Genomic DNA, 57,306 nt, shown 5'->3' with positions numbered 1-57,306 from the left:
CGCGTAGGCGCCGTAGGTGGCGAGGTTGCCCAGCTCGGTGCCGAGGCCCGCGACCGAGGTCAGGGTGGCCCGCCCGGTGTCGTCGATGCGCTGCTGGAGGCGGGCGTCGGCCAGCACGGTCGCCAGCTGGAACCCGCCGAAGGCGAGTGCCACCAGGACCAGGGCGACCGGGGTGCCGGCCAGGCCGCCCACGGCCAGCGCGAGTGCGGAACCGGTGAGGAGGACGGCGAACCCGTTGGTGGTCAGGCGCTCCGCGGCACCGGCCAGCAGGCTGCCGGCCGTGGCGCCGGCCCAGATCACCAGCAGCAGCCAGGGCACGGTCTCGGGCGCCACACCGGTGTCGCGGGCCAGCAGCGGCGTGTACTCGTCGAGCGCGCCCCACACCGCCGTCACGGCCGGCACGAGGAGCAGCGCGCCGCGCACGGACCGGTCGGCGCGGGCGTCGGCGAGTCCCGCGCGCAGGGTCGCGGACCAGCGCTCGCCCCGGCCGGAGGGTGTGCGGTGCTCGGGGAACCGGGTCGCCACCGCCGCCGCGGCCAGACAGGCGAGCACACTCGCCGCGCCCACGACGTCGTAGCCGCCCCGGGCGAACACCGGACCGGCCAGGCCCATGGCGGACATGGTCGCGGCGATGCCGATGGCCCGGGCCCGGCCCATGACGCGGGCGTACTGGCCGGCCGCGCCGGCCCGGTCGAGTTCGTCGTAGACCAGCGCCTCCAGCGCACCCGAGCCGAGCGCGCCGCCGGCGCCCCACAGCACGAAGCCGAGCGCGAAGGCGCCGTAGGAGGGCAGGAGCACCCACAGCGCGAAGCCGGCGGCGGTGAGCAGCGGGCCGAGGACCAGCAGCAGCCGCCGGGAGACGGCGTCGGCCCAGGCACCGGAGGGCACCTCGAGCAGTACGCCCGTCAGCGACCACAGGGCGAACAGCGAGGCCGTCTGCCAGACGGACAGACCGGTGTCGGCGAACAGCAGCGCGTACACCGGGTAGAGCAGGACGAACTCGTCACAGAACGCGGAGGCGTACAGCGTGCGCACGAGCCGACGGGTGGTGCCGGCGGGCGCGGTGGCGGCACGCTCGGGCGGAGGTGAGACGGTCATGAGGCCTTCCCGAGGGGGCGGATCGGACACCGGAGGTACGGCGTCCGGGGCGGCCCTCGGGAGGAGGCGCTACGGGTGACGCGAGTGGATCAATGTCGCCAGGTCATGGCATCGATGCTAGACGGCGGCGGACGTCCTGCCCACCGAATATCGCCTGCCCAGCGGTTTACGTGGGCGAGCCCGACGAGAAGCGCCGCAGCAGCGGGGAGAGCACCAGCACGGACTTGGTGCGCTCGACGAACGGCTCCCCGGCGATCCGCTCCAGGACCCGCTCGAAGTGCCGCATGTCGGAGGCGAAGACCTGGGCGACCGCGTCCGCGTCCCCGGTGACGGTGGACGCGGCCACGACCTCCTGGTAGCGCTCCAGGCCCCGCTGGATGGTCTCCGGCGAGGTGTTGCGGCGGCAGAAGATCTCGACGAACCCCTCGGTCTCCCAGCCGAGCGCGGCGGGGTCGACCCGTACGGTGAAGCCGGTGATGGCTCCGGTGGCGCGCAGCCGGTCCACGCGCCGTTTCACGGCGGGCGCGGACAGGCCGACCGACTGCCCGATGTCCGCGTAGGAGCGGCGGGCGTCCTCGGCGAGGGCGTGCACGATGCGTTCGTCGAGATCGTTCAGCACTGCGGGTCGTTCACTTCACTTCTGGTGCGTCCGGACCTCGGACGGGTCCGGTGTGGCGAGTCGGGAGCGGCGGTGGCCGTACACGAAGTAGAACACGAGGCCGACCGCCATCCAGACACCGAAGACCACCCAGGTGACGGTGGACAGGCTGCCCATCATCCAGACGCAGAAGCCGAGGCCGAGGGCGGGCAGGACCGGCGACAGCGGGACCCGGAAGGTGCGGCGCATGTCGGGACGGCTCCGGCGCAGCACCACGACGGCGACGTTGACGAGGGCGAAGGCGAAGAGGGTGCCGATGCTGGTGGCGTCGGCGAGCTGTCCGAGGGGGATGGCGGCGGCGAGCACGCCGCAGAACAGGGAGACGATCAGCGTGTTGGCGCGAGGGGCGCCGGTCTTGGGGTGGACCTTGGAGAACACCTTGGGCACCAGCCCGTCGCGGGACATGGCGAACAGGACGCGGGTCTGGCCGTAGAGGACGGTCAGGACGACGCTGGCGATGGCGACGACGGCGCAGAAGGCCAGCAGGGTGCCCCAGAAGCTCTGCCCGGTGACGTCGGTCATGATCTGGGCGAGGGAGGCCTCGGAGTCGGTGAAGGTCCGCCAGGGCTTGGCGCCGACGGCGACGGCGGCGACCAGGACGTACAGCAGCGTGACGATGACGAGGGACAGCATGATCGCGCGCGGCAGGTCGCGCTGGGCGTTCTTGGCCTCCTCACCGGCGGTGGAGGCGGCGTCGAAGCCGATGTAGGAGAAGAAGAGCGTCGCCCCGGCCGCGCTGACCCCGGCCATGCCGAGCGGCATGAAGTGCTCGTAGTTGCCCGAGCGGAAGCCCTGCACACCGATGGCGCAGAACAGCACCAGGGCGGCGATCTTGACGACGACCATGATCGTGTTGGCGCGGGCGGACTCACGGGCGCCGCCGAGCAGGAACGTCATGGCGAGGAGCACGACGATCAGCGCGGGCAGGTTGAAGACGCCGCCGTCGCCGGGCGGCGCCGACAGGGCCGCGGGGAGGGTGACGCCGATGGTGCCGTCGAGCAGCTCGTTCAGGTACTCGCCCCAGCCGACGGCGACGGCGGCCACGGACACGCCGTACTCCAGGATCAGACACCAGCCGCAGACCCAGGCGACCAGCTCGCCCATCGTGGCGTAGGCGTACGAGTACGAGGACCCGGCGACCGGGATGGTGCCGGCCAGTTCGGCGTAGGACAGGGCCGAGAAGAGCGCGGTGAGGCCGGCGATGACGAAGGAGAGGGTGACGGCCGGGCCGGCCTTGGGGACGGCCTCGCCGAGGACGACGAAGATGCCGGTGCCGAGGGTGGCGCCGATGCTGATCATCGTGAGCTGCCAGAGGCCGAGGGAGCGGCGGAGGCTGCCGCCCTCGCCCTGGCCGCCCTCGGCGACCAGGCGTTCCACGGGCTTGCGGCGCATGAGGCGTGCGGCCAGGCCCGGGGACGGCGGGCCGGCCGATGCGTCGTGGTGCGGGGGTGCGCCGTGGTCGATCACGCGGTGACTCCTTTGTCGCTGCCGGTCGCGCCGCCGGGGTGAGCGGACGGGCTCCCGGCGGGCGTCTGGAGCGGCGGGGACCGGCGGGCACGCTCGTGAAGAGCGGGAACCCACCGAGCGGGGTCCCCGCCGCGCCACGTACAGCGCAGAACACTACGAGCGGCGCGGTGCCCCGGTAATGCAGCAACCTTGCGCGTGTGAGCACGATCGTTGCGTTCGACGCGGCGGCGCGGGTGTTCGTTGCGCTAGGGGTGTCCGGCGTTGCGTCCGGGGCCGGCCGGCGGTGGATCGGGCCTGGTCAGCGGCCGTACCGCGGCCGGGTCCTGCGACCTGGCAGGGCGCTGCGGCGAGGGCCGGTCAGTGGCCGTCCGGTTCGCCCGCGGTGGCGCGCGCCTCGGCCGCGTCCGCCGCGTCGAAGCCGATCTCCCCGGGCCGGCCGCGAGCGGCCTCCTGGGCGTCGATCCAGCGCGTGTGGGCCTCCCAGGCGGCCTGCTTGCTGGTGCCGAGGGCGGCCCCGATCTGCGACCGGGAGGCGCCCTCCTCGCGGGCGGCGCGGACGGTGAGCTGACGTCCGTAGGCGGCCTTGCGGGCGACCACCTCGCTCAGGGCGAGCAGTTCGAGGAGCTAGGGGGTGTCGTTCGGATCAGGGCGGCTCCAGGCGACAGTGCCCTGTTGCCGACCCGAGCGGGGCGATGGGGGCCCCTCCCGCGCGAGCGAAGCCGAGCGTGGGGGAGCGTGCAGCTGCAAGGCGGAGGAGGGCGACAGGGCGGAGCCCTGGCAACCGACGACAACGCCGCAGATGTGCGTGCCAGACCCCGCGACACCGGCAAGATCCGAAGGACACCCCTAGGGGCGGTCCAGGGCCTCGTCGTCGCTGCCGAACCCGGCGAGGGACTCGCGGGCGCGCAGTTCGTCGAGGCGGGCCACGGCGGTCAGCAGGGTGTGCTGCGGCTCGATGCTCTGCGGTGTCGTCATGCGTCGTCCAGCGTCGCGTCAGGTCTGCTTGACGTCAAGCAGACCTATCTGTCTGCTTGACGTCAAGCAGACCTGACGCGACCGGTCCGCCGACGGGCGCGGGTCAGCTCCAGCTGGCGTGCAGCGGCTTGCCCTCGGCGTAGCCGGCGGCGCTCTGGATGCCGACGATGGCCTTCTCGGCGAACTCCTCCAGGGAGCCGGCACCGGCGTAGGTGCAGGACGAGCGGACGCCCGCGATGATCGAGTCGATCAGGTCCTCGACGCCCGGGCGGGTCGGGTCGAGGAACATCCGGGAGGTGGAGATGCCCTCCTCGAACAGCGCCTTGCGGGCCCGGTCGTACGCCGACTCCTCCGAGGTGCGGTTGCGCACCGCGCGGGCGGAGGCCATGCCGAAGGACTCCTTGTAGGGGCGGCCGTTGGCGTCGTGCTGGAGGTCGCCGGGGGACTCGTAGGTCCCGGCGAACCAGGAGCCGACCATCACGTTGGACGCGCCGGCCGCGAGGGCCATCGCCACGTCGCGCGGGTGGCGGATGCCGCCGTCGGCCCACACGTGCTTGCCGTACTTCTTCGCCTCGGCGGCGCACTCCAGGACGGCGGAGAACTGCGGCCGGCCCACGCCGGTCATCATCCGGGTGGTGCACATGGCACCGGGGCCGACGCCGACCTTGATGATGTCGGCGCCCGCCTCGATCAGGTCGCGCACGCCCTCGGCGGAGACGATGTTGCCCGCGACGATCGGGACCTGCGGGTCGAGGTCGCGCACCAGCTTGACGGCGCTGATCATCGACTCCTGGTGGCCGTGCGCGGTGTCGATGACGAGGGTGTCCACGCCCGCGTCGAGCAGCTGCTCGGCCTTGCCCGCCACGTCGCCGTTGATGCCGACGGCGGCGGCGATACGGAGCCGGCCCTCGGCGTCGACGGCCGGGGTGTACAGCGTGGCGCGCAGGGCGCCCTTGCGGGTGAGGATGCCGGCGAGGCGGCCGTCCTTGTCGACGGCGGGGGCGTAGCGCCGGTTGGCGGCGTCGAGGGTGTTGAAGGCCTCGCGGGGGTCCAGGTCCGCGTCGATGAGGATCAGGTCCTTGGACATGACCTCCTCGAGCTGGGTGAAGCGGTCCACGCCGGACAGGTCGGCGTCGGTGACCACGCCGACCGGCTTGTTGTCCTCGTCGACGACGACCCCGGCGTTGTGCGCGCGCTTGGGCAGCAGGGACAGGGCGTCGGCGACGGTCTGGTGCGGGGCCAGCACGATCGGGGTGTCCAGGACGTGGTGGCGGCTCTTCACCCAGGAGACGACGTCGGTGACGACCTCGATCGGGATGTCCTGCGGGATGACCACGAGGCCGCCGCGCCGGGCCACCGTCTCGGCCATCCGGCGGCCCGCGATGGCGGTCATGTTGGCGACGACCAGCGGGATCGTGGTGCCCGTGCCGTCCGGGGAGCCGAGGTCCACGCCCTGCCGGGAGCCCACGGCGGAGCGGCTCGGCACCATGAACACGTCGTCGTACGTCAGGTCGTACGAGGGCTGGATGTCATTCAGGAAACGCACGTGCTGCACATCCCAGTCGATCAGAGGTGGCCCCCGGACAGGTCAGCCAGGGGGAAAGAGCACGTACTTCATTCTCCCATGCCGGGTGGCCGATAACCCCCGGGCAGATCATCCAGGCTGGTCAGAGGCCTCCTTGGAGGAACCTCCAGGGCCGAGGGTGACGAAGAGCCCCGGGCCGCGGTCCGTGGCCTCGGCGAAGATCTCCTCGGCGACGGCCCACTCGTCCGGCCGCGCCTCGGCGTACGCCCGCCAGCCCTCCACGACGAGCACCAGCCCCCGGTCCGCCGCCCCCTCGGGCCAGACGGACGGGTCGGCGAGGGAGTCGGCGAGCGCGTCCCAGTTGCGGCCGAACCAGTCGGGCAGCGACAGGTCACGGGCGCAGCGCTCCATCAGGCCCGCCTTGTCCGTGACCCCGCCGAGGTCCAGCGTGACCACGAGCCGCCCCGCGGAGTCCTCGGTCATGTCGCGCCCTTCCTGTCGCCTTGACCCACCGTCAGATCCCGTCGGGGTCCGTCCGGTTGAGCGTGGACTTCGGTGCCGATCCCGCCGTCATCAGGTAGTCCGCGGCCGACGTGTCCGTCACCAGGCTGGTGACGAGACCGGAGCGCAGCACCGCGTCGATGGCCGCCGCCTTGCGCTGCCCGCCCGCGATCGCCACGACCTCGGGGATACGGCGGAGCTGGTCGGCCTTGACGGTGATGCACCGCTCCCCCAGATCCCGGCCCACCCGGCGGCCCTCGGCGTCGAAGAGGTGCGCCGACATCTCGGCGGCGACGCCGAGCGAGGCGTAGTGCGCGCGCTCCTCGTCGCTGAGCATGTCGTGCACCGTCGAGATGCCCGGCTCCCAGGAGCCGATGGAGACGCAGGCGACCGTGACCTTGTCGAAGTACTCGAAGGCCCGGGCGATCCCGGTCTGGTGCCGCAGCGCCTGCGCGGTGGCCGCGTCCGGCAGCAGCATCGGCGCGTAGATGGGGTGGGCGTCACCGCCCGACACCTGGGCGGCGCGGCGGACGGCCTCCACCGAGCCGCGCTCGGCGGTCCCGGCGTCGTACACGCCCGTCAGCTGCACCACCGTGCACGGCGGCAGCCGGTCGAGCGCCGCCGCCATGTGGATGGTGGACCGGCCCCAGGCCAGGCCAAGGACGTCGCCCTCGTTGACCAGCTCGCCGAGCAGGTCGGCGGCCACCTCGCCCAGGTTCTCCGGGTCGGGCGTCTCCTCGGCGTCGGCCGGGGACTCCACCACGACGGCGTGCCGGAGCCCGTAGCGGGCCCGCAGGGCGTCCGAGCGCTCGGCGTCCAGCTCGGCCGGCACCCGGATCTCGATGCGTACAAGGTCCCGCTCGAGGGCGGTCTCGAGAACCCTGGCCACCTTGAAGCGGCTGACGCCGAACTCCTCCGCGATCTGGATCTTGGACTTGCCCTCGAGGTAGAAGCGGCGGGCCATGGCCGCCGCCTGGACCAGCTCAGCGGGTCCCATCCGCATGGCTGAACGGCCCGCCGACATACCCGACACGGCGATCTCCTCACTGCTGTTCACACTCTGGATACGCCGTTCATCCTTGCAGATTCGGCGCACTTGATCAGCCCTGATGGGAGCCGTTCACTTTCTGTTCCTCAGTGGTCGCAGGACCAGGATGCCTTGGCGGTCGCCGCATCGGCCTGCGTGCGCAGTGCACGTACCGCCTCGGCCGGGTCGGACGCCCCGTACACGGCGGAACCCGCGACGAAGACGTCGGCGCCGGCGTCGGCGCACCGCTCGATCGTGGACGCCGAGACACCGCCGTCGACCTGGAGCCACAGCTCCAGACCGTGCTTCTTGATCAGCTCACGGGTGCGGCGGATCTTCGGAAGCATGATGTCGAGGAACGCCTGCCCACCGAAGCCGGGTTCAACCGTCATGATCAGCAGCATGTCGAGTTCGGGGAGCAGGTCCTCGTACGGCTCGATCGGCGTCGCGGGCTTCAGCGCCATGGACGCGCGGGCGCCCTTGGCCCGGATCTCCCGGGCCAGCCGCACCGGCGCGGCGGCCGCCTCGGCGTGGAAGGTGACGGAACCGGCGCCCGCCTCGACGTACTGCGGCGCCCAGCGGTCGGGGGCCTCGATCATCAGGTGGCAGTCCAGCGGGGTGTCGGTCGCGCGGGCCAGGGACTCGACCACCGGCACGCCGAGCGTGAGGTTCGGGACGAAGTGGTTGTCCATGACGTCGACGTGGAGCCAGTCGGCTCCCCCGACCGCCCGGGCCTCGTCCGCGAGGCGGGCGAAGTCGGCGGACAGGATGCTGGGGTTGATCTGCGCGGCCATGGCCCCAAGCCTGCCATGCCCTCCGGGGGTGAGCGGCATGGGTCCTCGGGTTGACGGGTTGTTCTTCAGGTGCGGGTTGTATGCGGTTGCTCGCGCCCACGCGGCGGAGCCGCAAAGTGTCACAGACCCGCGCCCCCTTGGGCACGCTCCTGTGCGGGGCGTTCAGGCCGTGCCGCAGACCGGGAGGTCCTGAGGTCTGCGTAGGCGGTCCAGTTCCTTCAGGCGGGTTTCCAGGTCGGACGGGTCGGCGAAGGCTCGGAGTACCGCCTGGTGGAAGGCGTCGCGGGTGGTGCGGGGCATCGCGTCGGAGGCGTCCCAGCAGCGGGTCCGGCCGGGTTCGCGCAGGATCGACCCGATCTCCCGCTCGGTGGCGTCCTGCTCGCCGTCCGCCGCGGCCGCCCGGTTCGCCGTGTAGTCCGGCAGCGCGGTGTCCGGGTCGGCGAGGTAGCGGATCAGTTTCTCGGCCTCCGGGGTCGGGTTCAGTACGGCCGCGAGGTCGCCGGAGACCTCCCAGGCGCCGGCGTCCGCTCCGGCCCCGGGCACGACCTCGGAGAAGTGGACGTAGTCGCCGCCCTCCTGCCGCCAGTGCCCGGCGCGGAAGGACCCCTGGTGCTCCAGGCGGCCCGCCCCGCAGTCGGCGTCGAACGCGGTGGTCAGCACCTGCTCGACACGGGCGGCGTCGCCCGCGCCCACCAGGTCGGCCCAGGTCGTCCAGGCCTTGCGTACGGCGTCGTCGGTCCAGGACAGCCTGCCGTTGGCCCAGTCCGCGTACACCCGTGGGCCGGCCTGCTGGAGCAGGATGTCCTCCACCCAGTCGGTGCCCGGCCAGCCCGAGGTCGCACCGGACTCCAGGCCGAGGCACCACCGTGCGGGAGGGCCGGCCGTCCTGGCCGTCGGCGCCGGTCCCGCGTACCACACCATGCTCTTCAGGCCGGTCTTCACGGGCAGCCAGTACGTGTGGGCGCCCTGCCCCGGCACGGTGACCTCGGGAGCCCAGAACCGGTCGTAGTCCCCGGCGTCGAAGAGGTCGTCCAGCGGGTGGAGCCGGCCGTCCACGGCGTAGGCGAGCAGTTCGCCGGGGCCGGGGAGCACCGCCACGTCGGGCGGGTTGCCGGCCGCCATGTCGGCGGCCAGCACCTGGCTGAGGGCGGAGCTGCCCTGGTAGACGACGTCGATCCGGTACTTCTCCTCGAACGGCTCGATGACGTGCTCCTCGAACTGCTCGCGTTCCGTGCCGCTCCAGTTGGCGAGCAGGGTGACGGAGCCCTCCCAGTCGCGCGCCCACCGGACCCCTGCCCAGACGCCGGCGCCGAGCAGGACCAGGCACGCGCAGAGGACGCCGAGGGTGCGGGCGCCCGGGCGGCTCATCGCTTCCCCCGGAACCGGTACTCGGCGATCCGCGGCCACAGTCCCCACAGCGTCAGCGCCACCACCACGGTCCCTCCCAGCAGTATCCAGTCGGACAACGAGGCCCAGAACCCGGCGTCCGCGAGCGCGCCCTGCACCTCGTCGGCCACCTCGGGGATGGCGTCCGGGTCGGCGGGCGGCACGCGCACCTCGGCGACGGAGTCGGTCATCGCGCGGTGCGCCGAGAGGGTCTGCCAGGCCAGCACCGGCACTCCGGCGGCGCACACCGCGGTGGCGGCCAGCAGCCGCAGCTGCAGAGGCCGCCGGAAGCGGCGCCGCAGGAACCGCTGGGTCTCCAGCAGCGCCCCGCACAGCACCGCGTACAGCACGGCGACCGTGCACCAGCCGAGCCACAGCTGCCAGGGGAAGGCGGCCTGCCGCCGGGCCTCGGCCAGCTGTTCGCCGCGCAGGGCGTCGAGGCGGCTCATGATGTCGCCCTCGGTCCCGGCCTCGGCCTCCAGGCCGAGGACCTTCTCGGCGTAGGTGAGGAAGGCGGCGCGCAGCGGTGAGCCGTCCGGCTCGCGGCCCCCGCGCTCCACCCAGCCCGAGTACACGGCTATCAGCCCGGTGACGGTCTGGACGTCGTGGCGGCCCGCCAGGCCGGTGACGTTCTCCGAGGCGGCCAGGGCGAGGCTCTGCTGGGCGACGGAGACCTGGGTGAGGAACTCGCCGCTGGTGTCGCCCTCGGCACCGCCCTCGCGGACCACGTCGTGCGCCTGGCGCAGTGCGCTCTGCGCGGTGTCGACGGCGCGGATTCCGGGCGTGCTCGCGGTGGACAGGGGGACGGTGTCGTCGTGCACGCCCCGGTAGGCGAAGAACAGCGCGAGGGTGGTGACGGTCACCAGGACCAGCAGCAGCCTGAGTCTGCGGATCAGGTCCCGGCCGGTGGTGCTCACGGCCGTGCCTCGAAGCGGTGGCCGCAGGACGGGCAGAACCGGGCGGCCGCCGGAGCCTTGTGCGAGCAGGCCGGGCAGTCCACGGTGGCTCCGCCGCCCGGCGCGGCACCCGCCGTGTCCGAGCCGGGGCCGGTGCCGGACGCGGGACCGTAGGTGCTGTGGCTGCTCGCGGTGATCAGGTGCTGGAAGTCGACGGCCGTCACGTCGGCGCGCAGGGCGACCCGGCCGCCCCGCGCGTCCTCGATCCGCACCAGCCGGGCCAGCCGGCCGAGCTGCTCGTCGGCGCCCATGGCGTGGGCGAGTTGCACGGCCCGGCCCAGCTGGTGCTCGGCCAGGTCGCGCTGTCCGCGGCGGTGGGCGTCGGTGGCGGCGGCGACGGCCTCGCCGAGCCGCTGGTGCTGCTCGAAGTGCTCGACCTGTGCGTCGGTGTGCCGGGACAGGGCCGGATCGTCGGTCCAGTGCACCAGGCAGGGCTGCGGCGGCGGCACCCGGACCTCGTCGCCGCCGGGTACGTCGAGGGCGACCACGGCGAGCTGGAGGTCCTCCCGGCGCGGGCGGCCGGACGGGTCGGCGGCCAGGCACAGCTGGTAACGGCGCGTCTCGTCGCCCCAGGCGCGGGTGACGAACCGGCCGGTGCCGTCCTCGGTGCTCAGCTCCGCCTCGGTGGGGAAGACCTGTTTGAGGTAGCGCACGGTGCATCCGGGCATCGCGGTCACGGAGATCACCAGTTCGGGGAGGGTCTTGGTGAGCAACCGGTTCATCAGCTGCTCGTACTCCGCCGGCAGGGCCGCCTCCTCGCGCACCGAGGAGGCGCTGCCGTGCAGCCGGCGGGTGATCCGCAGCAGTTCCCGGCCGTCCCAGCCGTCGCCGATGCCCCAGGCATCGCAGACGAAACGGCCCGCGCACTCCTCCAGCACCCGAGCGAGCGGCATCTGCTCGTCGTGCTGGTTCTTGCCGTCGGTGAGCAGCAGGACATGCCCGATGGGCGCGTCCTGTTCCGCCAGCAGCCTGCGGCTCAGGTCCAGCCAGGCGCCGATGCAGGTGCCACCGCCCGCGACCGTCTCACGCACGGCCCGCTCCGCCCGCGCCCGGGTGCGGGCGGAGGCGCGGGCCATGCGCGGGGTGTCCGGGTACACCACGGTCGCCTGCTCGTTGCCCCGGACCACCGCGAACGGGGTGCCGTCGGGCAGCTTGCGGATCGCCGCGACCGCCGCCTGCTGGGCCGCGTGCAGCTTCTCCACCGGCCAGGTCATCGAGCTGGAGCAGTCCACGGCCAGTACCTGCGCGAGCACCGGGCCGCCCGGGCGGCCGCCGCCCCCGGTGCCGTCCACGCGCACGCTGAGGATGGCGTGCATCTGCGGGTCGCCCGCCTCACTGGACAGATACTTCCACTGGCTGATCTCCAGTCCGGCGGCCACTTGTCCGGCCCCATCGCCCGTCCGGGGCGTTCCTGTCTCCACGGTGTCCGTGCCCCCTCGCCCGCCTCGTCGCCGTCTCGCCCACGTCGTCGCTGCCCCGCGCCGTCACGTGCTCACGCCGTACGCCGCCACCCCCGCACCAGCTCCCGCAGCCCGGCCGGTGCCGGGAGCACCGCGTAGGCGGCGTCCAGCAGGTCGCCGCGCTCGTCGGCGCTGCCCGCCTGGTCGGCGAGGCGCCTGAGCGACCCGGACAGCAGCCTGCGCAGCGCGTCCTCGGTGTCCTGCGGGCCGAACAGCTCACCGGCGGGGAAGCCGCTCCCCCAACCGCCGGGCGGGCGGCAGGCGAGCGCGTGCTCGCGCACTTCGGTCACCAGCCGGTCCCGGGACCCGCCGCCGTCCAGGTGCAGCCCCGCCAGCCGCTCGCCGGCCTCGCCCAGCTCGTCGGCGAGCGGACCGGGCCCGCCGGAGAGCCGTCCGGCCAGGATCCGCACCGCCGCGACGCGTGCGGCGTCGTAGTGCCGGGAGGTGGTCGGCACCTCGTCCAGTACGTCGACGGCCCGGCGGCGTCCGTCGCGGCGCAGCCGGACGCGGGCCAGCCCGAAGGCGGCGCTGCCCTGGGTGGGGTCGCGCCGCAGTACGGCCTCGTAGAACTCCTCGGCCTGCGTCTCGCGAGCCCGCGCCACCTGCTCGTCCGCCGGACGGGCCTCCCGCAGGGCGGGCCCCCGCGCCTCCGGGCCCCTCGCGGCGGCCCCCTGTGCGTTCGCCCCCCGTACGTCTGGCCCCACCGGGTCCGGCTCGCGTACGCCGGGCTCCCGCAGGCGCTCGGCCAGGTACTCGGCGCAGTAGCCGAGCGCCAGCTTGGGCGCCGCCTCGCCGGGCAGCGCGGCATAGGTGGCGGCGAACTCGTCCTCGGCCTTGTCCACCGCACCGCGCGTGAGATGGACCAGGCCCCGGTGCCAGAAGACCCGCCAGTCGTAGTCACCGCTCCACCCCTTGGCCCGCGCCACCCACTCCTCGGCCCGCGCGGCGTTCCCCGCGTCCAGGTAGGCGCGGCACAGCCACAGCGCCGTCTCCACGGTGCGCAGCGCCGGGTCGCCCTGGGCCCGTTCGGCGATGCGGTCGGGGGTGTCCGCGGCGAGCCCGCCGAGCAGTACGGCCGCCGGGTCCGAGGCGTCGGGCAGCGGAACCGGCAGCGCGCGGGCCGTCGCCCGGGGCTCAGGTGCACCGGCCGGCAGCTCCGGTGCCTCGGTGCCGGGGCGCCGCGTCCACCACCGGAGCGCCGGGACCGTGCCGAGCGCGGCGCCGAAGACCGCCGCTGTCGGCTCGAACCGGGTGGAGCGCTCGGGGTACGGCTCCCGCCCGCCGAGCGCCTGGTCCTCGCGCAGCACCTCCCACAGCTGGCGGGACATCTCGGCCGCGGAACGGAACCGGGCGGCGGGCTCGGGGTGGGTGGCCCGGCGGATCAGCGCCTCGAAGGAGCGGGCGGCCAGTCCGGCGGGCCGGGTGGCCCGCTCGGCGAGCACCTTCAGGGTCCGGCCGACGGTGTACAGGTCACTGTCGACGTCGAGCCCGCGCCGGTCGCGTTCGCGTTTCGGCGGGGAGTAGCCGTGGGTGTGGACGAGCCCGGAGGAGCGGTCGTCGATCCGGCGGATGGCGCCCAGGTCTATGACCTTGATCTCGCGGCCGTAGTGGATGACGTTCTCGGGCTTCATGTCGCAGTAGAGCAGGCCCCGGTCGTGCAGGTACTCCAGGGCACCGAGGATCTTGCAGCCGTACGTGATGACGTGCCCGAACTCGAAGCCGCCGGCGCCGAACAGCCGCGCCAGCTCCTCCTCGGGGGCGAACCGGATCCAGGCGAGGGACCGGCCGCCGACGTACTCCATCACGATGTAGCCGGTCGGTTCGGCGTCGCCGGGCGCCCGGTGCTGGACGTGGGTGACGATGCGGACGATGTCGCGGTGGTGGAGGGTGGTGAGCGAGCGGCGCTCCTCGACCGCCGCCCGGCGGGCCACGGCGTCGCCGGTGTTGATCAGGCCCTTGAGGACGACGTACAGGCCGGGCACCCGGGTGTCCTCGGCCAGGTAGACCCAGCCGTGGCCGCCGACCGCGAGATAGCCGAGCACCTCGTAGTGCCCGCCGACCCGGTCGCCGGGACGCAGCTTCGGCCGGAACGAGTACTCGGTACCGCACTCCGGGCAGAACCCGTGGTCGGGCGCGGGGCCGCCGTCGTAGGAGACGCCGATGGTGCCGGCGCAGTTGTCGACGCCGCAGCGCCGGCCGCCGGTGGGGGGCCGGGCGACGGTGTCGGCGGCCTCGGAGGGGTCCGGGGAGGGCAGGTGCGGCAGGACGAACAGCCCGTCGCGGTCCAGTTCGCCGGCGCTCGGGGCGGCAGGGCTCTGCGGGGGCTGCGCCGGTGCGCCGGAACCGTCCGGGGCGGGAGCCGGCCGGGTCGAGGGGGGTTCAGGGTCGAGGGGACGGCGGAAGCAGGTGTCGCAGAACCCGGTGACCATGATGTGGCCGCCCCGGCAGTCGGCTCTGACGCAGGCTCTGCCGCTCATGCCGGGAGCTCCTCGTGCGGCCGTGGAACGGGCCGGGGCGTTCTCGCCGTCATCGCGCGTCTCCTCCGCCGTGGTCGTCGACGCGCCGGGTGTAGGCGTCCACCGCCGCCTCCGCCGCACGCACGTCGCAGGGTCTTGCCCGAAGCAGGGCGTGGGCCCGGAGGTAGAGGTCGTCCACCACCGGGTCCTCCTCGCCCTGCAGGGAGTGCTGGTGCAGGACGTGATAGCCGCGCAGACGTCCGGCGAGTTCGTCGCGCCGGTCGCGAAGCCGGTCGAGCTCGGCGACGCCCGTCGCCAGGCGGCCGGCCACCCGGTCGGCCAGCCGCTCGTACCGGTCGAGGTCGAGGGCGTGTCCGGGGGCCCGGCCGGGGTCTGCGTCGTGGTCACGCTCCCGGTCGTCGTCGTCCGCGCGAAGCAGGCCGGCCAGGGCGGCGTGGGCGGCCACCAGTTCCGAGTCGAGGGGGCGCACGCCGTGCGGGACCACGGCCGCGAGGCGTTCGTGCAGGTCCTCGGCGAGCGGTCCGGTGATCTCCCGCAGCCGCTCCACGAGCCGGGCGCGACGCTCCCTCGCGGGCCGGGTGAGCAGGCGGTCACGGGCACGGCGGTGGCAGTCGCCGTCCGTGCGGAACACCAGCAGCAGTCGGCTGCCGCCGGCGCGCAGCACCTCCAGGAGGTCCAGCAGGGGCAGCGGGTCGGTCGCCTCGTCGACTCCGACGACGACCAGGTTGAGGGTTGCCCTGGAGGCGCGGATGCGGTCGAGCGGGGGATCCTCCGGGTGCTGCCACAGGCCCATGCGTTCGGCGATCCGCTCGGCGATCTCGGCGGCGGTCACCCCGCTGGCGTCCACGGCGAGGTCGTGGCCGCCGGCCGACGGAACGGTGCCGGGCGGGTCGAGCGACGCGCGGTCGATCGAGACCGCGGTGCGCAGTTCCCGGTCGGCGAGGGTGATGGCGCGGCGCAGCGTGGCCGCGCGTGCGGCGTCGCCGGGCTCGACGACGCTGATCTTCACCTGGCTGCCGTCGTCGCGCAGCCAGGCCGCGAGGCGCTGGGCGAACGGCTCGTCGAGCAGGTCCGGGGAGGCGCCGTCGTCGGTGGGGAGCAGCCGCTCGTCGACGGCCGTGGGACCCACGATGTGCGGCTTGAGCCGGGGCAGGTGACGGGCGATGGTCTCGGCGGGGCTCATGAAGGAGAACCGGTTGCCGTGCTGGTCCAGCTGACCGCTGAGCACCATGCCGATGACCTCGCCGGTCCGGCTGTCGGCGACGCCCGCGCCACTGCATCCCGGGCTGGCCAGTTCACCGGGGCTGACCGGGCTCAGCTGCACCTGTCCGTCGCGCCCGCAGCCGCCGACGACGGTGGAGCGGAACCAGATGCCGCCGTTGTGGGCGTAGGGGAAGCCGTACATGCGCACTTCGCGGCCCGGTGCGGACAACCGGTGGAGCCGTACCGTTTCCTCCATCGGCCGTGGCCGCTCCAGCCGCAGCAGCGCCACGTCCCCGCTGGGGTCGCCGTCGGCGTCCCGCGTTTCCGGCACGTAGGCGGTACCGTCCACCCGGGCGGGAACCGCGGGCACGCTGTGGTCGGCCGCGCCGACGAACTCCGCGGTGAGCCGGGCCGCCGCGCGGTCCACCACATGCGCACAGGTGAGCACCTGGTCGGGGGTCAGCAGAATGCCGGCCCCCGCGATCTCCCCGTCCGCGCCCCGGATCCGCACCGCCCAGCTCGGTGTCTTCGTGGGCGAGGCGGCCGGAGCTCCCCCGCCAGCAGCCATATGCGAACTATACGGGCGTCTGCTCCTGTCGCATACTGCTGCGACAAGAGTGAACGAGCTTTCTACGGAGGCGAGTTGACGAACGAACCGGGTTTCGTGGGGCTGGCCGAGGTGATCGGCCGGATCCGGGGCGAGCTGGAGGAGGCCCGCGCCGAGGCGGAGGGCCGGGACCTCGGTTTCGCCGTGGAGAACGTGAGCCTGACCTTCACCGTGCAGGTCCACCGCGCCGGAAGCGGCCGGGGAGGCGTCCGGATCGGCGTGGTGACGGCCGAACTGGGCGGTTCCGTCGACCACCAGACCACCCATCAGGTCCAGGTGGACCTGAAACCGGAGCTGGCGGGCGGGGAGCGGGTGAAGGTGAACAGGCGCTAGGCGTGTTGAGGGGCGAAGCCGGTTCGGGGAGCGCGGCCGGTCACGAGGTCCGGCGCACGAGCGCCAGGTACATGGCGTCCGTGCCGTGCAGGTGCGGCCAGAGCTGGATGTCGGGTCCCTCGCCCAGGTCGGGGACGCCGGGCAGCAGCGGCCGGGCGTCGAACAGCTCGGTGCCGGGGTGCTGCTTGAGGACGTCCGCGACGACGGCGCGGGTCTCGGCGAGGTGCGGCGAGCAGGTCGCGTAGGCGACGACGCCGCCGACCCGTACGGCCTCCAGGGCGCTGCTCAGCAGCCCCCGCTGGAGCGGGGCGAAGCCCTCGAGGTCCTCGGGGCGGCGCCGCCAGCGCGCCTCGGGCCGGCGCCGCAGGGCGCCCAGGCCGGTGCACGGCACGTCGACCAGGACGCGGTCGAAGCTCCCGGGCCGCCACGCCGGGCGGGTCCCGTCGGCGGCGATCACCTGGTACGGCCCGGGATTGCCGTCCAGCGCCCTGGCCACGAGGCCGGCGCGGTGCGGCTGCTTCTCGGAGGCGAGCAGGAAGGCGCCCCGTTCGGCGGCGAGCGCACCGAGGAGCGCGGCCTTGCCGCCGGGGCCCGCGCACCCGTCCAGCCAGCGCCGGTCCGGCCCGTCGAGCGGCGCGTTGGCGAGGGCCAGGGCGACCAGCTGGCTGCCCTCGTCCTGCACACCGGCGCGGCCCTCGCGCACGGCCTCGACGGCCCCGGGTTCACCGCCCTCGCTCAGCCGCACGGCGTACGGCGACCAGCGCCCCGGTACGGCGGCGTCCTCGTCGAGCAGTTCCTCTCGGGTGGCCCGGCCCGGCCGCGCGACGAGAGTGACCTCGGGGCGTTCGTTGTCGGCGGCCAGCAGTTCCTCGATGCCGGTCCGGCCGCCGCCCAGCGAGTCCCACAGCGCGGAGACGACCCAGCGCGGGTGCGAGTGCACGACGGCCAGGTGGTCCTCGGGGTCCTCGTCGTAGGGCGGGGCGACCCGCTCCAGCCACCCGTCGAGATCGTCGCGGGCCACCTTGCGCAGCACGGCGTTGACGAACTTGGCCCGCCCGTCCCCGAGCACGACCCGTGCCAGCTCCACGGAGGCGGAGACGGCGGCGTGGCTCGGGATCCGCGTCCCGAGCAGCTGGTGCACGCCCAGGCTGAGGACGTCGAGCACCGGCGGGTCGACCTCGCGCAGCGGCCGGTCCACGCAGTCCGCGATGATCGCGTCGTACGTTCCCTGCCGGCGCAGCGTCCCGTAGACCAGCTCGGTCGCGAGCGCCGCGTCCCGGGCGTCGAACTTCTCCGGGCCCTCCTTCTCCCGCGCCTTGCGCAGCAGCGGGGGCAGGACGAGATTGGCGTACGCGTCCCGCTCGTCCACGGCCCTGAGCGCCTCGAAGGCGAGGATGCGGACGGGGTCCTTCTGGGGCCTGCGGTACGGCTTGCGGGGACGGCGGGGCTGATCGCTCACGAAAAAGGTGCTCCGGGTGTGGGATGAAGTGCGTTCACCAGCGTACGCCGGGCCGGTGAACAGTGAACGGTGAGGCGGAGGCGCGGAGGCGCGGGTCAGCCGCCGAGCAGCTCGCCCTCGGTGATCCGCACGCCGCGCGCCCAGTCCGCCGCCCGCATCGGCTTCTTGCCCTGCGCCTGCACCCACAGCAGCTCGACGGCGTGCGAGCCGGTGCCGACGTACACGTTGTTCTTCCCGGCGGCGAGCTGCCCCGGGGCGAGGTCGGTGCGGTCGGGTGCGGGCACGGCCTGCACGAGCTTGAGCCGCTCGCCCCGGAAGGTGGTCCAGGCGCCGGGGGCCGGGGTGCAGCCGCGCACCACCCGGTCGACGCGCAGCGCGGGGGCGGACCAGTCGACCCGGGCGTCCTCGACGGTGATCTTCGGGGCGAGCGTGACGCCCTCGGCCGGCTGCGGTACGGCCTTCAGGCTGCCGTCCTCGATGCCGTCCATGGTGGCCGCGAGCAGGCCGGCGCCGGCGAAGGCCAGCCGGGTCAGCAGGTCACCGCTGGTGTCGGTGGGGCGGACGGTCTCGGTGACCGTCCCGTACACGGGGCCGGAGTCCAGGCCCTCCTCGATCAGGAAGGTGGACGCACCGGTGATCTCGTCGCCCGCCATCAGCGCGTGCTGCACGGGGGCCGCGCCGCGCCAGGCGGGCAGCAGCGAGAAGTGCAGGTTGACCCAGCCGCGGGCGGGCACGTCCAGGGCGACGCGGGGCAGCAGGGCGCCGTAGGCGACGACGGGGCAGCAGTCGGGCGCGATCTCGCGCAGCCGCTCCAGGAAGGCGGGGTCGCGCGGCTTCGCCGGCTTGAGCACCTCGATGCCCGCCTCCTCGGCCCGCTCGGCCACGGGCGAGGCGACCAGCCGGCGCCCGCGCCCGGCCGGAGCGTCGGGCCGCGTGACGACGGCGGCCACCTCGTGACGCCCGGAGGCGATCAGGGCGTCCAGGGCGGGAACGGCGACCTCGGGGGTACCGGCGAAGACGAGCTTCATGGGTGGGACGGGCCTCTCGGGCGGGGGCGGTTGCGGGCGACGCACCAGTCTACGAGCCGTCAACCGACGGAAAGCCGCCGACGGCGCGGTACCCCCACGGGAGAGCTCAGCCTCTCGACCGACGGCCAGCGGTGGTGCGCGGGTGGGAGACCTCCGAGGCCGAAGGCCGAGGGGGCGCACGAACCGACCTCCACGCCCCCACCCCGTGACCAACGCCGCACCCACACGTTGGTCAAGGAAGAGTTGACACACCGGGCCGCCCGCGCGGCCCGATTCCTTTCAACGCCGGTTCGAGAGGCTTGTTCATGGCCGACCACGCAACCCACGACGCCCAGGCTCGGGCCAGCCTGCACTTGCTGGTGCGGGACATCGAGCGGGTCCGCCGGCAGGTGGACGCACTGCGCACCCTCACCGCCCAGTTGGGCAACGTCTACCGCCCGCGCCGCTCCGGCCCCTCCACGGGCTTCGTCGTCTACGGACGTGCCCCCGCCCCGACGGTCCGTCTCGCCCAGGAGCTGCGGGACAGCGTCGAGACCCTGGTCACGGCCGCCGTGGACTTCGACCGTTCGCTCGGCTTCTCGTGGGACGCGGTGGGCTCCGCGCTCGGCGTGACCAAGCAGGCGGTGCACCGGCGCTACGGCTCCCGGCGCGCCGCGGCCCAGACGGCGGCGTCCGCCGCCGAGACCACCGAGCACGCACCGGAGCCGACGGGCGCGCGTCCGGTCAACGTAGGCTCCGGGCTCCCCCCGGTGCCCACGGTTCCGGCGGCCCGCTCCATGCCGACCCAGCCGACGTCGGGCAGCCCGTCCCTGCGCGACGAGGTCCGCCCGACCGCCTTCCCCGGCCCGCGCAACGGCTGACCCACGACCGCCGCCCGCACCGGCCGCCCCGCACCGGCCCGAAACGGGACGTCACACTGGCCCCCGTCCTCCCGACGCCCCTCCGGCGAGGCGGGGCCTCGGCGTGTCCGCCCCCTACGGGCACTGGGCGGGCACTGGGCGGGCACTGGGCGGACACTGGGCGCCCACTCACCCGATGTCGGGCGGATCGATCCGCACCCACACCGCCGTGTCGCTGCCCCGTGCCGTCCGCGCCGCCTGAGCGGCCTTCAGCGCACCGGCCAGCGCCGCCCCGCGACCCGGCGGCACCCGGACCAATGCCCGCTCCCAGTGTTCCCCGGGCGGCGGCGCGCCCACCCGCCGCGGCCGCCCCGCCGCCGTGACCGGCAGCGGCACCGGGCCGAGCACCTCCGCCTCCCGCGGCAGTTCGACCGCGCCGAGGAAACCGGTCACCGCCTCCGGTGGCCCCGCCACGGCCGCCATCCGCGACACCGGCGGGAAGCCCAGCTCGGCCCGTTCGGCCAGCTCACGCAGCGCGTGTCCGACCGGGTCCCAGCGCACCAGCGCCTGCACCGGCCGCAGCGTCGGCTCGGCGACCGCGACGACCGTGCCCCCGGCGCTCTGCGGGCGCACCAGCGCGGCGGCGGCCAGCCAGCGACGCAGCGCGTCCTCGCCGGCGCGGAGATCGGGCCGGCCGAGCATCGCCCAGCCGTCGAGCAGCAGCGCCGCCGCGTAGCCGCCCTCGGCGACGGGCTCGGCCCCCGGGGTGCTCACGATCAGTGCGGGGGCCCCGGACACGGTGTCCAGCACATGCTCGCGCCCGGAGGTGCGCACCGGCACGGCCGGGAAGGCCCGCCCCAGCTCCTCCGCGGTGCGCCGGGCGCCCACGACCTGCGCGCGCAGCCGGAAGGCCCCGCACTCCGGGCAGTGCCAGGCGCCCTCCTCGCGCCCGCACCAGCCGCACCGCAGGGCGGAGGCGGACTCCTGCCCCTCCAGCGGCCCCGCGCAGTGCCGGCACCGCGCGGGCGTCCGGCACGCCGCGCAGGCCATCCGCGGTACGTAACCCCGCCGGGGCACCTGCACGAGCACCGGTCCGTGCCGAAGGCCGTCCCTGACGGCCTGCCAGGCGAGGGTGGGCAGGCGCGCGGCGCGGGCGGCCTCGTCGCGGGCCAGGTCCTGGTCCCCCACGGTCCGCACCAGCGGGGCGGCGCCCCGCACCTGCTCGCGGGCGGCGACCAGGGGCCGGGCCCAGCCGGTCTCCACGAGCTGGGCGGCCTCCACGGTGCAGCTCCAGCCACCCAGCAGGAAGGCGCACCGGTCCTGGGCGGCGCGCAGCAGCAGTACCTCGCGCGCGTGCGGCTGCGGCGCGTGCGGCTCGCTGTGGCTGTCGTCGCCGTCGTCCCACAGGGCGACCAGGCCGAGGTCCCGCACCGGTGCGAACATGGCGGCCCTGGTCCCGATCACGGCCCGTACGGCGCCTCGGCGCACCGCGAGCCACTGCGCGTACCGCTTCTCGGGACCGGCGTCGGCGGTGAGCACCGCGTGCCGTCCCTCGCCCAGGAGCGCGGCGAGCGCGGCGTCGGCGCGGGCGACCGCCCGCCCGTCCGGCAGGACGACGAGGGCGCCCCGGCCGGAGGCCAGCGTCGCCGCCACGGCCCGCGCGAGTTCCTCGGTCCACTGCGGACCGGGCAACGTGTTCCACACCGCGCGCGGCGCCCCACCGGACGCGAGGGCCGCCACGAACGCGGCCCCCTGCTCGTACCGTGTCCACGACCCCGGCTCGGGCACCGGCGGTGCGGGCAGCTGCTGCGGGGAGGCCCGTTTTTCGGCGCGCGCGTTGCGCGGCGGCACGGCGAGCTGGAGGACGTCCGCGACGCTGCCCGCGTACCGGTCGGCGACCGCACGGACGAGGCCCAGCAGCTCCTCGTCGAGGATCCGCTCGGGCGAGACGACCTGGGCCAGTGCCGCCAGGGGCCCCGCGTAGTCGGACTCGGCGAGCCGCTCGACGAGGAAACCGTCGATGAGCCCGCCGCCCTCGCGCCGCCCGTCCCTCACCCGGTGCCGTCCGGCGCCGAAGCGCACCCGCACCCGCACACCGGGCTGGGCCTCGGCGTCCAGCTCCTCGGGCACGGCGTAGTCGAAGTACCGGTCGAGGTGGAGCACGCCCTTGTCGACCAGGACCCTGGCGACCGGCAGTTCCTTGGCGAGCGCTGCCCCGCGCCAGGTGCGCGGCTTGGCGCGCGGGGTCCTCGCCCCGCGCACCGTCTCCCGGATGAGCGCGAGCTGCTCGGGCGGCGCGTCCTGCGCGCCGTCCTGCTCCGGTCCGTTCTCGCTGCTCACGCCTGCATTCTCGCAAAGCCCACTGACAACGCGGCCGGGGTCGGGTCCGTGTGAGGAGGCCCGGCGCCCCCATCGGGGACACCGGGCCTCGTCAGTGCCGTCGGGCGCGACGGCGCCGCGGATCCTTACAGACCCGCGGCCTCGCGCAGCGCGTCCACGCGGTCGGTGCGCTCCCAGGTGAAGTCGGGCAGCTCGCGGCCGAAGTGGCCGTACGCCGCGGTCTGGGCGTAGATCGGGCGGAGCAGGTCGAGGTCGCGGATGATGGCGGCCGGGCGCAGGTCGAAGACCTCGTCGATCGCCTTCTCGATCTTCTCGGTGTCGACCTTGGCGGTGCCGAAGGTCTCCACGAACAGGCCGACCGGCTCGGCCTTGCCGATGGCGTAGGCGACCTGGACCTCGCAGCGCGCGGCGAGGCCCGCCGCCACGACGTTCTTGGCGACCCAGCGCATCGCGTACGCCGCGGAGCGGTCCACCTTCGACGGGTCCTTGCCGGAGAAGGCGCCACCGCCGTGGCGGGCCATGCCGCCGTAGGTGTCGATGATGATCTTGCGGCCGGTCAGACCGGCGTCGCCCATCGGACCGCCGATCTCGAAACGGCCGGTCGGGTTGACCAGGAGACGGTACTTCTCCGTGTCGATCTTGATGCCGTCCTCGAGGAGCGCCTTCAGCTCCGGCTCGACGACGAACTCCTTGATGTCCGGCGCCAGCAGCGACTCGAGGTCGATGTCGCTCGCGTGCTGGGAGGAGACGACGACGGTGTCCAGGCGGACCGCCTTGTCGCCGTCGTACTCGATGGTGACCTGGGTCTTGCCGTCCGGGCGCAGGTAGGGGATCGTGCCGTTCTTGCGGACCTCGGACAGGCGCTTGGACAGGCGGTGCGCCAGGAAGACCGGAAGCGGCATCAGCGTCGGCGTCTCGTCGGACGCGTAGCCGAACATCAGTCCCTGGTCGCCGGCGCCCTGCCGGTCCAGCTCGTCGGTGTCGTCGCCTGCGGCGGTACCCCCGACCCGGCTCTCGTACGCCGTGTCGACACCCTGCGCGATGTCCGGGGACTGGGCGCCGATGGAGACCGAGACGCCGCAGGAGGCTCCGTCGAAGCCCTTCTTGGAGGAGTCGTAGCCGATCTCCAGGATCTTTCCGCGGACCAGGTTGGCGATGTCCGCGTAGGCCTTGGTGGTGACCTCGCCGGCCACGTGCACCAGACCGGTGGTGATCAGGGTTTCGACGGCGACCCGGGAGGTCGGGTCCTCACGCAGAAGCGCGTCGAGAATCGTGTCGCTGATCTGGTCAGCGATCTTGTCGGGGTGACCTTCGGTCACGGACTCCGAGGTGAACAGGCGACGGGACACAACGCTCCCTGGGGTTGCAGCGGCTGCTGGCTGATCATTTGTGGACGGCACGGGGAGCTGCACCCGGCGACGTCCGAGAACAGTTTATCGGTCGCACTCTGCCGCGGGCCCACCCGTCTCAGCTCTCGGGAGGGCTGTGACCTGCGGCACGGGCATTCTGCCCGGAAGGAAGCACCCTTGGCCAGGGGCGCCACGCCGGAACGAGTCGTCTTCGAGGCCGCTTCGAGCCAATGGGTCATTCATTCCAATCGCCGGGCGACGAGGTCCCAGACCGTTTCGGCCAGGGCTTCCTTCGGGCCGTGGGCGACCGCCGTCTCGCTGCCGTCGGCGCCCAGGACCACCGCCTCGTTCTCCTCGGAACCGAAGGTCTTGCGCTCCCCCACCTCGTTCACCACGAGGAGGTCGCAGCCCTTGCGCTTCAGCTTGGCCCGCCCGTTGGCCAGGACGTCGTCGGTCTCCGCGGCGAAGCCGACGACCACCTGCCCGGAGCGGGCCCGGGTGCCGGAGATCTCCGCGAGGACGTCCGGATTGCGCACCAGGGCGATCGGTTCGGGCTCCTGGCCGTCCTTCTTCTTGATCTTCCCGGTGGCGTACGTCGCGGGCCGGAAGTCCGCCACCGCCGCGGCCATGACGACGGCGTCGGCGTCCGCCGCGGCGCGCAGCATCGCCTCGCGCAGCTCCACCGCCGTGCCGACCGGCACCACGTCCACGCCGGCCGGGTCCGGCATCGACGCGTTCGCCGCGACGAGCGTGACGCGGGCGCCGCGGGCAGCCGCGGTACGGGCGAGGGCGTAGCCCTGCTTGCCGGAGGAGCGGTTGCCGAGGAAGCGGACCGGGTCGAGCGGCTCCCGGGTGCCGCCGGCGCTGACGACCACGTGCCGTCCGGCGAGATCGGGCTCGCGCACACCGCGGGCGAGGACCCGGCGGCAGACCTCGAAGATCTCGCCCGGGTCGGGCAGCCTGCCCTTGCCCGTGTCGACGCCGGTGAGGCGGCCGACGGCGGGTTCGATCACTACGGCGCCGCGGCGGCGCAGCGTCGCCACGTTCTCCTGGGTGGCCGGGTGCTCCCACATCTCGGTGTGCATGGCGGGGGCGAAGACGACCGGGCAGCGGGCCGTGAGCAGGGTGTTGGTGAGCAGGTCGTCGGCCAGGCCGTGGGCCGCCTTGGCGAGCATGTCGGCGGTGGCCGGGGCGACGACGACGAGGTCGGCGTGCTGGCCGATACGCACGTGCGGGACCTCGTGGACGTCGTCCCAGACCTCGGTCGACACGGGGTTGCCGGACAGGGCGGACCAGGTGGCGGCGCCGACGAAGTGCAGTGCGGAGGCGGTGGGGACGACGCGGACCTCGTGCCCCGACTCGGTGAGTCTGCGCAGCAGCTCACAGGCCTTGTACGCGGCGATGCCGCCACTGACCCCCAGAACGACCTTCGGCTTGTCCACCGTCTCTCCCCGGCTCGGATAACGCGCTCGGACGGCGCGTACGACCCATCACACACCACAGGCCCGACAGTCGGGCTGCCGGGCCTGTGGAAAAGTCAGCGCAAGGCTGAAGATAGTACCGCCGATACTGCCGGTATTACTGCGCCGGGCCCTCGATGGCCTCGGAGGTCAGCAGCCCCGCGTTGATCTCGCGCAGGGCGATCGAGAGCGGCTTCTCGTGGACGTGGGTGTCGACGAGCGGACCGACGTACTCGAGGAGGCCCTCGCCGAGCTGCGAGTAGTACGCGTTGATCTGGCGGGCCCGCTTGGCCGCGTAGATCACGAGGCTGTACTTCGAGTCCGTGGCCTCGAGGAGCTCGTCGATCGGCGGGTTGATGATGCCCTCGGGCGCGGAGATGGAAGAGGACACGCTCTACCTTCCGATGGATGGGAAAGATTCAGTCAGGATGATCGCAGGGTGACCAGTGGCGATCACACGACGTTCGTCAAGGCTAGCAGCTCGCGCGCCACGTCCTCGACGGAGGTGTTCACCAGGGTCTGGTCGAACTCCGGCTCGGCCGCCAGCTCGACCTTGGCCGCGGCGAGGCGGCGCTCGATCACCTCCGGCGGTTCGGTGCCCCGGCCGGTGAGCCTGCGCACCAGCTCGTCCCAGGAGGGCGGGGCCAGGAACACCAGCTGGGCCTCGGGCATGGACTCGCGGACCTGCCGCGCTCCCTGCAGGTCGATCTCCAGAAGGACCGGCTCACCGGCCTCCAGGCGCTCCAGCACGGCGGTACGCGGCGTGCCGTAGCGGTTGCCGGCGAACTCGGCCCACTCCAGCAGCTCGCCGTTGGCGATCAGCTTGTCCATCTCCTCGTCGCTGACGAAGAAGTAGTGGACACCGTGCTGCTCGCCGGGGCGGGGCCTGCGGGTCGTCGCCGAGACCGACAGCCATACCTCGGGGTGTTCCTTGCGCATATGGGCGACGACCGTGCTCTTGCCGACCCCCGAGGGGCCGGAGAGCACGGTCAGCCGCGGACGTGCGTCCGGGGGTACGGGGGACGTCCCCCGGGGTGTTGCAGCCATGCAGCGATTATTCCAGCAATCCCGGAGTGGTCCGGACTCAGCTGCCGGTGCTGCCGAACTCGCGCTCCAGGGACGCGATCTGGTTGGACCCGAGACCGCGCACGCGGCGGCTCTCGGAGATGCCCAGTCGCTCCATGATCTGCTTGGCGCGGACTTTGCCCACGCCCGGCAGGGACTCGAGGAGGGCGGAGACCTTCATCTTGCCGATGACGTCGTTCTCCTGACCCTGCTTGATGACCTCGTGGAGGGAGGCGCCGGAGTGCTTGAGTCGATTCTTGACCTCGGCCCGCTCCCGGCGAGCCGCGGCGGCCTTTTCGAGCGCGGCTGCGCGCTGTTCAGGGGTAAGGGGCGGAAGAGCCACGCCTACGTCACCTCGGATGTCGAACTGTCGGATACGGACCGGTGAGGAACCTAGTCGCCCCTCACCTGGTGAGCCACGAGCAACACGCTTGCCCGTTGACTCTCGACGGAGACTAGCGGTCAAGTCCGCCAGAGTCAGCGAGAACAGCGGAAAAGTCCTGGTCAGCCTCCGTCAGGCCGGACATTTAGGACATACTCCCTCTGATTTGAGGATGTATCCAGAGTCAGGACGCCGTGACCGCGGTCCGGATCTCCGCCGCGAAACGGTCGGCGGCCCTCCGCAACGCGGCCACGTCGGGACCGTGACGAAGGACACCCCGGCTGACGTTCGGCACCACGTTGCGCACCGCCGCGCCGAACACGCGCGGCAGGTCCGCGGCCGCGGCCCCCTGGGCGCCGATGCCCGGCGCCAGCAGCGGACCGTTGATGCCGAGATCGTACGAGGACAGGTCGCCGAGCGTGGCACCGACCACCGCGCCGAAGGAGCCCAGCGGCTCCTCCCCCGCGTTCTCGGCGGCCAGGTGCGCCAGCATCGTCGCCCCGACGCTGCGCCCGTCGCCCCGCACCGCGTGCTGGACCTCGCCGCCCTCCGGGTTGGAGGTCAGCGCCAGCACGAACAGGCCCGCGCCGCTCTCGCGGGCCAGGTCGACGGCCGGCTTCAGGGAGCCGTAGCCGAGGTACGGGGAGACGGTCAGCGCGTCCGAGAACAGCGGCGCGTCCTTGTGCAGGAACGACTCGGCGTACGCGGCCATGGTCGAGCCGATGTCGCCGCGCTTGGCGTCCATCACGACCAGCGCACCGGCTGCCCGCGCCTCCTGGACCGACTTCTCCAGCACGGCGACGCCACGCGAACCGAACCGCTCGAAGAAGGCGCTCTGCGGCTTGAGCACGGCGACCCGGTCGGCCACCGCCTCCACGACGGTGTGGCTGAAGCGCTCCAGACCGGCCACGTCGTCGTTCAGGCCCCACCCGGCGAGCAGGGAGGCATGCGGGTCGATGCCGACGCACAGGGGACCGCGCTCGTCCATCGCGCGGCGCAGCCGGGCACCGAAGGGCTCGAGTACCGTCATGCGTTCTTCCTCACGTCGGCGCCGACCGCGTCGGCGAGGGTGGCGTACGGGCTCTGCCGCAGGCGGGCGGCGAGCCCCTTGTGGATGGCGCGGCCCCAGAAGGGACCCTCGTAGATGAACGCGCTGTAGCCCTGGACCAGCGTGGCACCGGCCAGGATGCGCTCCCAGGCGTCCTCGGCGGTCTCGACGCCGCCGACGCCGACCAGGGTGATCCGGTCGCCCACACGCGCGTAGAGGCGGCGCAGCACCTCCAGGGAGCGCGCCTCGAGGGGGGCGCCGGACAGACCGCCGGTCTCCCCGACGAGGGCGGGCGAGGAGGTCAGGCCGAGGCCTTCGCGCGCGATGGTGGTGTTGGTGGCGATGATGCCGTCCAGGCCCAGCTCCACGGCCAGGTCGGCGACCGCGTCCACGTCCGCGTCGGCGAGGTCCGGCGCGATCTTGACCAGCAGCGGGACGCGCCGTGCGGTCACCGCGCGGTCGGCGGCCTCGCGGACCCCGCTCAGCAGCGGGCGCAGCGCCTCAGTGGCCTGGAGGTTGCGCAGGCCGGGTGTGTTGGGCGAGGAGACGTTGACGACCAGGTAGTCGGCGTGCGGGGCCAGCCGCTCGGCGGACTTCACGTAGTCGCCGACGGCCTCCTCCTCGGGGACGACCTTCGTCTTGCCGATGTTGACGCCGACGACGGTGCGGAAGACGGGCGTGCGGGAGGCCAGACGGGCCGCGACGGCCAGCGAGCCGTCGTTGTTGAAGCCCATGCGGTTGATCAGCGCCCGGTCGGCCACCAGGCGGAACAGCCGCTTCTTGGGGTTGCCGGGCTGGGGCTCGCCGGTGACGGTGCCGATCTCGACGTGGTCGAAGCCCAGCATCGCCATGCCGTCGATCGCGACGGCGTTCTTGTCGAAGCCGGCGGCGAGCCCGAACGGGCCGTGCATGCGCAGACCCAGGGCCTCGGTGCGCAGCTCCTTGTACCGGGGCGCGAGCGCGGCGGCGACGAAGGTGCGCAGGACGGGGACGCGGACGGCCAGGCGGATCCAGCGGAAGGCGAGGTGGTGGGCCCGCTCCGGGTCCATGCGGGAGAAGACGAGCTTGAAGAAGATCTTGTACATGTGTCCTCGTGAGGCCTCTGTGGTGCGCTGGGGCTCATGAAGAGGGGGACACCGTTTCCGGTGTCCCCCTCGGGGCTGCTAGTCGCGGGCCGCGGTCAGGAATTCGGCGTGTTCCTGGAGCGAGCGCACTCCCACGTCGCCGTGGTTGAGGGCGTCGATGCCCTGCACCGCCGCCGCCAGCGCCTGGACCGTCGTCAGGCAGGGTACGGAGCGGGCCACGGCCGCCGTACGGATGTCGTAGCCGTCGAGGCGGCCGCCGGTGCCGTAGGGAGTGTTGACGATGAGGTCGACCTCGCCGTCGTGGATGAGCTGGACGATGGTCTTCTCGCCGTTCGGGCCGGTGCCCTCGGACTGCTTGCGCACGACGGTGGCGTTGATGCCGTTGCGCTTGAGGACCTCGGCGGTGCCGGAGGTGGCCATCAGCTCGAAGCCGTGGGCGACCAGCTCGCGCGCCGGGAAGATCATCGAGCGCTTGTCGCGGTTGGCGACCGAGATGAAGGCGCGGCCCTTGGTGGGCAGCGGGCCGTACGCGCCCGCCTGCGACTTGGCGTACGCCGTGCCGAAGACGGAGTCGATGCCCATGACCTCACCCGTGGAGCGCATCTCCGGGCCGAGGACCGTGTCGACGCCGCGGCCGTGGATGTCCCGGAAGCGGGACCACGGCATCACGGCCTCCTTGACGGAGATCGGCGCGTCCAGCGGCAGCGTGCCGCCGTCGCCGTTCGCCGGGAGCAGGCCCTCGGCGCGCAGCTCGGCGATGGTGGCGCCCAGGGAGATGCGGGCGGCGGCCTTGGCCAGCGGCACCGCGGTCGCCTTCGAGGTGAAGGGGACGGTGCGCGAGGCGCGCGGGTTGGCCTCCAGGACGTAGAGGATGTCCCCGGCCAGCGCGAACTGGATGTTGATCAGGCCGCGCACGCCGACGCCCTTGGCGATGCCCTCGGTCGAGGCGCGCAGCCGCTTGATGTCGAAGCCGCCGAGCGTGATGGGGGGCAGGGCGCACGCCGAGTCGCCGGAGTGGATGCCGGCCTCCTCGATGTGCTCCATGACGCCGCCGAGGTACAGCTCCTCGCCGTCGTACAGGGCGTCGACGTCGATCTCGATCGCGTCGTCCAGGAAGCGGTCGACCAGGACCGGCCGGGACGGGCTGATCTCGGTCGACTCGGCGATGTACGCCTCCAGCCGGGTCTCGTCGTAGACGATCTCCATGCCGCGTCCGCCGAGGACGTAGGAGGGCCGCACCAGGACCGGGTAGCCGATCTCGTCGGCGATGGCCTTGGCCTCGCCGAAGGTGGTGGCGGTGCCGTGCTTGGGGGCCGGGAGCCCGGCCTCGGCGAGGACCCGTCCGAAGGCGCCGCGGTCCTCGGCGGCGTGGATGGCCTCCGGGGAGGTGCCGACGATCGGCACGCCGTTGTCCTTCAGGGCCTGCGACAGTCCGAGCGGGGTCTGCCCGCCGAGCTGGACGACGACGCCCGCGACCGGTCCGGCCTGCTGCTCGGCGTGGACGATCTCCAGGACGTCCTCCAGGGTGAGCGGCTCGAAGTAGAGCCGGTCGGAGGTGTCGTAGTCGGTGGAGACGGTCTCGGGGTTGCAGTTGACCATCACGGTCTCGTACCCGGCGTCGGACAGCGCGAAGGAGGCGTGGACGCAGGAGTAGTCGAACTCGATGCCCTGGCCGATGCGGTTGGGACCGGAGCCCAGGATGATCACCGCGGGCTTCTCGCGGGGCGCGACCTCGCTCTCCTCGTCGTAGGAGGAGTAGAAGTACGGCGTCCTCGCGGCGAACTCGGCGGCGCAGGTGTCGACCGTCTTGTAGACCGGGCGGACGCCGAGCGCGTGCCTCACCTGGCGGACCACGTCCTCGCCCAGGCCGCTGATCTCGGCGATCTGCTGGTCGGAGAAGCCGTGCCGCTTGGCCTCGGTGAGCAGGTCGGCGGTCAGCTCGCGGCTCTCGGCGATCTCGTCGGCGATCTCCTTGATGAGGAAGAGCTGGTCGACGAACCAGGGGTCGATCTTCGTGGCGTCGAAGACCTCCTCCTGGGTGGCGCCCGCGCGGATGGCCTGCATGACGGCGTTGATCCGGCCGTCGGTGGGCCTCACGGCCTGCCGCAACAGCTCCAGCTTGTCGCCGGGCTCGCCGACGAAGGTGAACTGGCTGCCCTTCTTCTCGAGCGAGCGCAGCGCCTTCTGGAAGGCCTCGGTGAAGTTGCGGCCGATGGCCATGGCCTCGCCGACCGACTTCATGGTCGTGGTCAGCGTGGAGTCGGCGCTCGGGAACTTCTCGAAGGCGAAGCGCGGCGCCTTGACGACCACGTAGTCGAGGGTCGGCTCGAAGGAGGCCGGGGTCTCCCGCGTGATGTCGTTCGGGATCTCGTCGAGGGTGTAGCCGACGGCGAGCTTGGCGGCGATCTTGGCGATGGGGAAGCCGGTCGCCTTGGAGGCCAGCGCGGAGGAGCGCGACACGCGCGGGTTCATCTCGATCACGATGACCCGGCCGTCCTCGGGGTTCACCGCGAACTGGATGTTGCAGCCGCCGGTGTCGACGCCGACCTCGCGGATGATGGCGATGCCGACGTCGCGCAGCACCTGGTACTCGCGGTCGGTCAGGGTCATCGCGGGCGCGACGGTGATCGAGTCGCCGGTGTGGACGCCCATGGGGTCGAAGTTCTCGATGGAGCAGACGACCACGACGTTGTCGTTCTTGTCGCGCATCAGCTCCAGCTCGTACTCCTTCCAGCCGAGGATGGACTCCTCCAGGAGCACCTCGGTGGTCGGCGAGAGGGTGAGGCCCTGTCCGGCGATGCGGCGCAGCTCCTCCTCGTCGTGCGCGAAGCCGGAGCCGGCGCCGCCCATGGTGAAGGAGGGGCGGACGACGACGGGGTAGCCGCCGAGCTCCTCGACGCCCTTGAGGACGTCGTCCATGGAGTGGCAGATGTAGGACCGGGCGGACTCGCCGTGGCCGATCTTCTTGCGGACCTCCTCGACGACCTCCTTGAACAGGTCGCGGTCCTCGCCCTTGTTGATGGCCTCGACGTTGGCGCCGATCAGTTCGACGCCGTACTTCTCCAGGACGCCGTTTCCGTGCAGGGAGATGGCGGTGTTGAGGGCCGTCTGGCCGCCCAGGGTGGGCAGCAGCGCGTCGGGGCGCTCCTTGGCGATGATCTTCTCGACGAACTCGGGGGTGATCGGCTCGACGTAGGTGGCGTCGGCGATCTCCGGGTCGGTCATGATCGTCGCCGGGTTGGAGTTCACCAGGACGACGCGCAGGCCCTCGGCCTTGAGCACGCGGCACGCCTGGGTGCCGGAGTAGTCGAACTCGGCGGCCTGGCCGATGACGATCGGGCCGGAGCCGATGACCAGGACGGACTGGATATCGGTGCGCTTAGGCACGCTGGCCCTCCATCAGGGAAACGAAGCGGTCGAACAGGTAGGCGGCGTCGTGCGGGCCGGCCGCCGCTTCGGGGTGGTACTGGACGCTGAAGGCCGGCTTGTCGAGGAGCTGGAGACCCTCCACCACGTTGTCGTTGAGGCAGACGTGGGAGACCTCGGCGCGGCCGTAGGGGGTGTGGGAGACCTTGTCGAGCGGGGCGTCGACGGCGAAGCCGTGGTTGTGCGCGGTGACCTCGACCTTGCCGGTCGTACGGTCCTGCACGGGCTGGTTGATGCCACGGTGGCCGTACTTCAGCTTGAAGGTGCCGAAGCCGAGGGCGCGGCCCAGGATCTGGTTGCCGAAGCAGATGCCGAAGAGCGGGGTGCCGCGCTCCAGGACGCCCTGCATCACGGAGACCGGGTGGTCGGCGGTGGCGGGGTCGCCGGGGCCGTTGGAGAAGAACACGCCGTCGGGGCCGGCGGCGTAGACGTCGTCGACGGTGGCCGTGGCGGGCAGCACGTGCACCTCGATGCCGCGCTCGGCCATGCGGTGCGGGGTCATGCCCTTGATGCCGAGGTCGATCGCGGCGACGGTGAACTTCTTCTCGCCGATCGCCGGGACGACGTACGCCTCGGTGGTGGCGACCTCGGCGGACAGGTCGGCGCCGCTCATCTCGGGGGCCTGGCGGACCTCGGCGAGCATGGTGCCCTCGTCGGGCAGCGCGTTGCCGGAGAAGATGCCGACGCGCATGGCGCCGCGCTCGCGCAGGTGCCGGGTGAGGGCGCGGGTGTCGATGCCGGAGATGCCGACGACGCCCTGGGCGGCCAGCTCCTCGTCGAGGGAACGCGTCGAGCGCCAGTTGGAGGGCACGCGCGCGGGGTCGCGCACGACGTAGCCGGAGACCCAGATCTTCTTGGACTCCATGTCCTCGTCGTTGATCCCGGTGTTCCCGACGTGCGGGGCGGTCATCACGACGACCTGGCGGTGGTACGACGGGTCGGTGAGGGTCTCCTGGTAGCCGGTCATGCCGGTGGAGAACACGGCTTCGCCGAAGGTGGCCCCCACGGCCCCGTAGGCACGGCCGCGGAAGATCCGGCCGTCCTCCAGGACGAGTACGGCGGGAGTCCGGTCGGCTCCCCTGGTGGAGGTCGTCATCGTGCGCCTTCCGTTTCCGTCTTGTTGATCATGTCGTTCAGGGTTTCGACCCACTCGTTGTGCTCGGCCGCCTGGTCGGAGCGGAAGCCGGAGTCGATCAGCTTGTCGCCGTGGGCCCAGGTGACGACCAGCAGGCCGCCCTCGGTGAGGACCTTGCCCGCGATGCCCTTGTCGAGCCGGGCCTCGCGCAGCGCGGCGACGGGGACGAAGAAGTCGGCGGCGCCGGGGCGTACGACGTCCAGTCCCGCGTCCGTCAGCGTGAGCTCGACCCGGCTGCGGGTGCCCAGGCCGTGCGCGACGATGCGGTCCAGCCACTGTCCGGCGGTGGTGGAGCCGTGGTAGCGGCCGCTCATCGTCAGTCTGGCCCGGCCCGGCTCGTCCGGCGCGGTGGGGAGGGCGGGCAGGTCGCTCTGGAGCGTGCCGCGCCACTTCCAGCCCTCGCGCATCAGCCAGTAGACGAGCGCGACGAACAGGCCGAGGCCGACGACCCAGCCGACGCGGGCGGCCCAGTCGGTCACTTCCGCCGATTCCTTCTCGGCGGCCAGCAGGATTACCGGTGCTACAGATGTCACGTGAGCTTCCCGTCGACGAGCGTGGCCTTGCCCCGCAGCCACGTGTGCGTCACACGGCCCGGCAGCTCACGACCCTCGTACGGGGTGTTGCGGCTGCGCGAGGCGAAGCCCGCGGGGTCCACCTGGCCACGGTATGCCGCGTCGACGAGAGTGAGGTTGGCGGGCTCACCAGCCGAGACGGGACGGCCGTGTCCGGTGGCCTGTCCGATCTGCGCGGGCTTGAAGGACATACGGTCGGCGACGCCGGCCCAGTCCAGCAGGCCCGTGTCCACCATGGTCTCCTGGACGACCGACAGCGCGGTCTCCAGGCCCACCATGCCCATGGCGGCGGCGGCCCACTCGCAGTCCTTGTCCTCGTGCGGGTGCGGGGCGTGGTCGGTGGCGACGATGTCGATCGTGCCGTCGGCGAGCGCCTCGCGCAGGGCCATGACGTCACGCTCGGTGCGCAGCGGCGGGTTGACCTTGTAGACCGGGTTGTACGACCGGACCAGCTCGTCGGTGAGGAGCAGGTGGTGCGGGGTGACCTCGGCGGTGACGTCGATGCCGCGGGACTTGGCCCAGCGGACGATCTCGACGGAGCCCGCGGTCGACAGGTGGCAGATGTGGACGCGGGAGCCCACGTGCTCGGCGAGCAGCACGTCCCGGGCGATGACCGACTCCTCGGCGACGGCGGGCCAGCCGCCGAGGCCCAGCTCGGCGGAGACGACGCCCTCGTTCATCTGGGCGCCCTCGGTCAGCCGGGGCTCCTGGGCGTGCTGGGCGACGACGCCGTTGAAGGCCTTCACGTACTCCAGGGCGCGGCGCATGATCACGGCGTCGTGGACGCACTTGCCGTCGTCGGAGAAGACGGTGACGCCGGCCGCGGACTCGTGCATGGCGCCCAGCTCGGCGAGCTTGGCGCCCTCCAGGCCGACGGTGACGGCGCCGATGGGCTGCACGTCGCAGTAGCCGGACTCCTGGCCGAGCCGCCAGACCTGCTCGACGACGCCGGCGGTGTCGGCGACCGGGAAGGTGTTGGCCATGGCGAAGACGTTGGTGTAGCCGCCGCTCGCCGCCGCGCGGGTGCCGGTCAGGACGGTCTCGGAGTCCTCGCGGCCGGGCTCGCGCAGGTGGGTGTGGAGGTCGACCAGGCCGGGCAGCAGCACCTTGCCGTCGGCCTCGATCACCTCGGCGCCCTCGGCGGACAGGCCGGTCCCCACCTCGGCGATCGTCGTGCCGTCGATCAGTACGTCCTGCGGCTCGCCGCCGAGCACCTTCGCACCGCGGATCAGGGTCTTGCTCATCTTCTTACTTCTCCTCGGTGGGTCGGGCGTGGGTGACGGCGGGTTCGTTGCCGCCGAGCAGCAGGTAGAGGACGGCCATCCGGATGGAGACGCCGTTGGTGACCTGCTCGACGACGGTGCAGCGGTCGGAGTCGGCGACCTCGGCGGTGATCTCCATACCGCGGACCATCGGGCCGGGGTGCATCACGATGGCGTGGTCGGGCATCTTCGCCATGCGGTCGCCGTCGAGGCCGTAGCGGCGGGAGTACTCGCGCTCGGTGGGGAAGAAGGCGGCGTTCATGCGCTCGCGCTGCACGCGCAGCAGCATCACCGCGTCGGACTTGGTCAGGGTCGAGTCGAGGTCGTAGGAGACCTCGCAGGGCCAGGTCTCGACGCCGACCGGCAGCAGGGTGGGCGGGGCGACGAGGGTGACCTCGGCGCCGAGGGTGTGCAGCAGGTCGACGTTGGAGCGGGCGACGCGGCTGTGCAGGATGTCGCCGACCAGGGTGACGCGGCGGCCGTCGAGATCCTTGCCGAGGCCGGCGTCGGGGCCGACCAGGCGGCGGCGCATGGTGAAGGCGTCCAGGAGGGCCTGGGTGGGGTGCTGGTGGGTGCCGTCGCCCGCGTTGATGACGTGGGCGTCGATCCAGCCGGAGGTGGCCAGCCGGTAGGGGGCGCCGGAGGCACTGTGCCGGATGACGACGGCGTCGACGCCCATGGCCTCCAGGGTCTGGGCGGTGTCCTTGAGGGACTCGCCCTTGGAGACGCTGGAGCCCTTGGCGGTGAAGTTGATGACGTCCGCGGACAGCCGCTTCTCGGCGGCCTCGAAGGAGATCCGGGTCCGGGTGGAGTCCTCGAAGAAGAGGTTGACGACGGTACGGCCGCGCAGGGTGGGCAGTTTCTTGATCGGCCGGTCCGCGACCCGGGCCATCTCCTCGGCGGTGTCGAGGATCAGGACGGCGTCGTCGCGGGTGAGGTCGGCGGCCGAGATGAGATGACGCTGCATCTGTCAGGCTCCGTAAGGCGATTCATGCGGAAGAGCGGGATAATTCGGGCGGCCGGGCGCGTGCGGGGGCGCGCCGAGCGGACGTACGGCACGGGTTGCGCGTACGCGGGGTGTTACGGGTGGGCGCCCGGGGCGTCCGGCTTGGCGCCGAGCAGCACGGTGTCGCGACCGTCCTCCTCGGCGAGCTGGACCTTGACCGTCTCCCGCAGCGACGTCGGGAGGTTCTTGCCGACGTAGTCGGCGCGGATGGGCAGTTCGCGGTGACCGCGGTCGACGAGGACGGCGAGCTGCACCGCGCGCGGGCGGCCGATGTCGTTCAGCGCGTCGAGGGCGGCGCGGATGGTGCGGCCGGAGAAGAGCACGTCGTCGACGAGGACGACGAGGCGGCCGTCGATGCCGTCACCGGGGATCTCGGTGCGGGCGAGGGCGCGCGGCGGGTGCATGCGCAGGTCGTCGCGGTACATGGTGATGTCGAGCGAGCCGACCGGCATCTTGCGCTCGGTGATCTGCTCCAGCTTGTCGGCGAGCCGCCGGGCGAGGAAGACGCCGCGGGTCGGGATGCCGAGGAGCACCACGTCGTCGGCACCCTTGGCGCGTTCGACGATCTCGTGGGCGATGCGGGTGAGCACCCGCGCGATGTCGGGCCCTTCCAGAACGGGCCGGGCCTCGGACTGCGCGACCGGCTGCCGGTCGCTCTGCTTTTCCTGCTGCTTGTCCTGCTGCTTGTCCATACGAAACGGACCCCCTTCTCCGCCTCACGGGACGGACCTTAAAGGACGTCGGATTTGCGCCACCTACGGTACCAGGCCCACAGAACCGGTCCGGTGGCCCGCCCTGACACTCCCCCGTCACCCTTCTGCCGCACCCTGGCCACCCGTTCGGAGCAACGGAAGGCGAATACCACGGAAGAGTCGGTGCGGACCATTCGGCTTGACGCAGCAGAGTAACGCTGCGTAACCTCACAGTGAGTTACCAGCCGCGCGGCCGACAACAGAGCCTGCCGCGTCGACACCTTGTCCGGGGAGCCATATGTCCAGCGAATACGCCAAACAGCTCGGGGCCAAGCTCCGGGCCATCCGCACCCAGCAGGGCCTTTCCCTCCACGGTGTCGAGGAGAAGTCCCAGGGCCGCTGGAAGGCCGTCGTGGTCGGCTCGTACGAGCGCGGCGACCGTGCCGTGACCGTGCAGCGCCTCGCCGAGCTGGCGGACTTCTACGGCGTTCCCGTACAGGAGCTGCTGCCGGGCACCACCCCGGGCGGTGCCGCCGAGCCGCCGCCGAAGCTGGTCCTGGACCTGGAGCGGCTGGCCACCGTGCCGGCCGAGAAGGCGGGCCCGCTCCAGCGCTACGCGGCCACGATCCAGTCGCAGCGCGGTGACTACAACGGCAAGGTGCTCTCGATCCGCCAGGACGACCTGCGCACGCTCGCCGTCATCTACGACCAGTCGCCCTCGGTCCTCACCGAGCAGCTGATCAGCTGGGGCGTCCTCGACGCGGACGCGCGTCGCGCGGTGGCGTCCCACGAGGAGCTCTGAGCCTCGACCGCCTCAGCAGAAACGTGCCGCCGGGGTGGCCGGAACCATTCGGTTCCGGCCACCCCGGCGGTTTCGTGCATCGGGTGCGGCGCCTGCGGAGCTAGTCGCGGCGCAGCGAGGACTTCAGGTCCTTCAGCCGGCCGAGCAGGCCGTTGACGAACGCGGGCGAGTCGTCCGTGGAGAACTCCTTCGCCAGCTGCACCATCTCGTCCAGGACGACGGCGTCCGGGGTCTCGTCGACCCAGATCAGCTCGTACGCGCCCAGGCGCAGGATGTTGCGGTCGACGACCGGCATCCGGTCGAGCGTCCAGTCGACCGAGTACTGGGCGATCAGCTCGTCGATGCGCTCCGCGCGCCCGGCGTAGCCCTCTACCAGCTCCATCGTGTACTCGCTCACCGGCGGCTGCCGGGTGTCGGACCGGGAGTGCCGGACCCAGTCGGCGAGCACCGTCAGGACGTCGGCGCCGCGCTGATCGCCCTCGAAGAGGATCTGGAAGGCGCGCTTGCGGGCCGTGTTGCGAGCAGCCACGGTTAGCTGTTCACCCGGCCGAGGTAGTCGCTCGTACGGGTGTCGACCTTGATCTTCTCACCGGTGGTGATGAAGAGCGGGACGCTGATCTGGTGACCGGTCTCCAGGATGGCGGGCTTGGTGCCGCCGGTGGAGCGGTCGCCCTGGACGCCGGGCTCGGTCTCCTGGATGGTCAGCTCGACGGCGGCCGGCAGCTCGACGAAGAGGACCTCGCCCTCGTGCTGCGCGACGGTGGCCTCAAAGCCCTCGACGAGGAAGTTGGCGGCGTCACCGACGACCTTGCGGTCGATGTGCAGCTGGTCGTAGGTCTGCATGTCCATGAACACGAAGTACTCGCCGTCCATGTACGAGAACTGCATGTCACGCTTGTCGACAGTGGCCGTCTCGACCTTGACCCCGGCGTTGAAGGTCTTGTCGACGGTCTTGCCGGAGAGCACGTTCTTGAGCTTGGTGCGCACGAAGGCCGGGCCCTTGCCGGGCTTGACGTGCTGGAACTCGACGACGGACCAGAGCTGGCCGCCTTCGAGCTTGAGCACCAGGCCGTTCTTGAGGTCGTTCGTGGAAGCCACGGTTTGGGAATCTCCTGGACTGGACTGACGTGGACGACCTCGGGGTTGCGCGCACAGCGCGAGGCTAGAGCGCGAGCAGCTCCTTGGTCGTGATGGTGAGTAGCTCGGGTCCGCCGTCCGCCTCGGGGCGCACGACGAGCGTGTCATCGATCCGGACCCCGCCCCGGCCCGGGAGGTGGACCCCCGGTTCGACGGTGACCGGCACACAAGCGTCCAGTTTACCCATGGCCGCGGGGGCCAACTGCGGGTCCTCGTCGATTTCGAGTCCGACACCGTGACCGGTGAGGGCCGGAAGGTTCTCCGCGTACCCCGCCGAGTCCAGTGCCTGGCGGGCGGCGCGGTCCACATCACGGCAGGCGGCACCGGGTGCGAGGGCCTCACGTCCGGCGCGCTGAGCGGAGAAGACGAGGTCGTACAACTCGATCTGCCAGTCGGCCGGCGAGGTGCCGATGACGAACGTACGGCCGATCTCGCAGCGGTAACCGCGGTACGTCGCGCCCAGGCACACGGAGAGGAAGTCGCCCTCCTCCACTCTCCGGTCGGTGGGCCGGTGGCCGCGGCGCCCCGAGTTCGGGCCGGTGCCGACGGAGGTGGGGAAGGCGGGTCCGTCGGCGCCGTGGTCGACGAGGCGGCGTTCCAGCTCCAGGGCGAGATGCCGCTCGGTGCGGCCGACCAGGATGGACTCCAGGAGCTCGCCGAGGGCCTGGTCGGCGATCTCGGCGCCGATGCGCAGGCAGGAGATCTCCTCCTCGTCCTTGACCACCCGGAGCTGCTCGACGGCCTGACCGAGGTCGGTCAGGCGCAGCCCGGGGGCGACCGAACACATGGCTCGGTGCCGGACCACGGTGAGGTGGTGGTCCTCGGTGGCGAGGGACTCGGCGCCCTGGTCCGCGGCGAGGCCGGTGGCCGTGACGGCAGGATCGCCGCCGGGTCCGGGCAACGTGCGCACCGGCAGCGACTCGTCGGGGCGGCCCTGCGTGGGCCGGTCGTCCGGCGGGCCCGAGCAGACCAACAGGTCCTCGGTCCTGCCGAGCAGCAGCACGGCGCCGTGCGGGGCGGCGCCGGCGAGATAGCGCACGTTGGCGGGCCGGGAGACGAGCGCCGCCGCGCTGCCGCCCGCGTTGCAGCGTTCCCGTAGGCGCGTCCGGCGGGCCGCGTAGACCTCTGACATGAGCCGAGCGTATGGGCTCCGCCGGGGGTGCGCCGCTTGGGTGGGCCGAGTGGGCGGGGGCGGAGGACGCCGGGTGCGCCAATGGGGGTGGGGTTTGATGTTGTGGGGCGTCTGACCGCCGGTGGGGGCTTGTCGCGCAGTTCCCCGCGCCCCTTGGGTAGGCGCAGTCCCCCATTTCTTACCAGCTGGGCGGGCTGGCTATCGAGCGGGAGAGGACCTCGTCGAGGAGCTGGGCGGTTTCCGGGATGTCCAGTTGGGAGTTGTCGATGATGGGGAGGCCGGAGCCGTACCAGCCGGCCATGCGGCCGTGGATGCGGGCGACTTCCTCGTCGGTGAGGCGCCGGTTGCCGCTGCGTTCGGCGTTGCGCTCCAGGACGATGTCCAGGCCCGGCAGGAGCACGACCGGGAGCAGGCCGGGTCCGACGTGCCGCTTCCAGCCGCCGAGGCCGACGACCGGGCGGTCCGGGAAGACCGCGTCGTCGAGGATGCAGGAGATGCCGTTGGCGAGGAAGTTGCGCGCGGAGAAGCCGCAGGTGCGGCGGGCGAGGCGGTACTGCGCCTCCGAGTGCTCGTTCCACCCGGTCTGCGGGTCGGCGAAGCCGGAGCGGACCCATTCGCGGACGTCGTCGAGGCTGATGTGCGCGGTCGGGACCCGGCGGTGGTCCGCCCAGTACTTGGCGATGCTCGTCTTTCCGGCGCCCGCGGGGCCGATGAGCAGCACCGCGAGGGTGGTCGTGGTGGGGTCGGGCGCGGCGGCCGTGGCGGGGGGCACGCTGGGCACGGCCACCGGGCCGCCGGGGGGCAACGGCACATGGCCGGTGGTGTCCGGCGGGGGCGGGGCGGGAGCCGGCTGGTGCGGTCCCGGGGCGGGAGCCTGCTGGTGCGGTCCCGAGGCGGAGGCCGGCCGATGCGGGGCCGGGCCGGGGGCCGGGTGCGGGGCCGGGGCCTGCCGCGGTGCCATGGGGTACCCCGTCGCAGGAGGCGGTACGGGGGCGGGTCCCTGGGGCGGGCCAGGGTGGTGTGCGGCCGGGGACCAGCCGATGGCCGGTCCGTGCCCCGGCTGGTGGGGCGGCGGCAGCGGAGAACCCACTGGGTACTGCATCCGGTGCCACTCCGTCTCGTGCAGGCGATGGGCGCTGACGGCGAGAAGGGGGGCCCGCCGTCCTGCTACCGAACGGTACCGCCCCCGGCCGTCGTTTGGTGAACGGCCGGGGGCGGTCCGAAGTGCCCGTCCGGCAGGGCGAATCGGGCGCAAGGGCACACCCGGGTACTACTCACCCACCTCGCCGTAGGCGGCGAGGAGGACGGCCGGGTCGGGGCCCTCCAGCACGGTGGGCTTGGCGAGACCGTCCAGGACGATGAAGCGCAGCAGGTCGCCGCGCGACTTCTTGTCGACCTTCATGTTCTCGACCAGCTTGGGCCACTGGTCGTAGCGGTAGTGCAGCGGGAGGCCGACCGCCTCGAGGATGCTGCGGTGGCGGTCGGCGGTGGCGTCGTCCAGCCGGCCGGCCAGGCGGCCCAGTTCGGCGGCGAAGTGCATGCCGACGGAGACGGCGGCGCCGTGGCGCCACTTGTAGCGCTCGTTCTTCTCGATGGCGTGGCCGAGCGTGTGACCGTAGTTCAGGATCTCCCGCAGGCCCGCCTCCTTGAGGTCCGAGGAGACGACCTCCGCCTTGACCTTGATGGAGCGCACGATCAGCTCGGCGGTGTGCGGACCGGCCGGGGTGCGCGCGGCCTCGGGGTCGGACTCGATGAGGTCGAGGATCGCGGGGTCGGCGATGAAGCCGGCCTTGATGACCTCGGCGAGGCCCGAGACGTAGTCGTTGACCGGGAGCGAGTCCAGGGCGGCCAGGTCGCACAGGACGCCGGCGGGCGGGTGGAAGGAGCCGACGAGGTTCTTGCCCTCGGCGGTGTTGATGCCGGTCTTGCCGCCGACGGCCGCGTCCACCATGGCCAGCACGGTGGTGGGCACGGCGATCCAGCGCACCCCGCGCAGCCAGGTCGCGGCCACGAATCCGGCCAGGTCGGTGCTGGCACCGCCGCCGACGCCGACGATGACGTCGGTACGCGTGAACCCGGACTGGCCGAGTGCCTTCCAGCAGTACGCGGCGACCTCGGCGGTCTTGGCCTCCTCGGCGTTGGGCACCTGGATGGCGATCGCCTCGTAGCCCTGCTCGACGAGGTCGGCGCGCAGCGCGTCACCGGTCTCGGCGAGCGCCTCGGGGTGGATCACCGCGACCCGCTTCGCCCTGGCGCCGATCAGGCCGCCCAGCTCACCCAGGAGCTGACGGCCCACCAGGACCTCGTAGGGGTCGGACCCGGCGGTGCCGCCGACCTGGATCCGGGTGACTGCCTCGCTCATACTTCCTTCAACTCCACTGCGTCCAGGGCGGCTTGGGTGACTTCTTCCGGGGTGCGGCCGTCCGTGGCCACGACGGCCGTGGCGACCTCCTCGTAGAGGTGCCGGCGGGCTTCCATCAGTTCGCGCCACTGCTTGCGCGGGTTGACCGCCAGCAGCGGCCGCGCCACGTTCAGGCCGGTGCGCCGGACCGCTTCCTCGACGTCCATCGAGAGGTAGACGACCCGCTGCCCGGCGAGCAGCGCACGCGTGTCCGCGTCCAGGACCGCGCCGCCGCCGAGGGCGAGGACGCCGTCGTGCTCGGCGAGCGCGCTGCGCACGGCCTCCTTCTCCAGGGTCCGGAAGGCGGCCTCGCCCTCGTCCACGAAGATCTCGGCGATGGCCCGCCCCTGGGCGGTGACGATGTCCTCGTCCGTGTCCCGGTAACCCGCGCCCAGCCTCTCGGCGAGCAGCTGCCCGACGGTGGACTTGCCGACCCCCATCGGTCCGACCAGGACGATCAGCGGCGCGCTCATCGGATGGCCAGGTTGTCGAGGTAGGAGCGCACGTTGCGGCGGGTCTCGGCCACGCTGTCGCCGCCGAACTTCTCCGCCACCGCGTCCGCGAGGACCAGGGCCACCATGGCCTCGGCGACGATCCCGGCGGCCGGCACGGCGGACACGTCGGAGCGCTGGTGGTGGGCCTGCGCGGCCTCGCCTGTGGTGACGTCCACGGTCTTCAGCGCGCGCGGCACGGTTGCGATCGGCTTCATCGCGGCGCGCACCCGCAGCAGCTCACCGGTGGTGAGGCCGCCCTCGGTGCCGCCGGAGCGGCCGGAGACACGGCGGATGCCGTCGGGCGTGCTCACGATCTCGTCGTGCGCCTGGGAACCGGGCACGCGGGCCAGCTCGAAGCCGTCGCCGATCTCGACGCCCTTGATCGCCTGGATGCCCATGAGCGCGCCCGCGAGGCGCGCGTCGAGCTTGCGGTCCCAGTGGACGTGCGAGCCGAGGCCCACCGGCACGCCGTAGGCGAGGATCTCGACGACACCGCCGAGGGTGTCGCCGTCCTTGTGGGCCTGGTCGATCTCGGCGACCATCGCCTCCGACGCGTCCGCGTCCAGGCAGCGCACCGGGTCGGCGTCCAGCCTCTCGACGTCGGCCGGCGTCGGGTACACGCCGTGGGGCGCCTTCGCCGAGGCCAGCTCGACGACGTGGCTGACGATCTCGACGCCGGTCGTCTCCTTCAGGTACGAGCGGGCCACCGCGCCCAGCGCGACGCGGGCCGCCGTCTCACGGGCGGAGGCGCGCTCCAGGATCGGCCGGGCCTCGTCGAAGCCGTACTTCTGCATGCCGGCGAGGTCCGCGTGGCCGGGGCGCGGCCGGGTCAGCGGGGCGTTGCGCGCGAGGCCGGCCAGCACCTCCGGGTCCACCGGGTCGGCCGCCATGACCTGTTCCCACTTGGGCCACTCGGTGTTGCCGACCATGACGGCGACCGGGGAGCCCATGGTCAGACCGTGCCGGACGCCGCCGAGGAAGGTGACCTCGTCGCGCTCGAACTTCATCCGCGCACCGCGACCGTAGCCGAGCCGCCGCCTCGCCAGGTGGTCCGCCACCATGTCGGTGGTGATCGGCACGCCGGCGGGCAGTCCCTCCAGCGTCGCGACGAGTGCGGGACCGTGGGACTCCCCCGCGGTCAGCCAGCGCAACCTGCTCAACGGTGCTCCTCAGTGCTCGCGCCCCGGTATGCCCCGCGTACGCGTCTTCTCCGCGTACGCGGCGGTCCGACCGGGTGCGCGGCCCCGGTCCGCCGCCTCCGATCCTCCCACGTTCGGCCGCCGGACCCGGCCGCCGGTCCATCTGACGGACGCACGGACGGACCCGGGAGGCATCAGACGGGACGGTCGCCCTGCTGCTGCGCCGGCGCGTAGGTACCGAGGTGGTCGGCGCCGCTCTCCTGCCGCTGCGGCGGCGCGTAGGGCCCGAGGAAATCGGCGCCGCTCTCCTGCCGCTGCGCCGGCGCGTAGGGACCCAGGTGGTCGGCCCCGCTGCCCTGGTCGTACGGCGCCGTCCCGGGCAGGGCCCGGCCCGCGCTCCGCGCGCGCCGCCGGGCGATCCCGCGCTTCATCTTGACCACCCAGCTCGCGAGGACGGCGAGCACGATCAGCGCGAGCACCGTGATCTGCACCCAGTCGGGCAGGAAGCCCAGGACGGCCTCGAAGATCTGGGTCTTGGCGGATGCCAGCGGCAGGCCTGTGTACATGGATCGTCTTCCCCTCCCGTCCCGCCCCCTGCGGAACCGGAGGGATACTAGCGATCCGCGAGCGCGTGCTCCCCCGCTTTTCGCATGGCGGCCAGCGGCGCGGGAGCCCGGCCGGTCATCTGCTCCACCTGGAGCACCGCCTGGTGGAGCAGCAGGTCGAGGCCGCTGACGACGGCCCCGCCGTGCGCCGACCAGCGGGCGGCGAGCGCGGTGGGCCAGGGGTCGTAGAGCACGTCGAAGAGCGTGGTGGGCATCTCGGGGACGGCGGCCGCGAGCGCGTCGGTGGCACCGGCCGGGGTGGTGGCCACGACCAGCGGGGAGCGCAGTGCTTCCTCGGCGTCCGCCCAGCCGGCGAGGCGTACGTCGACGTCGAGCCGTTCCGCCCAGCCCCGCATCTCGGCGGCGCGCGCCGCGCTGCGCACGTAGACGGTGACCTCGCCGGTGCAGATGCGGGCCAGCGCGGCGAGCGCGGAGGACGCGGTGGCGCCGGCGCCGAGGATCGCGGCAGTCTCGACCTTTTCGATGCCGTGCTCGCGCAGGGCGGCGACGATGCCGGGGATGTCGGTGTTGTCACCGGTCCTGCGGCCGTCCTCGGCGAAGACGACGGTGTTCACCGCGTCCACGGAGGCCGCCGTCTCACTGACCGAGTCGAGCAGCGGGATCACCGCCCGCTTGAGCGGCATGGTCAGCGACAGCCCCGCCCACTCGGGCCCCAGCCCCTCGAAGAAGCCCGGCAGGGCCGCCTCGTCCACGTCGAAGCGGTCGTACGTCCAGTCCGCGAGGCCCAGCTCGGCGTAGGCGGCGCGGTGCAGCACCGGGGAGAGGGAGTGGGCGATCGGGGAGCCGAGTACGGCGGCCCGACGCCGGTCAGTTGCCGGAGCTGGCATCGAACTTGTCCTTCAGCTTCAGGAACTCGTCGTGGGTCTTGGCGAACTCGGTCTTCTTCACGCCGTCGGTGGCCACGAAGTAGATCCAGCCGTCCTTGGTGGGGTTGAGCGCCGCTTGCAGGGCCTCTTCGCCGGGGTTGCCGATGGGTCCGGGCGGCAGGCCCCGGTGGTAGTAGGTGTTGTACGGGTCCGGGTTGGTGTTGATCTCGGACTCGCTGATGTGGATCTCGCTCTGACCCATGAGGTAGTTGAAGGTCGAGTCGAACTGGAGCTTCTGGTTCGTCTCGGTGTTGTCGGTCTTGAGCCTGTTGTAGATGACCTCGGCCATCTTGCGGAAGTCGTCGTGCGTCTTGCCCTCCGCCTGCACCAGGCTCGCGGCGGTGAGCAGCTCCCACGGGCCCTCCAGGCCGAGACCCTCCGCCTTCTGCTCGAGGCCGATCTTCTCGTACTGCTCGCTGGCGCGTGCCACCATCTGCTTGAGCACGTCCTCGGGCTTCTGCCCCTTGGCCGCCGAGTAGCTGGACGGGTAGAGGAAGCCCTCCAGCGGATCCTTGACGTTCTTGTGGTTCAGCGCCCATTCCGGCAGGCCGAGTTCCTTGTACTGGGACTTGGCGACCTTGGCGGTGGTGCCCGCCTTCACCTCGAGGCGTTTGTCGATGAGCTCGTAAATACGGGCGTTCCGCCATCCCTCGGCGATGATCAGGTTGCTGCGGCTCTTCGGACTGAGCAGGAGTTCGACCGCGCTCTCGGCCGACATCTCCTTCTGCAGCGTGTACACGCCGTCCTGGATGCTCTTGCCACGCGGGTTGCTCTGCTGGGCGGCGATGAAGGCGTCGACGCTCTTCACCACGCCCTGGCGTTTGAGTTCCTGGCCGATCGTGGAGCCGCCCGCGCCCTTGGGAATGGTGACGGTGACCTGCTCGCCGTTGCCGTCGCCCGCGAAGTCCGGCGCCGCGCCGAAACGATCCTGGTAAAACTGGTAGCCGAAATATCCGACACCGGCCACGCCGCCGCCGAGCACCAGGCAGACCACCAGGCAGGCGCATCCGCTGCGGCGTTTCTTCGGCTTGCCGCCACCCCGGGTCCTGCGGTCCCCGCGGTCCTCGCGGCCGTCGTCCGCCGCGTCGTCGTCACCGTCGCCGCCCGCGAAGAAGGCGTGCTCCCCCTCGTCCGGTCCGGGATCCCAGTCGGTGCGCTGCGGCTCGGGCTCGGCGCGCCGGCGGGTGGGCGGCTCCGGCGGCGGGTACGCCTCGGGGGTGCCGTAGAAGTCGGGCTGTTCGGCGCCGTAGCCGCCGGCCTGCTGTCCGTAGGGGTCGGACGGGTCGGCCGGGTAGTGCGCCTGCGGTTGGGCGCCGCCGCCCCAGCCGCCGTCGTCGTAACCCTGCTGCGGCTGGGCCTGGGGTGCGTACTGCTGGTCGTACTGCTGCTGACCGTACTGGTGCTGGTGCTGGTCGTACTGGTTGCCGTACTGGTCGTACTGCGGCTCGGGGTGCTGGTGGCCGTACTGGTCGTACGAGGGCTGCCCGCCGCCGTACGACGACTGGCCGCCGTTGCTCCAGTCGCCGTACTGCTGCTGCGCCTGCTGCTCCGGATACTGCTGCGGCTGGCCGCCGTAGGGGGACTGCTGACCCGTATGGGCCTGCTGTCCGCCCCATCCGCCGTCCCCGTACAACGGGTCCTCCGGATGCCACGGTTCGGAGCCTGGGCCCCGGCCATACTCAGTCATCGATCCCCTAGAGCCGCGAGGCGACGGGCGGCGTGGCCTGTGCCGAAGGGCCCGCTTCCGTTCCGCCTCTTGCTGTGCGGTGGCTGTTCGAATGCCTCCGCATCGCGCGGAACGTTACCGTACCGCGATCAGATGACCACTTCGACGCCCTCGCCGGGTGGCCTGCCTGACACCCGTTCGGATTCCAGGGCCTGCTGGAGGATGATCACGGCCGCGGCCTGGTCGATGACGGACCGGCCCTTCTTGGACTTCACTCCCGAGGCGCGCAGCCCCTGGCCGGCGGTGACCGTCGTCATCCGCTCGTCGACGAGCCGGACCGGGACCGGGGCGATGCCGCGGGCCAGCTCCTGCGTGAAGCGCCTGACCTTGGCCGCGGCCGGGCCCTCGCCCCCCTTGAGGGAGCGAGGGAGGCCGACGACGACCTCGATGGGCTCGTACTCCGCGACCAGCTGCCTGAGGCGGCGGTGCGCCGCCGGGACGTCGCGGCCGGGGACCGTCTCCACCGGGGTGGCGAGGATCCCGTCGGGGTCGCACGAGGCGACCCCGATCCGGGCGTCGCCGACGTCGATCGCCAGGCGGCGGCCACGGCGCATCACCGGGCCGCCCGCCTGGTCGTTCTCGGGCGTGCTCACTTGGCGGAGTCCGCCACGAGGCGCTCGACGGCGTCGACGGCGTCGCCGATGGCGGCCGGGTTCTGGCCACCGCCCTGCGCGACGTCCGGCTTCCCGCCGCCACCGCCGCCGAGGGTCTTGGCGGCGGTGCGCACCAGGTCACCGGCCTTGAGGCCGCGCTCGCGTGCGGCGTCGTTGGTGGCGATGACCGTGAGGGGCTTGCCGCCCACCGTGGTGAACAGGGCCACGACCGCGGCCCGTCCGCCCTGGATGCGGCCGCGCACGTCGAGGACCAGCTTGCGCAGGTCGTCGGCGGTGGTGCCGTCGGGGACCTGGCCGGTCACCAGGGCCACGCCGCGCACGTCCTTGGCGGAGTCGGCGAGACCGCCGGCGGCCTGGAGGACCTTCTCCGCGCGGAACTTCTCGATCTCCTTCTCGGCGTCCTTGAGCTTGCCGAGCATCGCGGAGACCTTCTCCGGCAGCTCCTCCGGACGGCCCTTGATCAGCTCCTGGAGCTGGGCGACGACCGTGTGCTCGCGGGCGAGGAAGCTGTAGGCGTCCACGCCGACCAGGGCCTCGATGCGGCGCACGCCGGAGCCGATGGAGGACTCGCCGAGCAGCTTGACCAGGCCGAGCTGGGCGGTGTTGTGCACGTGGGTGCCGCCGCACAGCTCCTTGGAGAAGTCGCCGATGGTGACGACGCGCACGCGCTCGCCGTACTTCTCGCCGAACTCGGCGATGGCACCCTGCTTCTTGGCCTCGTCGATGCCCATGACGTCGGCGCGCACGTCGAGGTCGCGGGCGAGCACCTCGTTGATCTTCTGCTCGACGTCGGTCATCACGGCCGTGGGCACGGCGGACGGCGAGCCGAAGTCGAAGCGGAAGCGGCCGGGCTGGTTCTCGGAACCGGCCTGGGCGGCCGTCGGGCCGAGCGCGTCGCGCAGGGCCTGGTGGGTGAGGTGGGTGGCCGAGTGGGCGCGGGCGATGGCCTTGCGGCGGCGGTCGTCGATGGAGGCCTGGGCCTTGGCACCGACGGTGACCTCGCCGACCTGCACGACGCCCTTGTGGACGTACACGCCCGGCACCGGCTTCTGGCAGTCGCGGATCTCGATGACGGCACCGGTGTCGACCCGGATCCGGCCGGTGTCGCCGATCTGGCCGCCGCCCTCGGCGTAGAACGGGGTGCGGTCCAGGACGATCTCGACCTCGTCGCCCTCGGTGGCGGCCGGGGATGAGGCGCCGTCGACGAGGATGCCGACGATCGTGGACTCGCTCTCGGTGTCGGTGTAGCCGACGAAGTCGGTGGCGCCGGCCTTGTCGGCGATCTCCCGGTAGGCACCCGCACCGGCGTGGCCGGTCTTCTTGGCCTGGGCGTCGGCCTTGGCGCGCTCCCGCTGCTCCTTCATCAGGCGGCGGAAGCCGTCCTCGTCCACGGAGAGGCCCTGCTCGGCGGCCATCTCCAGGGTGAGATCGATCGGGAAGCCCCAGGTGTCGTGGAGCAGGAAGGCCTTGTCGCCGGCGAGGACGGTGCCACCGGAGGCCTTGGTGTCGCTGACCGCGGTGTCGAGGATGTTGGTGCCGGCCTTCAGCGTCTTGAGGAAGGCGTTCTCCTCGGCGAGGGCGACCTTCTCGATCCGCTCGCGGTCGGTGACCAGCTCGGGGTACTGCTGCCCCATCATGCCGATCACGACGTCGATCAGGTCCTTGACGACCGGCCCGGTGGCGCCGAGGAGCCGCATGTTGCGGATGGCGCGGCGCATGATGCGGCGCAGCACGTAGCCGCGGCCCTCGTTGCCGGGGGTGACGCCGTCGCCGATGAGCATCACGGAGGTGCGCATGTGGTCGGTGACCACGCGCAGGGAGACGTCCGAGGCCTGGGCGTCGCCGTAGGCCACACCGGTCAGTTCGGTGGCCTTGTTGATGACGGCCATGGAGGTGTCGATCTCGTACATGTTCTGCACGCCCTGCAGAATCATGGCGAGGCGTTCCAGGCCGAGGCCCGTGTCGATGTTCTTGCTCGGCAGTTCGCCGAGGATCTCGAACTCCTCCTTGCCGATGCCCTCGCCCCGCTCGTACTGCATGAAGACGAGGTTCCAGATCTCCACGTACCGCTCGTCGTTGACGGCGGGGCCGCCCTCGGCGCCGAACTCGGGGCCGCGGTCGTAGTTGATCTCGGAGCAGGGGCCGCAGGGGCCGGGGACGCCCATGGACCAGTAGTTGTCCTTCTTGCCGAGGCGCTGGATGCGCTCGGAGGGGACGCCCACGACGTCGTGCCAGATGCGCTCGGCCTCGTCGTCGTCCTTGTACACGGTGATCCACAGGCGCTCGGGGTCGAGGCCGTAACCGCCCTTGTCCTGGGGGCTGGTGAGCAGCTCCCAGGCGTACTTGATGGCGCCTTCCTTGAAGTAGTCGCCGAAGGAGAAGTTGCCGCACATCTGGAAGAAGGTGCCGTGGCGGGTGGTCTTGCCGACCTCTTCGATGTCCGGCGTGCGCACGCACTTCTGGACGCTGGTGGCGCGGTCGAAGGGCGGCTTGACCTCACCCAGGAAGTAGGGCTTGAACGGCACCATGCCGGCCGGGACCAGGAGCAGAGTCGGGTCGTCCGCGATGAGCGACGCCGAAGGGACGACGGTGTGACCGCGCTCCTCGAAGAAGCTCAACCAGCGGCGACGAATCTCGGCCGACTCCATCAGTGGTCCTCATTCCGGTTGTGCGAGTACGTCGCCTGGTCGTCGACGACGTACTTCGGGTTGCTGCTGTTGTCGTTCTCGATGGCGTAGCGGCGCCGGGGGGCGGGGAGTCCGGGGTCGACGGGGGCGTTCAGGCCCAGCGCGTCGTCCAGTTCGGCCTCCCGCTGGGCCATGTTGTCGCGGACGTCGAGCGCGAAACCCACCGCGCGGTCCTTGACCCGGGTGCCCACGTCGAGCGCCTTGTTCGCCGCGGTGGCGGCGAGGCTGTCGGGGGTGAGCTGCTTGAGCTTCCGGTTGACCTTGGTGGTGGCCCACACACCGGCGGCCACGCCGGTGCCGAACCAGAACGTACGGCGGAACATCGCTCGGTCAGCCCTTCTTCCGCTTCGTCCGCCGCGCGGCCGGGAGCGTACGGCCCACGATCACGGTGCGCCGCGCCTGGGCGGCCGGGGCGGACATGTCCTCCTTGCGACCGCCGAGTGCCCGGCGCACGCCGTACCCGAACGCCGCGACCTTGACCAGCGGGCCGCCGAAGGTGGAGGCCACGGTGGTGGACAGCGCGGACGCGTTCGAGGTGACCTCCTGGACGTCGGAGGCGATCGCGTCGACCCGGTCGATCTGGGTCTGCGCGCTGCGCACCGCCGCCGAGGCATCGGCCAGCAGCGGAACCGCCTGGTCGGTCACGTCCGCCACGAGCTTGGTGGTCGTCCTGAGCGTCTGGGCCAGCCTCGCCAGTGCGACGGCGAGGAAGGAGACCAGGATCGCCCAGAAGACGGCCACCAGGATCCCGGCCACCTCGCCACCGGACACTGTGTGCACCCGCTCCCTGAAAGACGTGCCTGAACATCGGGAAAGTCGTGCACCGAGCCTATCGCGCCGGGCGCGGGGCTCCGTACCGGATTCCCCGTCGCGCGCGGCGCGGTGCGGGCGAGTCGCGCGAAGCGATTGTACGGAGTGAATACGGTTCAGTACGCTCCGTGTTTCATGCGAGACCTTCGGCGCGACGGCATCCCGCACGGCAATCTACCGCTGGAGCTCGACACCTTCGTCGGGAGAGCGACGGAGCTCGCGGAGCTGGCCGGCGTGCTGGACTCGGCACGGCTGGTGACCGTCACCGGGGCCGGTGGCGTCGGCAAGTCCCGGCTGGCCGCGCGGGCCGCCGGGCGCCGCTCGCCCCGGGACGGGGTGTGGCGGGTCCAACTGGCACCGGTACGGGACGAGGAGTTCGTCGACTACGCGGTCGTGGAGGCGCTGGGCCTGACCGACCACACGACCCGGCTGCCGCGCGAGACCCTGCTCGCGCACCTGGCAGAGCGGGAGCTGCTGCTGCTCCTGGACGGGGTCGAGCACCTGGTGGACGCCTGCGCGGCGCTGGTGACCGAGCTGCTGGGCCGCGCCCCTGGGCTCAGGGTGCTGGCGGTGGGGCGCAGGCCGCTGGACGTGGCCGGGGAGCGGCTGGTCCCACTGGCGCCGCTGGGCACGGAGGAGGCGGTGGAGCTGCTGACGGTCCGGGCCGGGCAGCGGAGCGGGGTCCGCGGCTACGACGCCGACCCGGACGCGGACCGGTGGGAGGTGCGTGAGCTGTGCCGGCGTCTTGACGGGATCCCGCTGGCGATCGAGCTGGCGGCGGGGCGCCTGGGCGCGCTGTCGCCGGCACAGGTGCTGCGCCGCCTCGACGACCGTTTCCGGCTGCTGGCGGGCGGGGACCGCACCGCGCTGCCCCGGCACCGGACACTGCGCACGGCGATCGGCTGGAGCCACGAGCTGTGCACGCCGCCGGAGCGGCTGCTGTGGGCACGCCTTTCGGTGTTCGCCGGGCCGTTCGACCTGGAGTCCGCCGAGTACGTGTGCAGCGGGGACGGGCTGGCCGCCGACGAGGTGCTCGACGTGCTCTCCGCGCTGCTCGCACAGTCCGTGCTGACCCGCGAGGAGTCCCCGGCGGGGGTCCGCTACCGGATGCTCGACACGGTGCGGGCGTACGGGGCCGACTGGCTGGCGGCGACGGGCGACGCGGACCGGCTGCGGCGGCGGCACCGGGACTGGTACGTGGGCCTGGCGACCTGGTGCGAGCTGGAATGGTTCTCGCCGCGCCAGGGCGAGGTCGCCGCGCGGGTGGACGCCGAGCTGCCGAATCTGCGCAGCGCCCTGGAGCACTGCCTGAACGAACCGGACGGGGCCCACCTGGGCCAGTATCTGGCGGGCGCCCTGTGGTTCCACTGGGTCGGCTGCGGCCGGCTGTCGGAGGGGCGGCACTGGCTGGAGCAGGCGGTGCGGCTGGACGCGGAGCCGACGGCGGGCGAGCAGTCCCGGCTGAAGGCGCTGTGGGTGCTCGCCTACGTGGCGATCCTGCAGGGCGACACGGTGCCCGCGCTTGCGGCGCTCCAGGAGTGCCTTGAGGAGGCGGAGCGCTCGGCGAACCCGACTGCGGTGGCGTACGCGGAGCACCGCACCGGCTGCCTGGCGCTGGTGACGGACGATCTGCCGCGCGCGGAGACGCTGTTGCGCTCCGCGCTGCACCGCTACCAGGAGATCGGCGAGCTGAACAGCAACGTGCTGATGGGTCAGGTGGAGCTGGCGATGGCCCGGGCGTTCCAGGGCGATCTGCCGGACGCGGTGCGCCTGTGCGAGGACGTGCGCCAGGTGTGCGAGGACCACGGCGAGCGGTGGGCCCGGGGGTACGCCCTGTACGTCCTGGCCTACGCGGCCTGGAGCGACGGCGACCCGGTGCGCGCCCGCGAGCTGCTCGCCGACTGCCTGGGCGGTGCGCACCGCTTCCGCGACCAGCTGGGCTCGGTGCTGGCGGTGGAGCTGCTCGCGCTGGTCACGGTGGCGGAGGGCGACGCGGCGGAGGCGGCGGTACTGCAGGGCGCGGCGGGGCGGATGTGGCCGTCGGTGGGGCTGCCGCTGTTCGGCTCGGCGCACTACAACGCGCCGCACGAGCTGTGCGAGGCGGCGGCCCGGGAGCAGCTGGGCGACGAGCGGTACGAGGAGTGCGTACGGCACGGGGCGCGGCTCGGCCGCCGGGAGGCGGTGGCGCGGGCCCTGCGCCGCCCCGGGGTGAGGGCCTCGTTGCCGGCGCCGCGCCCGACGGCCGGGCGGCGGGCCGCGACGGGCGCCCGGACGGCGAAGCCCGCCGCCTCGCCCACCCGGAAGGGCGGGGAGACGGCGGGCTGAGGTACCGCTGGTGGTACTGCGCCTGCTTGCTTCAGCGTGTGTGCTGGATCAGCGGGCGTAGTACTCGACGACGAGCTGCTCGTCGCAGATCACCGGGATCTCCTTGCGGTTCGGCTCGCGGTCCAGGCGGAACGCCAGGGCCTTGAGGTTCACCTGGAGGTAGCGCGGGGTCTCGCCGTCGGGGGCGAAGCCACCCTCACGGGCGATGGTGAAGAGCGTCTTCTCCTTGGAGCGCTCGCGCACCTGCACCACGTCGTCCGGGCGGACGCGGAAGGACGGCTTGTCGACCTTCTGGCCGTTGACCTGGATGTGGCCGTGGACGACCATCTGGCGGGCCTGGTAGATCGTGCGGGCGATGCCCGAACGCAGGACCAGCGCGTCGAGACGGCGCTCGAGCTCGATGACCAGGGCTTCGCCGGTCTTCATGTTGGTCTTGGAGGCACGCTCGTAGGCGCGGACGAGCTGGCGCTCGCTGAGGTCGTACTGCGCGCGCAGACGCTGCTTCTCGAGCAGACGGACCTTGTAGTCCGAGTTCTGCTTGCGGCCGCGGCCGTGCTCACCCGGCGGGTAGGGGCGGGCCTCGAAGTACTTGACGGCCTTCGGGGTCAGCGCGATGCCGAGGGCACGCGACTTCTTGACCTTGGGGCGGGGCTGGTTCGCCACTGTCTGTGTCTCTTTTCTGGATTTCCGGCTTGTCAGGGTTGAGGGAGGTCGCATCCGCAGCCGGGGAAACCCGCCTGGTCCGCGTGGGACCTGCCGGGCAGCCGCTCCCCTGGTCTGGGCACATACGTGCAGCACGCGAGTGGCCCACCGACCGCTCCCGGAAGCCGGGTGGTGGTGGGCTGCCCGCGACACCATCGACGGTGCGCGACGCTCCTGGAACCCCGAAGGGTTCCGGCCGGTTGTCCCGTTCTGACTGCACGGGACTCGGCACTCCGGGTGATTCTACAGGCTGCTCAGGACGGCTTGCGACCGAGGTGCCCGCGGGTCCACTCCACGGCGTCCGCGTATCTGGCCTCGGCGCCGTGCCGGGTCGGCGTGTAGTACGTCCGGTCCTTCAGCCCGTCCGGGGCGTACTGCTGGGCGGCGATGCCCTCGGGCAGGTCGTGCGGGTACACGTACCCCTGCCCGTGCCCCAGCTTGCCGGCGCCCTTGTAGTGGCTGTCGCGCAGGTGCGCGGGAACCGGTCCGGTGTGCCCCTTGCGCACGTCGTCGAGGGCGGCGCCGATGGCGGTGGTCGCGGCGTTGGACTTCGGGGCCAGGGCCAGGGCGATGGTGGCGTGGCTGAGGGTGAGGGCGGCCTCGGGGAAGCCGATCATGGCGACGGCCTGGGCGGCGGCCACGGCGATCTGCAGCGCGTTGGGATCGGCCAGGCCGATGTCCTCGCTGGCGGAGATCATCAGACGCCGGGCGATGAAGCGGGGGTCCTCGCCGGCCTCGATCATCCGGGCCAGGTAGTGTAGGGCGGCGTCCACGTCGGAGCCGCGGATGGACTTGATCAGGGCGCTGGCGACGTCGTAGTGCTGGTCGCCGTCGCGGTCGTACTTCACCGCGGCCCGGTCGACCGTCTCCTCCAGCGTGGTCAGGCCGATCTCCGCCTCGCCCTTGTCGAGCGCGGCTCCGGCGGCGGCCTCCAGGGCGGTGAGCGCGCGGCGGGCGTCCCCGCCGGCGATGCGCAGCAGGTGGCCCTCGGTGTCCTCGGGAAGGGTGACGGCGCCCTTGAGACCACGCTCGTCGGTCAGGGCACGGCGCAGCAGGTCCCGGACGTCGTCGTCGGTGAGGGGTTCGAGGGTGAGCAGGAGGGAGCGGGAGAGCAGCGGGGAGATCACCGAGAAGTACGGGTTCTCGGTGGTGGCGGCGATCAGGGTGACCCAGCGGTTCTCGACGGCCGGGAGCAGGGAGTCCTGCTGGGCCTTGCTGAAGCGGTGGATCTCGTCGAGGAAGAGGACGGTCTCCTTGCCGTACCCGCCGACCGCGCGGCGGGCGCCGTCGATGACCGCGCGGACCTCCTTGACGCCCGCGGTGATCGCCGACAGCTCCACGAACCGCTTGTTGGTGGCCTTGGAGACGACGTACGCCAGGGTGGTCTTGCCGGTGCCCGGCGGGCCCCAGAGGATGACCGAGGACGGCCCCGCGGGACCGGACGCGCCCTCGCCGACCAGGCGGCGCAGGGGGGACCCGGGCTTGAGCAGGTGCTGCTGGCCGACGACCTCGTCGAGGGTGCGCGGGCGCATCCGCACGGCGAGGGGGCTGCCGGTCGGGTCCTTCTCCTGGCGTTCTTCGGCTGCGGCGGTGAACAGATCGGGCTCCACGCTCTGAACCCTAAAGGACCGCACCGACAACGCGACGGGCCAGGTGGGACCCCCGAGGTCAGCGGGTCCGTCAGCTGGTCCAGAAGTCCCACCAGCGCGTGAGGATCATCATGCCGATGATGCCGATGTGCAGCACCGGCAGGACCCAGGTGAACTCGCCGAAGAAACCGCGCAGCCAGTTCGGCGCGGGCAGGAAGCCCTTGCGGACGTTGAAGGACGTCACGTACCAGAACATCAGGATCGTGGCGACCCAGGCCAGGCAGCACCACAGGCACAGCGAGTTGATCCGGTACAGGGACTGGAACTGCAGCCAGGAGACGAACGCGACACCGAACAGGCAGCCGGCGTTGAAGGTGAGCCAGTACCAGCGCGGGAAGGTGGCGCGGGCGAGCAGGCTCATGCCGACGCAGATGACGATGCCGTAGGCGGCGAGGCCGAGCATCGGGTTGGGGAAGCCGAAGACGGAGGCCTGGTCGCTCTCCATGATGTTGCCGCAGGAGACGACCGGGTTGAGGCTGCAGCCGGGCGTGAACGTGGTGCCGGCGACCTTGGCCTCGAGGATCTTCTGCTTGTCGATCGTGATGACCCAGGCGGCGAGCAGGCCGGCCGCGCCCGTGATCACCAGCAGCAGCGCAAGGGCCCGGCTGCCGCCCTCGGTGCGCGGGGCGCGGGCGCCGGCGTCCGGCGCGGACTCTGCCACGGTGGAGACGTCCTTCACTGTCGTCTTGCTCATCACGCCGATTCCGTCACTGGAGGGATGGGACCTGCTTCGGGCAGGGGCCATTGTGCCGCACGACCCTGTATGGGCACCGTTCGATGAGCCTATGAACGGATCGGCGATCACTCCTGAGCGGCGCGTTCCGGCCACCACCCGTTCCCCAGGGGCACACGCGAGCGAAAACGCGTGCCCCTGGAGGGGTGCCGCCCTGTCAGCCGAGCCTCGACTCCAGCTCCGCCACGATCTCGTTGACGCCGATCGCGGTCTGCTCGCCGGACTCCATGTCCTTGAGCTGGACGACGCCCTCGGCGAGGTCGCGCTCGCCCAGGACCAGGGTGTAGCGGGCACCGGAGCGGTTGGCCGCCTTCATCGCGGCCTTCAGCCCCTTGCCGCCGTAGGAGAAGTCGGCGGCGACGCCGTTCTTGCGCAGCTCGGTGACCTTGGCGAACAGGATCCGGCGGGCCTCCTCGCCCAGCGGGACCGCGAAGACGGAGGTGGCGGACGGGATGTCCAGTTCGATGCCCTCCGCCTCCAGGGCGAGGACGGTGCGGTCGACACCGAGGGCCCAGCCGACCGAGGGCAGGGAGGGGCCGCCGATCATCTCGGACAGGCCGTCGTAGCGGCCGCCGCCGCCCACCGCGGACTGGGAGCCGAGGCCGTCGTGGACGAACTCGAACGTCGTGCGCGTGTAGTAGTCCAGGCCGCGGACCAGCTTCGGGTCGTCCTCGAAGACCACACCCGCCGCCGTGATCAGCTCGCGCACCTCCTCGTGGTACGCCTTGCAGGCGTCGCACAGGTAGTCGCGCAGCAGCGGGGCGTCGGTGAGCTGCTTCTGCACGTCCGGGCGCTTGTCGTCCAGGACGCGCAGCGGATTGATCTCGGCGCGGCGCAGGGTCTCCTCG

52 protein-coding genes (2 of these 52 running past the window's edge) are annotated in these 57,306 nt (G+C 72.4%); 4 read left to right on the top strand and 48 right to left on the bottom strand.

Features of this window, described 5'->3' with window-relative positions; translation table 11 throughout:
* From ABS735_RS10925 to ABS735_RS10860, 14 genes are all read right to left on the bottom strand, one after another.
* Positions 1-1,098, bottom strand: partial view of an MFS transporter gene (locus tag ABS735_RS10925; RefSeq protein ID WP_373906293.1) — the 5' portion only. The gene continues 147 nt to the left of window position 1, outside the view; 1,098 of the gene's 1,245 nt are visible here — the first part of the coding sequence; it begins with the start codon at positions 1,096-1,098; the stop codon falls past the left edge of the window.
* Between the two features lie 166 nt (positions 1,099-1,264).
* Complete coding sequence (locus ABS735_RS10920; RefSeq protein WP_003977367.1) at positions 1,265-1,717, bottom strand: Lrp/AsnC family transcriptional regulator; 453 nt, start codon at positions 1,715-1,717, stop codon at positions 1,265-1,267.
* A gap of 15 nt (positions 1,718-1,732) precedes the next feature.
* A complete protein-coding gene (locus tag ABS735_RS10915) occupies positions 1,733-3,223 on the bottom strand; it encodes an amino acid permease (protein WP_373906294.1) in 1,491 nt (496 codons plus the stop codon).
* 357 nt (positions 3,224-3,580) lie between these two features.
* Entirely contained in the window at positions 3,581-3,820 is a 240-nt protein-coding gene (locus ABS735_RS10910) for a hypothetical protein (protein ID WP_373906295.1), read from the bottom strand.
* Between the two features lie 249 nt (positions 3,821-4,069).
* Complete coding sequence (locus ABS735_RS10905; protein WP_476755828.1) at positions 4,070-4,198, bottom strand: hypothetical protein; 129 nt, start codon at positions 4,196-4,198, stop codon at positions 4,070-4,072.
* A 103-nt stretch (positions 4,199-4,301) separates the two neighbouring features.
* Entirely contained in the window at positions 4,302-5,744 is a 1,443-nt protein-coding gene (locus ABS735_RS10900; RefSeq protein ID WP_373906296.1) for a GuaB1 family IMP dehydrogenase-related protein, read from the bottom strand.
* Between the two features lie 108 nt (positions 5,745-5,852).
* Positions 5,853-6,206, bottom strand: coding sequence for a barstar family protein (locus ABS735_RS10895; protein ID WP_373906297.1), 354 nt, complete (start codon positions 6,204-6,206; stop codon positions 5,853-5,855).
* 31 nt (positions 6,207-6,237) lie between these two features.
* The gene (locus ABS735_RS10890; RefSeq protein WP_087810377.1) at positions 6,238-7,281 is read right to left on the bottom strand and encodes a sugar-binding transcriptional regulator; all 1,044 of its coding nucleotides are present in this window, start codon (positions 7,279-7,281) and stop codon (positions 6,238-6,240) included.
* Between the two features lie 77 nt (positions 7,282-7,358).
* A complete protein-coding gene (gene rpe, locus ABS735_RS10885; protein ID WP_373906298.1) occupies positions 7,359-8,045 on the bottom strand; it encodes a ribulose-phosphate 3-epimerase in 687 nt (228 codons plus the stop codon).
* Between the two features lie 162 nt (positions 8,046-8,207).
* Positions 8,208-9,413 carry an ABC transporter substrate-binding protein gene (locus tag ABS735_RS10880; RefSeq protein WP_373906299.1) on the bottom strand — a complete coding sequence of 402 codons (1,206 nt, stop codon included), beginning with the start codon at positions 9,411-9,413 and terminating at the stop codon, positions 8,208-8,210.
* Positions 9,410-10,348: a hypothetical protein gene (locus ABS735_RS10875; protein ID WP_373906300.1), complete on the bottom strand. Its 939-nt coding sequence runs from the start codon at positions 10,346-10,348 to the stop codon at positions 9,410-9,412. Before ABS735_RS10875 ends, ABS735_RS10880 begins: the two co-directional genes overlap by 4 nt.
* On the bottom strand, positions 10,345-11,766 hold the full coding sequence (locus tag ABS735_RS10870) for a VWA domain-containing protein (RefSeq protein WP_373906301.1): 1,422 nt from the start codon (positions 11,764-11,766) through the stop codon (positions 10,345-10,347). Before ABS735_RS10870 ends, ABS735_RS10875 begins: the two co-directional genes overlap by 4 nt.
* 113 nt (positions 11,767-11,879) lie before the next feature.
* On the bottom strand, positions 11,880-14,324 hold the full coding sequence (locus ABS735_RS10865; RefSeq protein WP_373906302.1) for a tetratricopeptide repeat protein: 2,445 nt from the start codon (positions 14,322-14,324) through the stop codon (positions 11,880-11,882).
* Positions 14,325-14,373: 49 nt separating this feature from the next.
* Positions 14,374-16,095 (bottom strand): trypsin-like serine peptidase, encoded by a 1,722-nt coding sequence (locus ABS735_RS10860; protein WP_373906303.1) that lies wholly within the window; start codon positions 16,093-16,095, stop codon positions 14,374-14,376.
* Positions 16,096-16,170: 75 nt separating this feature from the next.
* On the opposite strand from ABS735_RS10860, the gene ABS735_RS10855 reads away from it, so the two are divergent.
* Positions 16,171-16,467 (top strand): trypco2 family protein, encoded by a 297-nt coding sequence (locus ABS735_RS10855; protein WP_328559405.1) that lies wholly within the window; start codon positions 16,171-16,173, stop codon positions 16,465-16,467.
* A gap of 40 nt (positions 16,468-16,507) precedes the next feature.
* Here ABS735_RS10855 and ABS735_RS10850 read toward each other — a convergent pair whose 3' ends face one another.
* Both ABS735_RS10850 and fmt read right to left on the bottom strand, forming a co-directional pair.
* The gene (locus tag ABS735_RS10850) at positions 16,508-17,926 is read right to left on the bottom strand and encodes an RsmB/NOP family class I SAM-dependent RNA methyltransferase (protein WP_373906304.1); all 1,419 of its coding nucleotides are present in this window, start codon (positions 17,924-17,926) and stop codon (positions 16,508-16,510) included.
* Positions 17,927-18,021: 95 nt separating this feature from the next.
* Entirely contained in the window at positions 18,022-18,954 is a 933-nt protein-coding gene (fmt, locus tag ABS735_RS10845) for a methionyl-tRNA formyltransferase (RefSeq protein WP_373906305.1), read from the bottom strand.
* Between the two features lie 305 nt (positions 18,955-19,259).
* Between fmt and ABS735_RS10840 the strand changes: the two genes are divergently transcribed.
* On the top strand, positions 19,260-19,814 hold the full coding sequence (locus ABS735_RS10840) for a hypothetical protein (RefSeq protein WP_373906306.1): 555 nt from the start codon (positions 19,260-19,262) through the stop codon (positions 19,812-19,814).
* A 168-nt stretch (positions 19,815-19,982) separates the two neighbouring features.
* Here the strand turns inward: ABS735_RS10840 and ABS735_RS10835 are convergent, their stop codons facing one another.
* From ABS735_RS10835 to pyrR, 14 genes are all read right to left on the bottom strand, one after another.
* Complete coding sequence (locus ABS735_RS10835) at positions 19,983-22,133, bottom strand: primosomal protein N' (protein ID WP_373906307.1); 2,151 nt, start codon at positions 22,131-22,133, stop codon at positions 19,983-19,985.
* Positions 22,134-22,258: 125 nt separating this feature from the next.
* Complete coding sequence (gene metK, locus ABS735_RS10830) at positions 22,259-23,482, bottom strand: methionine adenosyltransferase (protein WP_373906308.1); 1,224 nt, start codon at positions 23,480-23,482, stop codon at positions 22,259-22,261.
* A 239-nt stretch (positions 23,483-23,721) separates the two neighbouring features.
* Positions 23,722-24,924: a bifunctional phosphopantothenoylcysteine decarboxylase/phosphopantothenate--cysteine ligase CoaBC gene (gene coaBC, locus ABS735_RS10825; protein ID WP_373906309.1), complete on the bottom strand. Its 1,203-nt coding sequence runs from the start codon at positions 24,922-24,924 to the stop codon at positions 23,722-23,724.
* Between the two features lie 136 nt (positions 24,925-25,060).
* Positions 25,061-25,333, bottom strand: a complete 273-nt coding sequence (rpoZ, locus tag ABS735_RS10820; RefSeq protein WP_003977348.1) for a DNA-directed RNA polymerase subunit omega — start codon at positions 25,331-25,333, stop codon at positions 25,061-25,063.
* A gap of 62 nt (positions 25,334-25,395) precedes the next feature.
* Complete coding sequence (gene gmk, locus ABS735_RS10815) at positions 25,396-25,989, bottom strand: guanylate kinase (RefSeq protein ID WP_373906310.1); 594 nt, start codon at positions 25,987-25,989, stop codon at positions 25,396-25,398.
* Between the two features lie 37 nt (positions 25,990-26,026).
* Complete coding sequence (locus ABS735_RS10810; protein WP_003977346.1) at positions 26,027-26,350, bottom strand: integration host factor; 324 nt, start codon at positions 26,348-26,350, stop codon at positions 26,027-26,029.
* A gap of 223 nt (positions 26,351-26,573) precedes the next feature.
* Entirely contained in the window at positions 26,574-27,419 is an 846-nt protein-coding gene (gene pyrF, locus ABS735_RS10805) for an orotidine-5'-phosphate decarboxylase (protein WP_373906311.1), read from the bottom strand.
* Entirely contained in the window at positions 27,416-28,522 is a 1,107-nt protein-coding gene (locus tag ABS735_RS10800) for a quinone-dependent dihydroorotate dehydrogenase (protein ID WP_373906312.1), read from the bottom strand. Before ABS735_RS10800 ends, pyrF begins: the two co-directional genes overlap by 4 nt.
* Before the next feature lie 78 nt (positions 28,523-28,600).
* Positions 28,601-31,909, bottom strand: coding sequence for a carbamoyl-phosphate synthase large subunit (gene carB, locus ABS735_RS10795; RefSeq protein WP_373906313.1), 3,309 nt, complete (start codon positions 31,907-31,909; stop codon positions 28,601-28,603).
* Positions 31,902-33,044, bottom strand: a complete 1,143-nt coding sequence (carA, locus tag ABS735_RS10790) for a glutamine-hydrolyzing carbamoyl-phosphate synthase small subunit (protein ID WP_373906314.1) — start codon at positions 33,042-33,044, stop codon at positions 31,902-31,904. Before carA ends, carB begins: the two co-directional genes overlap by 8 nt.
* Positions 33,041-33,616 carry a PH-like domain-containing protein gene (locus ABS735_RS10785; RefSeq protein ID WP_373906315.1) on the bottom strand — a complete coding sequence of 192 codons (576 nt, stop codon included), beginning with the start codon at positions 33,614-33,616 and terminating at the stop codon, positions 33,041-33,043. The genes carA and ABS735_RS10785 overlap by 4 nt, the downstream gene beginning before the upstream one ends.
* On the bottom strand, positions 33,613-34,899 hold the full coding sequence (locus ABS735_RS10780; protein WP_373906316.1) for a dihydroorotase: 1,287 nt from the start codon (positions 34,897-34,899) through the stop codon (positions 33,613-33,615). Before ABS735_RS10780 ends, ABS735_RS10785 begins: the two co-directional genes overlap by 4 nt.
* A gap of 4 nt (positions 34,900-34,903) precedes the next feature.
* Positions 34,904-35,884: an aspartate carbamoyltransferase catalytic subunit gene (locus ABS735_RS10775; RefSeq protein ID WP_373906317.1), complete on the bottom strand. Its 981-nt coding sequence runs from the start codon at positions 35,882-35,884 to the stop codon at positions 34,904-34,906.
* Positions 35,885-35,997: 113 nt separating this feature from the next.
* The gene (pyrR, locus tag ABS735_RS10770) at positions 35,998-36,615 is read right to left on the bottom strand and encodes a bifunctional pyr operon transcriptional regulator/uracil phosphoribosyltransferase PyrR (RefSeq protein ID WP_373906318.1); all 618 of its coding nucleotides are present in this window, start codon (positions 36,613-36,615) and stop codon (positions 35,998-36,000) included.
* 298 nt (positions 36,616-36,913) lie between these two features.
* Here pyrR and bldD point away from each other — a divergent pair, with 298 nt between their 5' ends.
* The gene (gene bldD, locus ABS735_RS10765) at positions 36,914-37,417 is read left to right on the top strand and encodes a transcriptional regulator BldD (RefSeq protein ID WP_007447547.1); all 504 of its coding nucleotides are present in this window, start codon (positions 36,914-36,916) and stop codon (positions 37,415-37,417) included.
* Positions 37,418-37,517: 100 nt separating this feature from the next.
* Here bldD and nusB read toward each other — a convergent pair whose 3' ends face one another.
* The 14 genes from nusB to ABS735_RS10695 all read right to left on the bottom strand — a co-directional run bounded on the left by nusB (position 37,518) and on the right by ABS735_RS10695 (position 51,019).
* Complete coding sequence (gene nusB / locus ABS735_RS10760; RefSeq protein WP_373906319.1) at positions 37,518-37,946, bottom strand: transcription antitermination factor NusB; 429 nt, start codon at positions 37,944-37,946, stop codon at positions 37,518-37,520.
* 2 nt (positions 37,947-37,948) lie between these two features.
* Entirely contained in the window at positions 37,949-38,515 is a 567-nt protein-coding gene (gene efp, locus ABS735_RS10755) for an elongation factor P (RefSeq protein WP_373906320.1), read from the bottom strand.
* Positions 38,516-38,579: 64 nt separating this feature from the next.
* Positions 38,580-39,686 (bottom strand): aminopeptidase P family protein, encoded by a 1,107-nt coding sequence (locus ABS735_RS10750; protein ID WP_373906321.1) that lies wholly within the window; start codon positions 39,684-39,686, stop codon positions 38,580-38,582.
* A gap of 178 nt (positions 39,687-39,864) precedes the next feature.
* On the bottom strand, positions 39,865-40,788 hold the full coding sequence (locus ABS735_RS10745; RefSeq protein WP_373906322.1) for a Pro-rich N-terminal domain-containing protein: 924 nt from the start codon (positions 40,786-40,788) through the stop codon (positions 39,865-39,867).
* Positions 40,789-40,956: 168 nt separating this feature from the next.
* Complete coding sequence (aroB, locus tag ABS735_RS10740) at positions 40,957-42,048, bottom strand: 3-dehydroquinate synthase (protein WP_373906323.1); 1,092 nt, start codon at positions 42,046-42,048, stop codon at positions 40,957-40,959.
* Positions 42,045-42,560 carry a shikimate kinase gene (locus tag ABS735_RS10735; protein WP_373906324.1) on the bottom strand — a complete coding sequence of 172 codons (516 nt, stop codon included), beginning with the start codon at positions 42,558-42,560 and terminating at the stop codon, positions 42,045-42,047. Before ABS735_RS10735 ends, aroB begins: the two co-directional genes overlap by 4 nt.
* A complete protein-coding gene (gene aroC, locus ABS735_RS10730) occupies positions 42,557-43,741 on the bottom strand; it encodes a chorismate synthase (RefSeq protein ID WP_373906325.1) in 1,185 nt (394 codons plus the stop codon). The genes ABS735_RS10735 and aroC overlap by 4 nt, the downstream gene beginning before the upstream one ends.
* Positions 43,742-43,914: 173 nt before the next feature.
* Positions 43,915-44,286, bottom strand: coding sequence for a hypothetical protein (locus ABS735_RS10725; protein ID WP_373906326.1), 372 nt, complete (start codon positions 44,284-44,286; stop codon positions 43,915-43,917).
* Between the two features lie 47 nt (positions 44,287-44,333).
* The gene (locus ABS735_RS10720; protein WP_373906327.1) at positions 44,334-45,173 is read right to left on the bottom strand and encodes a shikimate dehydrogenase; all 840 of its coding nucleotides are present in this window, start codon (positions 45,171-45,173) and stop codon (positions 44,334-44,336) included.
* Positions 45,154-46,899: an endolytic transglycosylase MltG gene (gene mltG, locus ABS735_RS10715; RefSeq protein ID WP_373906328.1), complete on the bottom strand. Its 1,746-nt coding sequence runs from the start codon at positions 46,897-46,899 to the stop codon at positions 45,154-45,156. Before mltG ends, ABS735_RS10720 begins: the two co-directional genes overlap by 20 nt.
* Before the next feature lie 128 nt (positions 46,900-47,027).
* Positions 47,028-47,492, bottom strand: coding sequence for a Holliday junction resolvase RuvX (gene ruvX, locus ABS735_RS10710; protein WP_373906570.1), 465 nt, complete (start codon positions 47,490-47,492; stop codon positions 47,028-47,030).
* A 35-nt stretch (positions 47,493-47,527) separates the two neighbouring features.
* Positions 47,528-50,200 carry an alanine--tRNA ligase gene (gene alaS, locus ABS735_RS10705; protein WP_373906329.1) on the bottom strand — a complete coding sequence of 891 codons (2,673 nt, stop codon included), beginning with the start codon at positions 50,198-50,200 and terminating at the stop codon, positions 47,528-47,530.
* Complete coding sequence (locus ABS735_RS10700; RefSeq protein WP_373906330.1) at positions 50,200-50,562, bottom strand: hypothetical protein; 363 nt, start codon at positions 50,560-50,562, stop codon at positions 50,200-50,202. Before ABS735_RS10700 ends, alaS begins: the two co-directional genes overlap by 1 nt.
* 7 nt (positions 50,563-50,569) lie before the next feature.
* Entirely contained in the window at positions 50,570-51,019 is a 450-nt protein-coding gene (locus tag ABS735_RS10695; protein WP_076973493.1) for a DUF948 domain-containing protein, read from the bottom strand.
* A gap of 165 nt (positions 51,020-51,184) precedes the next feature.
* On the opposite strand from ABS735_RS10695, the gene ABS735_RS10690 reads away from it, so the two are divergent.
* Positions 51,185-53,374 carry an ATP-binding protein gene (locus ABS735_RS10690; protein WP_373906331.1) on the top strand — a complete coding sequence of 730 codons (2,190 nt, stop codon included), beginning with the start codon at positions 51,185-51,187 and terminating at the stop codon, positions 53,372-53,374.
* 48 nt (positions 53,375-53,422) lie between these two features.
* On the opposite strand, the gene rpsD is transcribed toward ABS735_RS10690, so the two are convergent.
* From rpsD to hisS, 4 genes are all read right to left on the bottom strand, one after another.
* Positions 53,423-54,037, bottom strand: a complete 615-nt coding sequence (gene rpsD, locus ABS735_RS10685) for a 30S ribosomal protein S4 (protein ID WP_003977321.1) — start codon at positions 54,035-54,037, stop codon at positions 53,423-53,425.
* 293 nt (positions 54,038-54,330) lie between these two features.
* Positions 54,331-55,686, bottom strand: coding sequence for a replication-associated recombination protein A (locus tag ABS735_RS10680; protein WP_373906332.1), 1,356 nt, complete (start codon positions 55,684-55,686; stop codon positions 54,331-54,333).
* Positions 55,687-55,756: 70 nt separating this feature from the next.
* Positions 55,757-56,419, bottom strand: coding sequence for a vitamin K epoxide reductase family protein (locus ABS735_RS10675; protein ID WP_373906333.1), 663 nt, complete (start codon positions 56,417-56,419; stop codon positions 55,757-55,759).
* Between the two features lie 196 nt (positions 56,420-56,615).
* On the bottom strand, positions 56,616-57,306 hold the 3' portion of the coding sequence (hisS, locus tag ABS735_RS10670; RefSeq protein WP_373906334.1) for a histidine--tRNA ligase. Its footprint extends 572 nt past the window's final position; only the last 691 of its 1,263 coding nucleotides appear in the window; the start codon falls outside the window, past its right edge; the stop codon is at positions 56,616-56,618.

Source organism: Streptomyces sp. MMCC 100, from assembly GCF_041538145.2.
Classification (GTDB): Bacteria; Actinomycetota; Actinomycetes; order Streptomycetales; family Streptomycetaceae; genus Streptomyces.
The sequence above is the reverse complement of the archived record's forward strand: the minus strand, read 5'-3'. Positions and strand labels throughout refer to the sequence as shown.

Coding starts and splice junctions, on each gene's coding strand:
- ABS735_RS10860 (WP_373906303.1), bottom strand. CDS start 16,095: ATGGCTGCTGGCGGGGGAGCTCCGGCCGCCTCGCCCACGAAGACACCG.
- ABS735_RS10725 (WP_373906326.1), bottom strand. CDS start 44,286: ATGTACACAGGCCTGCCGCTGGCATCCGCCAAGACCCAGATCTTCGAG.
- gmk (WP_373906310.1), bottom strand. CDS start 25,989: ATGGCTGCAACACCCCGGGGGACGTCCCCCGTACCCCCGGACGCACGT.
- ABS735_RS10840 (WP_373906306.1), top strand. CDS start 19,260: ATGGCCGACCACGCAACCCACGACGCCCAGGCTCGGGCCAGCCTGCAC.
- carA (WP_373906314.1), bottom strand. CDS start 33,044: ATGACGACCTCCACCAGGGGAGCCGACCGGACTCCCGCCGTACTCGTC.
- alaS (WP_373906329.1), bottom strand. CDS start 50,200: ATGGAGTCGGCCGAGATTCGTCGCCGCTGGTTGAGCTTCTTCGAGGAG.
- ABS735_RS10750 (WP_373906321.1), bottom strand. CDS start 39,686: ATGTCAGAGGTCTACGCGGCCCGCCGGACGCGCCTACGGGAACGCTGC.
- ABS735_RS10780 (WP_373906316.1), bottom strand. CDS start 34,899: ATGAGCAAGACCCTGATCCGCGGTGCGAAGGTGCTCGGCGGCGAGCCG.
- ruvX (WP_373906570.1), bottom strand. CDS start 47,492: ATGCGCCGTGGCCGCCGCCTGGCGATCGACGTCGGCGACGCCCGGATC.
- ABS735_RS10735 (WP_373906324.1), bottom strand. CDS start 42,560: ATGAGCGCGCCGCTGATCGTCCTGGTCGGACCGATGGGGGTCGGCAAG.
- ABS735_RS10690 (WP_373906331.1), top strand. CDS start 51,185: ATGCGAGACCTTCGGCGCGACGGCATCCCGCACGGCAATCTACCGCTG.
- pyrF (WP_373906311.1), bottom strand. CDS start 27,419: ATGACGGTACTCGAGCCCTTCGGTGCCCGGCTGCGCCGCGCGATGGAC.
- rpe (WP_373906298.1), bottom strand. CDS start 8,045: ATGGCCGCGCAGATCAACCCCAGCATCCTGTCCGCCGACTTCGCCCGC.
- fmt (WP_373906305.1), bottom strand. CDS start 18,954: ATGAAGCTCGTCTTCGCCGGTACCCCCGAGGTCGCCGTTCCCGCCCTG.
- bldD (WP_007447547.1), top strand. CDS start 36,914: ATGTCCAGCGAATACGCCAAACAGCTCGGGGCCAAGCTCCGGGCCATC.
- ABS735_RS10720 (WP_373906327.1), bottom strand. CDS start 45,173: ATGCCAGCTCCGGCAACTGACCGGCGTCGGGCCGCCGTACTCGGCTCC.
- ABS735_RS10905 (WP_476755828.1), bottom strand. CDS start 4,198: ATGACGACACCGCAGAGCATCGAGCCGCAGCACACCCTGCTGACCGCC.
- ABS735_RS10800 (WP_373906312.1), bottom strand. CDS start 28,522: ATGTACAAGATCTTCTTCAAGCTCGTCTTCTCCCGCATGGACCCGGAG.
- ABS735_RS10700 (WP_373906330.1), bottom strand. CDS start 50,562: ATGTTCCGCCGTACGTTCTGGTTCGGCACCGGCGTGGCCGCCGGTGTG.
- ABS735_RS10675 (WP_373906333.1), bottom strand. CDS start 56,419: ATGAGCAAGACGACAGTGAAGGACGTCTCCACCGTGGCAGAGTCCGCG.
- aroB (WP_373906323.1), bottom strand. CDS start 42,048: ATGAGCGAGGCAGTCACCCGGATCCAGGTCGGCGGCACCGCCGGGTCC.
- mltG (WP_373906328.1), bottom strand. CDS start 46,899: ATGACTGAGTATGGCCGGGGCCCAGGCTCCGAACCGTGGCATCCGGAG.
- ABS735_RS10895 (WP_373906297.1), bottom strand. CDS start 6,206: ATGACCGAGGACTCCGCGGGGCGGCTCGTGGTCACGCTGGACCTCGGC.
- ABS735_RS10865 (WP_373906302.1), bottom strand. CDS start 14,324: ATGAGCGGCAGAGCCTGCGTCAGAGCCGACTGCCGGGGCGGCCACATC.
- pyrR (WP_373906318.1), bottom strand. CDS start 36,615: ATGGACAAGCAGCAGGACAAGCAGCAGGAAAAGCAGAGCGACCGGCAG.
- ABS735_RS10880 (WP_373906299.1), bottom strand. CDS start 9,413: ATGAGCCGCCCGGGCGCCCGCACCCTCGGCGTCCTCTGCGCGTGCCTG.
- ABS735_RS10775 (WP_373906317.1), bottom strand. CDS start 35,884: ATGCAGCGTCATCTCATCTCGGCCGCCGACCTCACCCGCGACGACGCC.
- ABS735_RS10745 (WP_373906322.1), bottom strand. CDS start 40,788: ATGCAGTACCCAGTGGGTTCTCCGCTGCCGCCGCCCCACCAGCCGGGG.